Annotated in this window: 52 protein-coding genes and 1 pseudogene (2 of these 53 only partly in view); 19 read left to right on the plus strand and 34 right to left on the minus strand. The window is 63.9% G+C overall.

Translation table 11 applies throughout. The features are described from left to right. Positions 1-149: the 5' end (the start) of a metallophosphoesterase family protein gene (locus RHO23_RS10995; RefSeq protein ID WP_057968892.1), read on the minus strand. 805 nt of this gene lie to the left of the window's left edge; the window shows 149 of its 954 coding nt (coding positions 1-149); it begins with the start codon at positions 147-149; its stop codon lies beyond the left edge, outside the window. A 13-nt stretch (positions 150-162) separates the two neighbouring features. Then, positions 163-639, minus strand: coding sequence for a carboxymuconolactone decarboxylase family protein (locus RHO23_RS11000; protein ID WP_057966146.1), 477 nt, complete (start codon positions 637-639; stop codon positions 163-165). A 115-nt stretch (positions 640-754) separates the two neighbouring features. On the opposite strand from RHO23_RS11000, the gene RHO23_RS11005 reads away from it, so the two are divergent. Then, positions 755-1,378: a DUF3558 family protein gene (locus RHO23_RS11005; RefSeq protein WP_423489070.1), complete on the plus strand. Its 624-nt coding sequence runs from the start codon at positions 755-757 to the stop codon at positions 1,376-1,378. A gap of 11 nt (positions 1,379-1,389) precedes the next feature. Here the strand turns inward: RHO23_RS11005 and RHO23_RS11010 are convergent, their stop codons facing one another. Then, positions 1,390-1,659: a DUF2277 domain-containing protein gene (locus RHO23_RS11010; protein WP_057966148.1), complete on the minus strand. Its 270-nt coding sequence runs from the start codon at positions 1,657-1,659 to the stop codon at positions 1,390-1,392. Between the two features lie 81 nt (positions 1,660-1,740). On the opposite strand from RHO23_RS11010, the gene RHO23_RS11015 reads away from it, so the two are divergent. From RHO23_RS11015 to RHO23_RS11025, 3 genes are read left to right on the plus strand one after another with little or no spacing between them, the layout of a single operon-like run. After that, entirely contained in the window at positions 1,741-2,949 is a 1,209-nt protein-coding gene (locus tag RHO23_RS11015) for an acyl-CoA dehydrogenase family protein (protein ID WP_064409138.1), read from the plus strand. Next, positions 2,900-4,054: an acyl-CoA dehydrogenase family protein gene (locus tag RHO23_RS11020; RefSeq protein WP_070917394.1), complete on the plus strand. Its 1,155-nt coding sequence runs from the start codon at positions 2,900-2,902 to the stop codon at positions 4,052-4,054. Before RHO23_RS11015 ends, RHO23_RS11020 begins: the two co-directional genes overlap by 50 nt. Continuing rightward, positions 4,051-4,809 carry an enoyl-CoA hydratase gene (locus RHO23_RS11025; RefSeq protein WP_064409140.1) on the plus strand — a complete coding sequence of 253 codons (759 nt, stop codon included), beginning with the start codon at positions 4,051-4,053 and terminating at the stop codon, positions 4,807-4,809. Before RHO23_RS11020 ends, RHO23_RS11025 begins: the two co-directional genes overlap by 4 nt. On the opposite strand, the gene RHO23_RS11030 is transcribed toward RHO23_RS11025, so the two are convergent. After that, on the minus strand, positions 4,806-5,411 hold the full coding sequence (locus tag RHO23_RS11030; protein WP_064409141.1) for a GNAT family N-acetyltransferase: 606 nt from the start codon (positions 5,409-5,411) through the stop codon (positions 4,806-4,808). The two genes, RHO23_RS11025 and RHO23_RS11030, sit on opposite strands and share 4 nt — an antisense overlap. A gap of 86 nt (positions 5,412-5,497) precedes the next feature. Then, a complete protein-coding gene (locus tag RHO23_RS11035; RefSeq protein ID WP_030093939.1) occupies positions 5,498-5,719 on the minus strand; it encodes a membrane protein in 222 nt (73 codons plus the stop codon). 121 nt (positions 5,720-5,840) lie between these two features. Between RHO23_RS11035 and RHO23_RS11040 the strand changes: the two genes are divergently transcribed. Then, a complete protein-coding gene (locus tag RHO23_RS11040) occupies positions 5,841-6,203 on the plus strand; it encodes a hypothetical protein (RefSeq protein WP_064409142.1) in 363 nt (120 codons plus the stop codon). Here RHO23_RS11040 and RHO23_RS11045 read toward each other — a convergent pair whose 3' ends face one another. The 10 genes from RHO23_RS11045 to rimP form a co-directional block, all read right to left on the minus strand. Further along, complete coding sequence (locus RHO23_RS11045; RefSeq protein WP_217340581.1) at positions 6,204-7,538, minus strand: MATE family efflux transporter; 1,335 nt, start codon at positions 7,536-7,538, stop codon at positions 6,204-6,206. Beyond that, complete coding sequence (locus RHO23_RS11050; RefSeq protein WP_070917391.1) at positions 7,531-8,526, minus strand: DHH family phosphoesterase; 996 nt, start codon at positions 8,524-8,526, stop codon at positions 7,531-7,533. The genes RHO23_RS11045 and RHO23_RS11050 overlap by 8 nt, the downstream gene beginning before the upstream one ends. Further along, positions 8,507-8,983: a 30S ribosome-binding factor RbfA gene (rbfA, locus tag RHO23_RS11055; RefSeq protein WP_030093943.1), complete on the minus strand. Its 477-nt coding sequence runs from the start codon at positions 8,981-8,983 to the stop codon at positions 8,507-8,509. The genes RHO23_RS11050 and rbfA overlap by 20 nt, the downstream gene beginning before the upstream one ends. Position 8,984: 1 nt before the next feature. After that, positions 8,985-11,741: a translation initiation factor IF-2 gene (infB, locus tag RHO23_RS11060; protein ID WP_030093944.1), complete on the minus strand. Its 2,757-nt coding sequence runs from the start codon at positions 11,739-11,741 to the stop codon at positions 8,985-8,987. Positions 11,742-11,936: 195 nt separating this feature from the next. Continuing rightward, on the minus strand, positions 11,937-12,116 hold the full coding sequence (locus RHO23_RS11065; protein ID WP_423489071.1) for a hypothetical protein: 180 nt from the start codon (positions 12,114-12,116) through the stop codon (positions 11,937-11,939). A 104-nt stretch (positions 12,117-12,220) separates the two neighbouring features. Beyond that, positions 12,221-12,655, minus strand: coding sequence for a hypothetical protein (locus tag RHO23_RS11070; protein WP_217340582.1), 435 nt, complete (start codon positions 12,653-12,655; stop codon positions 12,221-12,223). Then, positions 12,652-13,842, minus strand: coding sequence for a globin domain-containing protein (locus RHO23_RS11075; protein WP_057966158.1), 1,191 nt, complete (start codon positions 13,840-13,842; stop codon positions 12,652-12,654). Before RHO23_RS11075 ends, RHO23_RS11070 begins: the two co-directional genes overlap by 4 nt. A gap of 4 nt (positions 13,843-13,846) precedes the next feature. After that, on the minus strand, positions 13,847-14,260 hold the full coding sequence (locus RHO23_RS11080) for an RrF2 family transcriptional regulator (protein WP_423489072.1): 414 nt from the start codon (positions 14,258-14,260) through the stop codon (positions 13,847-13,849). Positions 14,261-14,339: 79 nt separating this feature from the next. Then, entirely contained in the window at positions 14,340-15,335 is a 996-nt protein-coding gene (nusA, locus tag RHO23_RS11085; protein WP_030093948.1) for a transcription termination factor NusA, read from the minus strand. Then, on the minus strand, positions 15,332-15,859 hold the full coding sequence (rimP, locus tag RHO23_RS11090) for a ribosome maturation factor RimP (protein WP_423489073.1): 528 nt from the start codon (positions 15,857-15,859) through the stop codon (positions 15,332-15,334). Before rimP ends, nusA begins: the two co-directional genes overlap by 4 nt. A gap of 140 nt (positions 15,860-15,999) precedes the next feature. Between rimP and RHO23_RS11095 the strand changes: the two genes are divergently transcribed. Together RHO23_RS11095 and RHO23_RS11100 are read left to right on the plus strand one after the other, a co-directional pair. After that, entirely contained in the window at positions 16,000-16,467 is a 468-nt protein-coding gene (locus RHO23_RS11095; RefSeq protein ID WP_057968899.1) for a hypothetical protein, read from the plus strand. Beyond that, the gene (locus tag RHO23_RS11100; protein WP_423489074.1) at positions 16,464-16,934 is read left to right on the plus strand and encodes a ferritin-like domain-containing protein; all 471 of its coding nucleotides are present in this window, start codon (positions 16,464-16,466) and stop codon (positions 16,932-16,934) included. The genes RHO23_RS11095 and RHO23_RS11100 overlap by 4 nt, the downstream gene beginning before the upstream one ends. Here the strand turns inward: RHO23_RS11100 and RHO23_RS11105 are convergent. Both RHO23_RS11105 and RHO23_RS11110 read right to left on the minus strand, forming a co-directional pair. After that, positions 16,931-17,419: an SRPBCC family protein gene (locus tag RHO23_RS11105; protein WP_423489215.1), complete on the minus strand. Its 489-nt coding sequence runs from the start codon at positions 17,417-17,419 to the stop codon at positions 16,931-16,933. The two genes, RHO23_RS11100 and RHO23_RS11105, sit on opposite strands and share 4 nt — an antisense overlap. Before the next feature lie 11 nt (positions 17,420-17,430). Then, the gene (locus tag RHO23_RS11110; RefSeq protein WP_030093953.1) at positions 17,431-19,173 is read right to left on the minus strand and encodes a proline--tRNA ligase; all 1,743 of its coding nucleotides are present in this window, start codon (positions 19,171-19,173) and stop codon (positions 17,431-17,433) included. A gap of 117 nt (positions 19,174-19,290) precedes the next feature. Here RHO23_RS11110 and RHO23_RS11115 point away from each other — a divergent pair, with 117 nt between their 5' ends. Next, entirely contained in the window at positions 19,291-19,650 is a 360-nt protein-coding gene (locus tag RHO23_RS11115; protein WP_030093954.1) for a hypothetical protein, read from the plus strand. Here RHO23_RS11115 and RHO23_RS11120 read toward each other — a convergent pair. After that, the gene (locus tag RHO23_RS11120) at positions 19,647-21,164 is read right to left on the minus strand and encodes an MFS transporter (protein WP_064409148.1); all 1,518 of its coding nucleotides are present in this window, start codon (positions 21,162-21,164) and stop codon (positions 19,647-19,649) included. The two genes, RHO23_RS11115 and RHO23_RS11120, sit on opposite strands and share 4 nt — an antisense overlap. A gap of 37 nt (positions 21,165-21,201) precedes the next feature. Further along, the gene (cobA, locus tag RHO23_RS11125) at positions 21,202-22,401 is read right to left on the minus strand and encodes a uroporphyrinogen-III C-methyltransferase (protein ID WP_070917385.1); all 1,200 of its coding nucleotides are present in this window, start codon (positions 22,399-22,401) and stop codon (positions 21,202-21,204) included. Between the two features lie 76 nt (positions 22,402-22,477). Here cobA and RHO23_RS11130 point away from each other — a divergent pair, with 76 nt between their 5' ends. The 3 genes and pseudogenes from RHO23_RS11130 to RHO23_RS11140 all read left to right on the plus strand — a co-directional run. Next, the gene (locus tag RHO23_RS11130) at positions 22,478-24,445 is read left to right on the plus strand and encodes a DUF2232 domain-containing protein (protein WP_070917384.1); all 1,968 of its coding nucleotides are present in this window, start codon (positions 22,478-22,480) and stop codon (positions 24,443-24,445) included. After that, entirely contained in the window at positions 24,442-25,218 is a 777-nt protein-coding gene (locus RHO23_RS11135) for an energy-coupling factor transporter transmembrane component T family protein (RefSeq protein ID WP_070917383.1), read from the plus strand. The genes RHO23_RS11130 and RHO23_RS11135 overlap by 4 nt, the downstream gene beginning before the upstream one ends. An 87-nt stretch (positions 25,219-25,305) precedes the next feature. After that, positions 25,306-26,472, plus strand: a pseudogene (locus RHO23_RS11140) (HNH endonuclease signature motif containing protein); the annotation flags it as partial. Between the two features lie 93 nt (positions 26,473-26,565). Here RHO23_RS11140 and RHO23_RS11145 read toward each other — a convergent pair. Then, a complete protein-coding gene (locus RHO23_RS11145) occupies positions 26,566-27,069 on the minus strand; it encodes a hypothetical protein (protein WP_123771739.1) in 504 nt (167 codons plus the stop codon). Between the two features lie 264 nt (positions 27,070-27,333). On the opposite strand from RHO23_RS11145, the gene RHO23_RS11150 reads away from it, so the two are divergent. The 4 genes from RHO23_RS11150 to RHO23_RS11165 are packed head-to-tail and all read left to right on the plus strand — an operon-like array spanning position 27,334 to position 31,747. Then, positions 27,334-27,684, plus strand: a complete 351-nt coding sequence (locus tag RHO23_RS11150; RefSeq protein WP_070942986.1) for a hypothetical protein — start codon at positions 27,334-27,336, stop codon at positions 27,682-27,684. A 2-nt stretch (positions 27,685-27,686) separates the two neighbouring features. Next, complete coding sequence (locus RHO23_RS11155; protein ID WP_423489216.1) at positions 27,687-30,086, plus strand: hypothetical protein; 2,400 nt, start codon at positions 27,687-27,689, stop codon at positions 30,084-30,086. Between the two features lie 44 nt (positions 30,087-30,130). Continuing rightward, entirely contained in the window at positions 30,131-30,928 is a 798-nt protein-coding gene (locus RHO23_RS11160; protein ID WP_423489075.1) for a hypothetical protein, read from the plus strand. A 3-nt stretch (positions 30,929-30,931) separates the two neighbouring features. Beyond that, positions 30,932-31,747, plus strand: a complete 816-nt coding sequence (locus RHO23_RS11165; protein WP_423489076.1) for a hypothetical protein — start codon at positions 30,932-30,934, stop codon at positions 31,745-31,747. A 94-nt stretch (positions 31,748-31,841) separates the two neighbouring features. Here RHO23_RS11165 and RHO23_RS11170 read toward each other — a convergent pair whose 3' ends face one another. The 4 genes from RHO23_RS11170 to pks2 form a co-directional block, all read right to left on the minus strand. After that, positions 31,842-32,216, minus strand: coding sequence for a hypothetical protein (locus RHO23_RS11170; RefSeq protein WP_123771740.1), 375 nt, complete (start codon positions 32,214-32,216; stop codon positions 31,842-31,844). A gap of 93 nt (positions 32,217-32,309) precedes the next feature. Further along, positions 32,310-32,996 (minus strand): GAP family protein, encoded by a 687-nt coding sequence (locus RHO23_RS11175; RefSeq protein ID WP_423489077.1) that lies wholly within the window; start codon positions 32,994-32,996, stop codon positions 32,310-32,312. Positions 32,997-32,998: 2 nt separating this feature from the next. Continuing rightward, positions 32,999-34,414, minus strand: coding sequence for a condensation domain-containing protein (locus RHO23_RS11180; RefSeq protein ID WP_030093961.1), 1,416 nt, complete (start codon positions 34,412-34,414; stop codon positions 32,999-33,001). A 10-nt stretch (positions 34,415-34,424) separates the two neighbouring features. Beyond that, positions 34,425-40,697 (minus strand): sulfolipid-1 biosynthesis phthioceranic/hydroxyphthioceranic acid synthase, encoded by a 6,273-nt coding sequence (pks2, locus tag RHO23_RS11185; RefSeq protein WP_423489078.1) that lies wholly within the window; start codon positions 40,695-40,697, stop codon positions 34,425-34,427. Between the two features lie 780 nt (positions 40,698-41,477). On the opposite strand from pks2, the gene RHO23_RS11190 reads away from it, so the two are divergent. The 3 genes from RHO23_RS11190 to RHO23_RS11200 are packed head-to-tail and all read left to right on the plus strand — an operon-like array spanning position 41,478 to position 45,363. Then, on the plus strand, positions 41,478-41,909 hold the full coding sequence (locus RHO23_RS11190; RefSeq protein ID WP_030093963.1) for an MmpS family protein: 432 nt from the start codon (positions 41,478-41,480) through the stop codon (positions 41,907-41,909). Beyond that, entirely contained in the window at positions 41,906-44,734 is a 2,829-nt protein-coding gene (locus RHO23_RS11195) for an RND family transporter (RefSeq protein ID WP_101312524.1), read from the plus strand. Before RHO23_RS11190 ends, RHO23_RS11195 begins: the two co-directional genes overlap by 4 nt. Continuing rightward, the gene (locus tag RHO23_RS11200; RefSeq protein WP_064409155.1) at positions 44,731-45,363 is read left to right on the plus strand and encodes a TetR/AcrR family transcriptional regulator; all 633 of its coding nucleotides are present in this window, start codon (positions 44,731-44,733) and stop codon (positions 45,361-45,363) included. The genes RHO23_RS11195 and RHO23_RS11200 overlap by 4 nt, the downstream gene beginning before the upstream one ends. 41 nt (positions 45,364-45,404) lie before the next feature. On the opposite strand, the gene RHO23_RS11205 is transcribed toward RHO23_RS11200, so the two are convergent. The 7 genes from RHO23_RS11205 to mqo form a co-directional block, all read right to left on the minus strand. Continuing rightward, the gene (locus RHO23_RS11205) at positions 45,405-47,603 is read right to left on the minus strand and encodes a heavy metal translocating P-type ATPase (protein WP_423489079.1); all 2,199 of its coding nucleotides are present in this window, start codon (positions 47,601-47,603) and stop codon (positions 45,405-45,407) included. A gap of 7 nt (positions 47,604-47,610) precedes the next feature. Then, positions 47,611-47,895 carry a DUF1490 family protein gene (locus RHO23_RS11210; RefSeq protein ID WP_030093967.1) on the minus strand — a complete coding sequence of 95 codons (285 nt, stop codon included), beginning with the start codon at positions 47,893-47,895 and terminating at the stop codon, positions 47,611-47,613. A gap of 191 nt (positions 47,896-48,086) precedes the next feature. Beyond that, positions 48,087-49,418, minus strand: a complete 1,332-nt coding sequence (locus RHO23_RS11215; RefSeq protein ID WP_064410370.1) for a cobyrinate a,c-diamide synthase — start codon at positions 49,416-49,418, stop codon at positions 48,087-48,089. A gap of 27 nt (positions 49,419-49,445) precedes the next feature. Next, the gene (gene cobO, locus RHO23_RS11220) at positions 49,446-50,060 is read right to left on the minus strand and encodes a cob(I)yrinic acid a,c-diamide adenosyltransferase (protein WP_030093973.1); all 615 of its coding nucleotides are present in this window, start codon (positions 50,058-50,060) and stop codon (positions 49,446-49,448) included. Positions 50,061-50,077: 17 nt separating this feature from the next. Then, entirely contained in the window at positions 50,078-51,958 is a 1,881-nt protein-coding gene (locus RHO23_RS11225) for a VWA domain-containing protein (protein WP_196326556.1), read from the minus strand. Continuing rightward, positions 51,951-52,397: a GNAT family N-acetyltransferase gene (locus RHO23_RS11230; protein WP_078313518.1), complete on the minus strand. Its 447-nt coding sequence runs from the start codon at positions 52,395-52,397 to the stop codon at positions 51,951-51,953. Before RHO23_RS11230 ends, RHO23_RS11225 begins: the two co-directional genes overlap by 8 nt. Further along, positions 52,394-53,824, minus strand: a complete 1,431-nt coding sequence (mqo, locus tag RHO23_RS11235; RefSeq protein ID WP_070914363.1) for a malate dehydrogenase (quinone) — start codon at positions 53,822-53,824, stop codon at positions 52,394-52,396. Before mqo ends, RHO23_RS11230 begins: the two co-directional genes overlap by 4 nt. Before the next feature lie 161 nt (positions 53,825-53,985). On the opposite strand from mqo, the gene RHO23_RS11240 reads away from it, so the two are divergent. After that, positions 53,986-54,963, plus strand: coding sequence for an alpha/beta hydrolase (locus tag RHO23_RS11240; RefSeq protein WP_030093977.1), 978 nt, complete (start codon positions 53,986-53,988; stop codon positions 54,961-54,963). A 1-nt stretch (position 54,964) separates the two neighbouring features. Here RHO23_RS11240 and RHO23_RS11245 read toward each other — a convergent pair whose 3' ends face one another. From RHO23_RS11245 to RHO23_RS11255, 3 genes are all read right to left on the minus strand, one after another. Next, positions 54,965-55,591: an alpha/beta fold hydrolase gene (locus tag RHO23_RS11245; protein WP_078285373.1), complete on the minus strand. Its 627-nt coding sequence runs from the start codon at positions 55,589-55,591 to the stop codon at positions 54,965-54,967. A gap of 109 nt (positions 55,592-55,700) precedes the next feature. Then, positions 55,701-56,321 (minus strand): hypothetical protein, encoded by a 621-nt coding sequence (locus tag RHO23_RS11250; protein WP_030093979.1) that lies wholly within the window; start codon positions 56,319-56,321, stop codon positions 55,701-55,703. 83 nt (positions 56,322-56,404) lie between these two features. Beyond that, positions 56,405-57,671 carry the 3' portion of a cobyric acid synthase gene (locus RHO23_RS11255; protein ID WP_070917375.1) on the minus strand. The gene runs 254 nt beyond the window's last position, so 1,267 of the gene's 1,521 nt are visible here — the last part of the coding sequence; its start codon lies off the right edge, out of view — the gene reads right to left on this strand; its stop codon occupies positions 56,405-56,407.

Here is a 57,671-nt window from a genome sequence, read left to right on the forward strand (position 1 = left end):
TCATCACTACGCTCGGCCACATCACCGGCGACGATCAGCCAGTCCTCAGGCGAGGCCGGATGCAGTTCCTCGAGAACAGACTTGTTGGCCGACTGCCCGACATGCAGGTCGCTGATCGCCCACAGCCTGGGCTCCCGTTCCTGCGTCATCCGGCCAATGTACCTACAGGTTTATCTTGCAACTCTGTCCCACGTCTAGAACTCGCAACGCACGTCCGCTTCCCACCCAGAATGCGCAGGACAGCGCCAGGTCCGTCAAGAGCCCGTCATCGAGGTGCTCGTGGGCTCGCGCCCAGAACTCGTCGTCCTCACGTAATCCGACATGATCGGTCGCGAAGCGATGCGCGAATTCTGCCGCGATCCGCTCGGCGTCGCTGTATCGCGGCGAAGTGCGCCACTGGTCGGCGTCCGCATAGAAGTCGGCGTCCAACTCTCCGCTCTGAACGAAACGGGTGTTCTGGCAGACGGAGCATTCGTTCGCAAAGGCCACAGCCATACGTGCGAGTTCTCGTACCCCGATCGGAAGCCGGCTGCGGTTGTAGACCGCATCCGAAAATCCGGCGAAGCCGGGCGCCATCTCGGGCGAACCCATCAACCAGCCGGCCACATCGTCGTCCGCGTAATTCCCAATTCGTGCCATGGCGTCACGATACTCCCGGACTAGAACGTGTTCTAGTGTTTTCGATGTTCCGTATGAGATAGACACGCGGCTAGACTTCGGCGCACCGCGGCCGATCAGATTGAGGTGAATTCGCATGGCCCAACGGGCAGGCGTAGTCCGAGCTGGATTCTGCGTTGCCCTGATGGCGCTGACGCTGGGCGGCTTCGTGGTCTGGCGTACCGCACCGTCAGAGCACACCACCAGCGCACCCTTCCAGCTGCGGTTCTCCACGGCACCGATGACCGGACCCGCGAGCACAGGGGCCGCCACCACCACGATCAAATGGCCGGTTGTATCGGTCACCGATCCGCGCCCCTTTGATCCCTGTTACGAGATCCCCAGCTCGGTCATCGCGGCCGCGGGCCTTGACCAGACGCCACCCGCGCCCGAAGAGGGGCTGCGCTGCCGGTACGACTCGCGCAACAACTATCAATTGGCTGTCGAGGCGGTCGTGTGGCGCACATATGAGGACTCACTGCCGGCCGACGGCGTGGAGACAACCATTCAGGGTCACCGCGCTGCCGAGTACAACATCATGAAACCCACAGACTGGAACAACCAGTGGTGGGTGTCCTGCATGATCACCTTCAAGACCAGCTATGGCGTGGTCCAGCAGTCGCTGTACTACGCATCGCAGAAGTACTCCCCTGACGGCCCCGGTTGCCTCGTGGAAAATCGCCGGGTCGCAAACATTCTCGCGCCCGCCTACAAGTTCTGAGATCAGATCGGTCAGCCGCGCGCCGCGATGCGTGCCTGTACCTCGGGTCGCCGCAACGGGGGCACCGTCTTGGGTGGCTGACGCCGCGCAGGCAGCACGGCGAGCAGCCGCATCGTCGTGGCCGTCACCTCCGCCACCGCATGCTCGAACGCTTCCCGGTTGGCATCGGAGGTCTTCTGAATCCCGCTGATCTTGCGGATGTACTGCCGCGCCGCCGCCTCGATCTCCTGGTCGGTCGCGGCAGGTTCCAACCCGCGTAGTTCGGTGATGTTCCTGCACATACCTACGACAGTAGAAAGACAATTCCGATGACGCCATGCCCCACCCACCGGTTAGTTCACATGCGCGTGTATACGTAAGTCATGCCAGTGACGTCATCGGAGCCGTCTAGCGCGCTACGCGAACGCATCGCGGCCGCCGCGCACGAGGTTCTCGCCAGCCATCCCCCCGCTTCCACCCCTGTTACCGAGCTGCTGGGCGCCGTCTACGACGCGGGCCTGGCCTGGGTTCAGTTCCCGGTCGGCCTCGGCGGCCTCGACGCGCCTCCTGCGCTCCAGTCCGTTTCCGACACCATCCTGCGCGCGGCGGGCATGCCAGACCCGTTGTTTATCAACGTGATCGGCTACGGCATGGCAGCACCCACGGTGCTCGCGCACGGGCAACCCGCGCTGACCCAGCGGATTCTGCGCCCGCTGTTCACCGGTGAGGAGCTCTGGTGTCAGCTGTTCAGTGAGCCCGGGGCCGGTTCCGACCTCGCGGGCCTGGCCACCCGCGCGATACGCGACGGCGACGAATGGGTCATCAACGGCCAGAAGGTGTGGACCTCTGGCGCCCATCAGGCACGCTGGGCACTGTTGGTGGCTCGCAGCAATCCCGACGTGCCCAAGCACCGGGGCCTGACCTATTTCGTGGTCGATATGACCGATCCGGGCGTCGAGGTCCGTCCGCTGCGCCAAATGACCGGAGATGCCGAGTTCAACGAGGTGTACCTCACCGATGTCCGCATCCCGGATGCACATCGGCTGGGCAACGAGGGCGACGGCTGGCGAGTCTCGATGACAACGCTGATGAACGAGCGCAGCGCGCTGGGCGGTGCGTTCGACCACGGTCGCGCCGGCGGATCGATCGGCAACGCACTGAATCTGTGGAAGCAACGCCCCGACCTACACACCCCCGAGCTGCGGGCCAAGCTGACCAACCTGTTCGTGCGCTCAGAGGGAAACCGCTATGGCACCCAGATGAGGATCGCCGCCCAGGGCGATGCGCCCATGGGTCCGGAGGGGTCGATCGGCAAGCTGATGGGCGCGGAGCTCAACCAGCAGATCTACGACTTCTGTGTCGAACTGCTAGGCATCGAGGCGACTCTGTACGCCTCTTACGACATGCGGCGCGTCGTCGAGGACGACCGCCGTGCCGACACCATGTGGGCCTTCCTGCGGTCCAAAGCCAACACCATCGAGGGCGGCACCTCCGACGTGATGCGCAACATCATCGGGGAGCGCGTTCTCGGGTTACCGGGCGATATCCGGGTCGACACCGACAAAGCATGGAAAGAGGTGCCCCGTGGCTGAATTCGAGTTCACCGAAGAGCACGGAGACCTGCGTTCGCTGGTGCGTAGTTGGTGCGAACGGGTCTGGACACCCGAGCATGTACGCCAGATCGCCGATGCCGGCACCATCGACCTGGAGGCCTGGCACGCCCTCGGATCCGAGCTGGGTGTCGTGGGACTGAGCCTGCCCGAAGAATATGGCGGCGGAGGCCTGGGCGTAATCGAATTAGCCATCGTCGCAGAGGAATTGGGACGAGCGTTGGCGTGTCTACCGTGGATATCGAGCGCAGCACTCGGCGCCGCCGCGCTGGTGGCCAGCGGCGACGGCGACGCACTTACCGAATGGGTACCCGCATTGGCCTCCGGCGACAAGACGATCACGCTGGCCGGAGGGCGAACCCGGCTCGCCGACGCCATCACAGTGTCCGCTGAATCCGACGACGACGGATGGAAGCTCACCGGCGACGCCGAGCACGTTCCAGACGGCGCCACCGCGGACGTGATTCTGGTGCTGGCCGATACCGACTCGGGTCCAACCCTTTTCGCGGTCGACGGGAACGCGCCGAGCGTTGATCGGCATGCCCTGGCCACCCTGGATCTGACCCGGCGCCAGGCCAACATCCACTTCGACTCGACTCCCGCACGGGTGATCGGCGAAGTCGGGAACGGCGCCTCGGCCGTATCACACGCGCTGGACGTTGCCGCCACCACGCTGGCGGCCGAACAGGCCGGTATCGCTGCCCGCATGCTGGACGTGACAACCGAATACGCCAAGTCCCGAATTCAGTTCGGACGGATCATCGGGTCGTTCCAGGCCGTCAAGCACCGCCTCGCCGATATGGCCGCGGCCGCCGGGAATGTGCGTGGCGCTGCCTATCATGCGGCATGGTCACATGACGACCCAAGCCTTGACGACCCTGCGCTGGCCACGAGCATCGCCCAGCAGGTAGCGTCCGCGGGAGCGGTAGAGGTAACCGCCAAGGCCATTCAGAGCCATGGCGGCATCGGATTTACCTGGGAACACCCGGCCCACCTGTATTACAAACGGGCCGTCAGCAATTCGGCACTCTTCGGAGGCCGTGCCGTCCACGCCGAACGTATCGCCAAGGAGGTTATCGACGCATGACCGAACAAATTCTCTTGACGCAGACCGAAGACCGGATCTGCACCATCACGCTCAACCGTCCGCAGGCCCGCAATGCGCTGAGCAAGGCGCTCGGCGACGAGATCGTCAAGGCCGTCACCGCTGCCGACGCCGACGACAACGTCGACGTGATGATCCTGACCGCCGCCGACCCGGTGTTCTGCGCAGGTGTCGACCTCAAGGAGTTGGGCAGCGGCGATCGGGCCGACACCCTGGACCCGTGGTGGCCGGAGCTGTCCAAGCCGGTCATCGGTGCCATCAACGGCGCCGCCGTCACCGGCGGCCTGGAGCTGGCGTTGGCCTGCGACATCCTGATCGCCTCCGAAAAGGCTCGTTTCGCCGATACCCATGCGCGCGTTGGCATCCTGCCCACTTGGGGGCTGACCACGCTGCTGCCGCTGTCGGTCGGACGTGGCCTGGCGCGGCGCATGAGCCTCACCGGCGACTACCTCTCGGCCGAGGACGCGTTACGAGCCGGCCTGGTCACCGAGGTGGTTGCCCACGAGGACCTGCTGCAAGCGGCCAAGCGGCTCGCGGCGACCATCGCCGGGAACAACCAGCCCGCGGTACGTGAGCTCCTGGCCTCCTACCGGCGCATCGAGTCCGAGCTTGTCGGCAACGGCCTGCAGGTGGCCCTGGACGACGCGCATCGGTGGATCGAGCAGAATTCCATCGCCGAGGGTGTCGAGGAACGTCGCGCCGCGATCATGGCGCGCGGGCGTAGCCAGAACTCCTAGCGGTCCAAGCGGTACAGGGCAATCCGACGGTCCGGCCGAATATCGAACTCACCCAGGAGCGTCCAACCGAGTCTGTCCAGCGCCTTCCGCATCGGCACATTCGACACCGACGGCTCGATCATCATCCGGCGGCAGTCGACATCAGCGTGGTGCACCGCCGAGGGCAGCAGCCGCATCCACTCCGACACAACACCTCGACCCAGATACCGGGTGTCTGCGGTCGCTACGTGGAGGCCGATGTCATGCGCGTGCGCGCCGTAGATCCGCGCGATCTCATCGCGAGCAGCGCGGTACAGCTCGACGTACCCGATCTCGATTCCGTCCACCGACAAGATGCAGGGCAGGGAGTAGTGTCCAGCCAGCCGGTATGAGGCATCCTCCCGCCATTGCTCAGCCGACCAGGATTGTTCCCAGGTTTCGACCAGGTGAGGTCGAGCAAACCACTCGCTGAGCATGTCCGGATCCGTGCCTTCCGGATCAACGGGGCGCAACCCGTAACGGGTGCCCTCAAACGAGGGCAACGGCGGAGGGCCCGCATCGACGACCTCGGCAGCCACATCGGTGATCTCTCGCCCGATTCGATAACCGGTGGGACTGTTCATCGGCCCGAGTGGCTCCGTTCGATCGATGGCCCTAACTTAGGTAAGCCTATATTCTAGGAGCATCCATCGAGGCGATCTTTCAACCCCTACATCAGGTGCGGCGTTTCCTTGTGGACTTTGTGGTCGTGGTGCACCGTGCCCCCGACTACCGCGAATCCGAGCCCCGCGGTGACCAGTAACGCAATGGCCGCGACCATTCCCCAGCCGTGATGCCCGGAGGCCAACGCCGCCAGCCCCAGCGCGGTGATCGTGACCGACACCAGCCCGAGGAAGTAGCCGGTCCACACGGCAAATCGATCAAGGTTCATTTCGAAACACCTCCTCATCCAGCGTTTCCCAGAATACTCCGCAAGTGACCTGGATCACATAGGCACGGCCTGGCAAACCCCCGATATCATCAAGTGAGCTACACGATCAGGGGGAGAGTTCATGTCGTACCCGCAGCACTATCCGACCGCAGCACCCAGGTACTTCCAGGTGCGGCTCACCAAACACACCGGGATGCTGATCATGTTCAGCACCCGGTCTTACACGATCACCGGCACACTTGAGCAGTGCGAGGCCGCCTACCGCGACGCACAGACCCACAATCTGGCAGCCGGGTGGTGGAGCTTTCTGTCCATCCTGGTCATGAACTGGATCGCGATCTTCGGAAACATGGGGCAGATCAGGCAGATTCGGCGTTTGGCCGCACAGCCACCGGTCTACCAGAGCTACCCGCCGTCGGGATATCCACCGCCACCGGCCGGATATCCGCAGCCGCAGTATCCGCAGTACCCACCGACGCGGTGATCACGAGCCGGACCCCGGCACCGCCCAGCGTCCGGACAATGCGCGCCAACCAACCAATATCAGCCGCAGCACCAGGAAAAGGGTAAGGCCGGACCAGATTCCGGTCAGTCCCCATCCGTACGCCAGCGATAACCACACCAGCGGCAGGAATCCACACAATGCGCTGATCATGGTGGCGTTGCGCATGAACCGGGCGTCGGCGGCACCCAGCAGCACTCCGTCCAGCGCGAACACCACACCCGAAATCGGCAACTGGCACACCAGGAACCACCACGGCACCCGCATCTGATGCAGCACCGCGACATCGGAGGTGAACAGCCCCGGCAACACCGGCGCACCGAGCGCCAGAAGCGCCGCCAACACCACCGCGAAGCCCAGTGAGAACATCGTCACCCTTCGCGCGACAGACTTGGCCTGCGGCACCCGGCCGGCTCCCAGCGCGGCGCCGACAAGGGTTTGCGCCGCGATGGCAAGCGAATCAAGAACCAGCGCAAGAAAACTCCACATCTGCAGGACCACCTGGTGCGCCGCCAGTGCTGCCGCCCCAAACCGTGCGGCCACCGCCGCGGCACTGATGAAGCAGGCCTGAAACGCCAGACTGCGCACCAGCAGATCACGCGCCAGCACCAGCTGCGCACGCAACACCGGCGGATCCATCCGAAGTCGAACCTGCTCGGCGTGCAGGGCCCGCAAGAAGAGGATCGCGGCCAGCCACTGCCCCACGAGATTGGCGATGGCGGACCCCGCCAAACCCATCCGGGGCGCACTCAGCAACCCGTAGATCAGTACCGGACACAGCACCGCCGAAACCGCAAAGCCGACAATCACATACCGCAACGGCCTGACTGTGTTCTGCACTCCCCGCATCCACCCGTTGCCTGCGAGTGAGATCAGGATCGCGGGCGCCGCGAAGATCGCGATACGCACCCACGTGAGGCCTTGAGCAGCGACATCGGGCGATGCAGCGATAACCCGGACCACCGGCGAGGCCACCACATTAACCACAAGCACCACGGCGGCCCCGATGATGAGCGCCAGCCAGGTCGCCTGCACTCCCTCATGAACCGCCCCAGGACGATCACCGGAGCCGAACCGCCGTGCGGCACGGGCGGTGGTGCCGTACGACAGGAAAGTCAGTTGCGTCCCGACAAGCGAAAGCACCAGTCCCCCGACGGCCAAGCCCGCCAGGGGCACCGCGCCCAGCCGACCCACCATGGCGATATCGAACAGCAGATACAGCGGTTCGGCCGCCAGCACTCCCAGCGCGGGCACCGCCAAGGCGATGATCCGGCGGGCCAGCCCGGACAGGCCGGCCGTGCCGGTGGCGTCAGTCAAGGGCGCGGACCAGCGCCGCCACCACCTCGTCGACCGGGCCGGTCGCCGAGAACCCGGCGGCCAGCCGATGTCCACCGCCGCCGAAGGTGCCTGCTACCGCGGAAAGGTCCACCGCAGAGCGGGCCCGCATCGATATCGACCAATGGTCGGGCTCGATCTCCTTGAACACCACCGCAACCTCGGCCTCGGTGGTGGTGCGGACGATATCGACGATCGACTCGACTTCCTCGGTGCGCGCGCAAGACCAGACATCGTGGGTGACAACGGCATACACCAATCCGGCGCCCCCAACCGCATCGGGAATCAGCTCCGCGGTGCCCAACACACGCGACAAGATCGGCAACCACACAAACGGATGCGAATCCATGAACGTACGGGTGATGTTCACACCGTCGGCACCCAAGTCCAACAACCGCGCGGCCAACCGGTGCCCCTGCGCGGTGGCCCAACGGAACGATCCACTGTCGGTGACCAAACCGGCGTACAGACAATGGGCCATCTCGGGGGTGATGTCCACCCGCCACGCGTCGAGTAGCCGCGCCACCATCATCGTGGTCGAATCAGCTTCGATGTCAACGTAATTCGCTGTACCGAAGAGCTCATTAGACACGTGGTGATCGATCACCAACACCGGTGCGGAACCCTCGACCAGCTCGCTGAGTTGACCAAGCCGCCGCACGCTCGGGCTATCGACCGTGACCACCAGATCGGGGTCGCGACGCAGCTCATGCGGTGGGACCAGTAGCTCCGCGCCCGGCAGCGTTCCCACCGACTCCGGAGGCGTTGCCGGTGCCCCGAAACTCACCTGAACATCGACGCCCTTGGCCACCAGCACCTGGCCAAGAGCCAATCCGCTGCCCACGGTGTCGGCGTCGGGATGCACATGGCAGATGATCACCACTCTCCTGGCCTTGGCCAGGAGCTCCACCGCACCCTCTACGTCTACGCGTGCCCCCACGGCACCCGTCTCAATCGGGACGGCGCTCATCGTCCTCGTCGGGTGCAGATTCCTCGTCGGGAGACGCCTTGTAGGGATCGGCGTCACCGGCATGGACGGCTCCCTGGCGGACCTCGGCGAGCGCGGCATCGGCCGCGCGCGTCCGGTCCAGCAGTTCCTCCATGTGCCGGGCGGAATCGGCCATCGTGTCCAGCACGAAGGTCAGGGTGGGCGTGAACCTCACTCCGGTCCCGGCACCCACCTTGGTTCGAAGCACACCCTTTGCCTTTTCTAGCGCAGCCGCCGCGCCGGCGAGATCCGGCTCGTCGGACAGAGTCTGCCCCATCACGGTGTAGTACACGGTCGCATCGTGAAGATCGTTGGTCACCCGGGTATCGGTGACCGTGACCATCGTCAGCCTCGGGTCCTTGATTTCGTACTCGATCGCCGAGGCGACGATGGCTCCGATCCTCTTGGCCAGTCGCCGCGCGCGAGCCGGATCGGCCACGTTAGACCCGTTCCTTCTCGCGGAGTTCGTACGCCTCGATGACGTCGCCTTCCTTGATGTCGTTATAGGTCAGCGTCAGACCGCACTCGTAACCGTCGCGGACCTCGACAACGTCATCCTTCTCGCGCCGCAGCGATGAGATGGTGACCGTCTCGGCGACCACGATGTTGTCGCGCAACAGTCGTGCCTTGGCGTTGCGGCGGATGATGCCCGAGGTGACCAGGCAACCGGCGATATTGCCGACCTTGGAAGACCGGAACATCGCACGAATCTCGGCGCGACCCAGCTCGACCTCTTCGTAGACCGGCTTGAGCATGCCCTTGAGCGCGCTCTCGATCTCGTCGATGGCCTGGTAGATCACCGAGTAGTACCGAATGTCGACACCCTCGCGGTTGGCCAGCTCAGTCGCCTTGCCCTCGGCCCGCACATTGAAGCCGATGATGATGGCATCCGAGGCCGACGCCAGGTTGACGTTGGTTTCGGTGACACCACCGACACCGCGGTCGATGACCCGCAGCTGCACCTCGTCGTCGATCGCGATACCGAGCAGCGCCTCTTCCAGGGCTTCGACCGTACCTGCGTTGTCGCCCTTCAGGATCAGGTTCAGCTGGCTGGTTTCCTTCAGCGCGGCATCCAGGTCGTCCAGGCTGATCCGCTTGCGGCTACGAGCAGCCAGCGCGTTGCGCTTGCGCGCACTGCGACGGTCGGCGATCTGCCGGGCGATGCGGTCTTCGTCGACGACAAGCAGGTTGTCGCCGGCGCCGGGCACCGAGGTGAAACCGATGACCTGAACCGGACGTGATGGCAGTGCCTCTTCGACGTCTTCGCCATGCTCGTCCACCATGCGGCGCACACGGCCGTATGCGTCTCCGGCGACGATCGAGTCGCCGACCCGCAGGGTGCCGCGCTGGATGAGCACCGTGGCCACCGGACCGCGACCGCGGTCCAGGTGCGCCTCGATAGCCACACCCTGGGCCTCCATATCGGGGTTGGCCCGCAGGTCCAGCGCTGCGTCGGCGGTCAGCAGGACCGCCTCCAGCAGTGCATCGATGTTGGTGCCCTGCTTGGCGGAGATGTCGACGAACATGGTGTCGCCACCGAAGTCCTCGGCCACCAGGTTGTACTCGGTGAGCTGCGCCCGGATCTTGGCCGGGTCGGCACCTTCCTTGTCGATCTTGTTGACCGCGACCACGATCGGCACGTCGGCCGCCTGGGCGTGGTTGATGGCTTCCACCGTCTGCGGCATGACGCCGTCATCGGCGGCGACCACCAGGATCGCGATATCGGTGGCCTTGGCACCACGCGCACGCATGGCGGTGAACGCCTCGTGACCCGGGGTGTCGATGAAGGTGACCAGTCGCTCGTTGCCGTCCAGCTGAGTGAGGACCTGGTAGGCACCGATGTGCTGGGTGATGCCACCGGCCTCGCCCTCACGGACGTTGGCCTGCCGGATGGTGTCGAGCAGGCGGGTCTTGCCGTGGTCGACGTGACCCATGACGGTGACGACCGGCGGGCGGACCTCCAGATCGTCTTCGCCGCCTTCGTCCTCGCCGTAGGTGAGGTCGAAGGACTGCAGCAGTTCGCGGTCTTCGTCCTCGGGGCTGACGACCTGAACGTTGTAGTTCATCTCGCTGCCCAGCAGCTCGAGGGTCTCGTCACCCACAGACTGGGTGGCGGTCACCATCTCGCCGAGGTTGAACAGCGCCTGCACCAGCGAGGCCGGGTTGGCATCGATCTTCTCCGCGAAGTCGCTCAGCGAAGCACCGCGAGCGAGCCGGATGACCTCACCGTTGCCATGCGGCAACCGCACGCCACCGACGACCGGCGCCTGCATGTTCTCGTACTCGGCGCGTTTTGCCCGCTTCGACTTGCGACCGCGCTTCGGGGCACCGCCGGGACGGCCGAAGGCACCGGCCGCGCCACCGCGCTGACCGGGACGGCCACCTCCACCGCCGCCACCGGGGCGACCGCGGAAACCGCCGGCACCAGCGCCGGGGGGACCACCAGCGGGAGCGCCACCACCGGCACCGCCACCGCGGTAGTTACCGCCGCCGCCACCACCGGGACCGCCCGGACGTCCGCCACCGGGACCACCGGGACGTCCGCCACCGGGACGCGGGCCACCGCCGGGACGCGGCGGACGCGGGCCCATGGATCCGGGCGACGGTCGCGGAGGCATATTGCTCGGGGAAGCTCCCCCGGGGCGAGGAGCTCCGGGACGCGGCGCTTGCGGCCGCGGCACAGCGGGACGTTCGACCGGCTGTGCCGAAGAGAACGGGTTGTTACCCACGCGCGGTACTCGGGGAGCACCGGGCTTGGGGCCGGGCGTGGCGCCCGGACGGGGTGCCGGCGCGGCAGGCGCGGGTGCGGCTGCTTCCGCAGCGGGCGCCGGCGCAGCGTTCGGCTTGGGAGCCGCGGGCGCAGCGGGTGTGGGTGCGGGCACCGGTGCGGCCGCAGGCTGCGGCGCAGGGGGGGCCTCGACAACTGGCTCAGCAACCTTCTTCGGCGCCGGCTTGGGAGCTCCCGGCTTAGGACCGGCCTTCTTGGGTGGAGCCGCCGCCTCAGCGGGCGCGCCATTGGACGCGGCGGGCTTATCGCCACCGCCGAATGCCTCGCGAAGACGCCGCGCGACGGGGGCCTCCACCGTCGAGGACGCGGACTTCACAAATTCGCCCTGATCACTCAGTCGGGCGAGAACTTCTTTACTGGTCACACCGAGCTCTTTAGCTAACTCGTGTACCCGGGCCTTGCCTGCCACTGCTCTCCTGTCTGCGAGGCAGCGGCTTCAGGCGCCGTGCCTCGTGTTAGCTGTGATGGACGATCATCATCGACGCTTCACGGTGTGCTCATTGTTTGTCGTTGCCAATCTCTTGGTATTGCTCAACATGTTCGAAGACCACGGAGGTATCCGGGGTTCCGCCGATCCGGAGCGCTCGAGCGAAAGCCCGCCGTTTCACCGCCAGGTGATAACACTGCGCCGACCTGTGCAACCACGCACCTCGGCCGGGCAGTCTGCGGCGGATATCGACAACAACATGCCGATCATCCGCAGCAACCACACGAAGCAGATCTGCAGCCAACTCTCGCCCCCGGCATCCGATGCATGTCCGTACCGGTTCACCGGTCGGGGCATGTGCGAACGCCGAAGTCTCGCGCTGGATCACGGCTTAGTCTACCGTCCGCGACACCTTATTTATGAATCGGGCTACAGCCTCGAATGACACGGGTGTATTCCGGTCACCGAACCCCTGCCACGATGAGTATCACGACACCGATTAACGCCACCGTCTTGATGCCCTCGACCGCGACGTATGCCAGGTGCAGGCGACTGCGCCCGGCATACTCGCCCCCGTCGCGAATCGCGTTGGTTCGCCTCATCATGGCTGGCCGCACAACCACCAGCTGAACCGCAAGACAGCCGCATGTCGCGAGGACCGCGGCGACCGCGGCCGCGGAGAGGTCGCCCGCCACCACCAGTAACACCAGGGCCAAGGCCACCACACCCTCCACCGCGTTCAGCGCACCGAACACCAGGCGGCCTATCCCGAGCCCTATCTGAACGGTGACGCCTGGGGCCCGGAATTTCAGTGGCGCCTCGATGAACGAGATCGCCACCACCAAGCCCAACCAGAATGCGGCCAATGTGGCCACCGCGACGTCGATGCGTGTCATGCCATGGCCGACGCCAAGGGCCCAAACAATTCGTGGTTGATCTGCTCCTGCGGAATCCCCAAAGACACCAGGTCTTCGTTGATGGCCGACATGAACGGCCGCGGGCCGCAGACGAACACCGTGGACAGTCGATTAAGTGGCAGTCGGTGCAGGCTCATGCGGCCGACACCGTGCTCGGGATGCTCCACATGTGCCCGTTCGTACCACGTGTGCAGCTGGCCGGCGGGCAGTCGGCCGACTAGATCCGCCAACTCGTGCCGGTAGGCGTGGGCGGCCGCCGACTGATCGGCGTGCAGGACCACAACCTCTCGCGGCGATTGGGTGGCCACGAGCTCCTGCAGCATCCCCATGATGGGCGTGCAGCCGATACCGGCGGATACCAGGACCAGCGGATCGGCCGAATCGTCGAGGGTGAATTCGCCCATGGGCACCGAGACCCGCAGCTGTTGCCCCTCGAAGATGTTGTCGTAGATGAAGTTCGACACCTCACCCGCAGGGGTGCCACCGGCGCTGATTCGCTTGACGGCAATACGCCAGCCACCCTCATGAGCGCCCCGAGACAAACTGTATTGACGAATCTGCCTGGCCCCGTCCGGCAAGGTAACTTGCACCGATATGTACTGCCCTGGAAGGAAGCTCGGCAGTTCGCCGAATACCGCGCGTAACTCGAACCCGGCCACATCCGCCGATTCCAGCTGGCGGCGTACCACCACAACCTGCCGCCACACATCGCCCGGCGCAACCCCGGCAGCGCCGTACAGGGCCTTCTCCCGCGCGATCAACTCATTGGCCATGAGCCAGTAGAACTCGCTCCAGGCCGCCGCGACCTCTGCGGTCACCGCGTCCCCCAACACTTCGGCTATCGCGGCGAACAGGTGCTCGTAGACGATCGGATACTGCTCGGCGACAATTCCCAGCGAGGCATGCTTGTGCGCGATCCTGTCTAGCACCGAATCATATTGGGCACCATTGCCTTCCAACACCATCCCGGCGAACGACGCGATCGACGCGGCCAGCGCCTTCGGCTGCTCCCCCGCCGCCTGGTTGCCGCGGTTGAACAGATCACGAAGCAGTTCGGGGTGCGCCGCGAACATCTTGGAGTAGAACAACGGTGTGATCTCGTCAATGGCCCCGGCAACCGCGGGGAGAGTTTGACGGATGACTGCCAGCGACTCTGCTGATAGCACGTGACTACTTCCTTTCCATTGTTGGACGGGCGATTTCGGCCACAGTCCACTGATCGAGCTCGGCGAAGAATGCCTCTTGCGCCGAGCGAAGCGCGTCGCGCAGGCGACAGTTGTGCCGAAGGGGGCAGGGCACCCCTCCCTCGCAGTCGATGACCTCGCCCTCGCGCTCCAACTTCCGGGCCAATGATCCGACTCGACGGTCGAGCCCGTCCTGCGTGATGCAGACTCCCCCATGGCGGCCACGCGTGGACTCGATCGCGCCCATTTCCGAAAGTCGGGCAACAACTTTCGTGGCGTGTGTATAGGACACACAGAGTTGGGCGGCAAGATCATCGGTGCGCAATTGAACGCCCGGCCCTGCATTGGCCAGCCGCATCACGATGCGCAGACCCAGGTCGGTGAACCGCGTTAGTTGCACATAACTTGTATATGAGATGCAACTTATGTGCCGATAGGGACTTTGGTCAGTACCTACGGGCTACTGAGTACTACTGGCGCTAGTTTTCGGCGTCTGCGTCGCTTCTGATGTCGATACGCCACCCGGTCAGACGCGCAGCGAGCCTTGCGTTCTGCCCTTCTTTACCGATGGCCAGAGAAAGCTGGAAGTCGGGGACGATGACGCGCGCAGCCTTACCCGCCTCGTCGATGACCGAGACCGACACCACCTTGGCGGGCGAGAGCGCATTGGCGACGAACCGCGCGGGATCCGGGTCGTAATCGATGATGTCGATCTTCTCGCCGGCAAGCTCGCTCATCACGTTGCGCACGCGCTGGCCCATGGGGCCGATGCAGGCCCCCTTGGCGTTGAGCCCGGACACCTTTGAAGCCACCGCGATCTTGGACCGGTGCCCCGCCTCGCGGGCCACCGCGACGATCTCCACGGAACCGTCGCTGATCTCCGGGACCTCGAGCGAGAACAGCTTACGCACCAGATTCGGGTGTGTCCTGGACAAGGTGATCAACGGCTCACGCGCACCGCGAGACACCCCGACGACGTAGCAGCGCAAACGATCTCCGTGGCGGTACTCCTCGCCCGGCACTTGTTCGGCCGCCGGGATCACACCTTCGGAGCCCTTCGTCTCACTGCCCATGCGAACCACGACAAGACCGCGCGCGTTGGCCCGGGCGTCGCGCTGGATCACACCGCCGACAATCTCGCCCTCACGCGTGGAGAACTCGCCGAACTTGTGCTCGTTCTCCGCATCACGCACACCCTGCTGGAACACCTGCCGCGCGGTGGTGGCCGCGATGCGGCCGAATCCTTCTGGCGTGGCATCCCATTCGGTGATGAGATTGCCGTCCTCGTCGGTCTCGCGAGCCAGCACGCGGACCACACCCGTCTTGCGATCGAGTTCGATACGCGCATTGGGTTCGTGGCCGTCGGTATGCCGGTAGGCCGTCAGGAGCGCCGACTTGATGATGTCAATCGCCTCGTCAACCGTGATGCCCTTATCGGCAGCCATCAGGTTTACCGCCGCGGGATCGATATTCATGCGCCACCTCCAGTTTCGGCTGCCCCAGCCAGATTGAGTTCCTGCGGGTTGGGTGTTGTGAACTCCACCTGCACAATCGCGCTCTCGATGTCGGAGAACGCAAGATCACGCACGGTCCAGCCGGTGCCCTTGACGGGCTTACGCAGCACCACCTGTATCCCGTCATCGTTCGCGATGCCGATGCGGCCGAGTAAGTCTTCGCCATCGGTGAGGCGAATCTGCGCCAGCCGACCATGTGCACGCCGAAAATGCGTAGGAGTGGTCAGCGGCCGGTCGACGCCGGGCGTAGTGATCTCCAGGTCGTACGCCTCCCAGCCGGTGTCCGCCTCGTCCAACAATCCCGATGCGGTCCGGCTCAGTGCGGCGACCGCGTCCAAGTCCACGGGAGAATCCGAGTCGACCACCACCGTGATACGGGCGGGAACCGTGGCTTCGTTGACGACGACGCTCTCGATCTCGACCCCTGACCGGGAGAACTCGGGACCCAGCAGCTCGATCACCTGGTCATCGGATGGCAGCCCCATGGCGATTGTGGCTCCTCATCTTGAGTTGTCGGGCGGTTCAGCTTGCACACACTAGTCGGACTCTCGTCCTGACCAGCACTCCACCTTACGCCCGGCGAGGGCTGTCATGCGCCAACCGCGCGCACTGGCAGGATGGGCGAATGCCCAGAAGCCTGTCGCGCCGCGACCTGTTGATCGGCGGGGCCGCACTCGGCGTCGCCGTCGTGGCCGCCGCGTGCCAGCAGGCACCCGACACCAAACCCGAGGTGGACGACCTGCTCACCCAGATCGACCTTGCGCAGCGTGATGCGGCATCGGCGTCCGCGGCGGCCACCGCCAATCCAGATGCGGCAGCCGCATTGATGGCTGTGGCGACAATCCGCCGCGCGCACGGCGTCGCGCTGACCAAGGAGCTCGCGCGCGTCCCAGGGGCGACCACGAACGCACCGACTTCCAGCACCACCACCGCACCGGTATCACCTCCGCAGGTCGATCAGGTCAAGACCCAACTCAAGGACTCATCGCGATCGGCGATGGATCTGGCCACCAAACACAGCGGATACCGCGCCGGCCTGCTGGCCTCGATCAGCGCGGCATGCGCCTCGGCAGCCGAGGTCGATCTGCCATGACCACGACCGAGCCCACCCCGCAGCCGGCCTCCTCCTCCGACGACACTGCGCTGGCCGATGCCCTGGCCAACGAGCACGCGGCCATCTACGCGTACGGACTGGTGTCCGCGCACTCGGTGCCCGACAACAACTGGCTGGTCACCGAGTGCCTGATCGAGCATCGACAGTGCCGCGAGGAGTGCGTCGCCAAATTGCGTGCCCGTTCCGTGACCGCACCGGTAGCTGCCGCCGGTTACAAGGTGCCGTTCCCGGTGACAAACCCCGCCGATGCCACGAAGCTGGCGCTGCAGCTCGAGGCGGACACCGCAGCGCGCTGGCGGGCCGTCGCCGAGCAGGCCGACAACAGTGACGATCGTGGATTCGCGGTGCGAATGCTCACCGAGAGCGCGATTCGCGCGGCGCGGTGGCGAGTGGCTTCCGACATCACGCCTGCCAGTGTGGCGTTCCCGGGAGGGAACGAAAACTAAGCGAAGTGCTTCTGGGTGTCGCTGATCAGTCCGGACAACCCACGACGGATCACCGGCTTGAGGTAGCGGGTGAACCCGAGCGAGGGCTCGATGAAGAAGCTCCAGGTGAACAACGATCCCGTCGCGGTGCCCACCACCTCATAAAGCTCGCCGAAACGCTTGGTGCCCGGAAAGGTCGCCGTCTCGACGGTGAACGCGTTGCGATACCGCTCGGGGCTCTCCTCCCACACGATGAACCGCTCGTGCACTGCCGCACCGGGAAGCGCGAGCTTGGCGGTGCGGGTGGACCCCACCCCACGCGGCTCCGGTGAAGTCCAGCTGATCTTGTTGATCGCCTTGCACCAATGCAGCGGGCTTTCGCCATTGAGTTCGGCCCACACCGTTGCCGCATCCTTGGCCAGGGGCGTGGAGAACGTGTACACGAAATCGCTTGTGTTGAAATCACTTTCAACCAGCGGGGCGAGCTTGAAGGACGGCATGACTATTACAATATCGCCTACCGAATCGCCGCCGTGACGGACGTCACTGCATCGGCCACCGCGATGGACTGCGCCTCTCCCGTGAATCGGTTGCGCAGCTCGATGGTGCCGTCGGCCCAGCCGCGGCCGATCACCACAATCCAGGGCACACCGAGCAGCTCGGCGTCCTTGAATTTCACACCCGGCGAGGCCGTCCGATCGTCCAGCAGCACCTCGTGACCCAGCCGGTCCAGATCGGCGGCCAGCGCTTCGGCGCCGGCCCGCGCGGCCTCGTCCTTGTTCGCGATGACCACGTGCACGTCGAATGGCGATACCGCGGCCGGCCACCGCAGGCCAAGCTCGTCGTGCTGCTGCTCGGCGACGACGGCCACCAGCCGCGAGACGCCGATGCCGTAGGAACCTTGGGTGAGCCGCACGGGCTTGCCGTTCTCCCCGAGCACATCCACGGTGAACGCGTCGGTGTACTTGCGGCCCAACTGGAAGATGTGGCCGATTTCGATTCCGCGTGCCGACACCAGCTGACCTGCGCCATCGGGTGACGGATCGCCATCGCGAACCTCGGCGGCCTCGATGGTGCCGTCGGGGGTGAAGTCACGCCCCGCGACGAGGTTGACCACATGCTTTCCGGGTTCGTCGGCGCCGGTGATCCAGCTGGTGCCCTCCACGACCCGTGGGTCGACGAGGTAGCGAACGCCGTTGGCGATCAATCCCTTCGGTCCGATGTAGCCGCGCACCAGGAACGGGTGTTTAGCGAAGTCCGCATCACCGAGCAGCTCGTATTCGGCAGGCTCCAGCGCGGCACCGAGTCGCTTGTCGTCGACCTCGCGGTCCCCGGGCACTCCGACAGCCAGCAGCTCCCACTCGCCGCCGGGCTGGCGCACCTTCAGCAGAATGTTCTTGAGGGTGTCGGCCGCCGTGACGGTCGCGCCGAGATCAGCCGAATTCGCCCAGTCCACCAACGTCGCGATGGTCGGGGTATCGCCCGTCTCGTGCACGACGGCCGCAGGGAGTCCGTCCACAGACCGCGCAGGCGGTGCCGGAGTGATGACGGCCTCTACGTTGGCGGCATAACCGGATTCCACGCACCGCACGAAAGTGTCTTCCCCGGTGGGGCTTTCAGCGAGGAACTCCTCGGACGCGCTTCCACCCATCGCTCCCGAGGTGGCCGCGACAATCACGTAGTCCAGGCCCAGTCTGCCGAAGATCCGTTGGTAGGCCTCGCGGTGTGCGTGGTAGGCCGTCTTGAGGCCGTCGTCGGAGGTATCAAAGGAGTACGAGTCCTTCATGACGAATTCGCGACCGCGCAGAATGCCCGCGCGGGGACGCGCCTCGTCGCGATACTTGGTCTGAACCTGGTAGAGGATGACCGGAAAATCCTTGTAGGAGCTGTACTCCCCCTTCACGGTGAGCGCGAACAACTCCTCGTGGGTGGGGCCGAGCATCATGTCGTTATCGCGGCGGTCCTTGAGCCGGAACAGCGAGTCGCCGTACTCGGTCCACCGGTTGGTGGTCTCGTACGGTGCGCGCGGAAGCAAAGCGGGCAGCAGGATCTCCTGACCACCAATGGCATTCATCTCTTCGCGGACGATGTTCTCGATCTTGCGAAGGACCCGAAGACCGAGCGGCAGCCAGCTATAGACACCCGGGGCAATAGGGCGCACATAGCCCGCGCGGATGAGCAGCTTGTGGCTGGGAACCTCGGCGTCCGCCGGGTCGTCGCGCAGGGTGCGTACGAATAGCTCGGAGAGCCGGGTGATCATTGATGAGCCTCTCGGGCGAAGACCATGTTTTTCGTTGAGCCTCTCGGGCGAAGACCGTCAGTTACGGTTGCACAGCATATCGGCGCGCCGTTGCGGCCTCCGGCTAGCATCGAGCGCATGCGTGCGTGGGCGATCATTCCGGCGGTGGCGGTGTTCGGTTTGGGAGTCGCGGCACCGGCCGATGCCGCCCCGGCCACGGTCAAGTACTCGTTGTCGGCGATCGGAATCGGCAATGCCGATTTCACCGTCTCCTATCAAGACGGCAACCAGCTCCGGGAAGAGTCGGGGCACACGTTCGCCGGGTACTACTGGGAACGCACGGTCAAGCTCAACGGGGCACCCCCGGTTCTTCGGGTGACCGCGGCCGGACCTCCGAGCGTCTTCCGCATGTCGTGTCACATCACCGTCAATGACGGCATCCCCATCACCAACGGACTGCTGTTCCGCGCCGGGGACTACACCCCGCAGGACTGCTAAGCCAGCTCTTCTTCGTCCAGACCCTGGTCGTGCGCGGTCTGCGCCTTCTGCGCGTGCGCGACGTCGGCGGCGGTGTAGCTGATGAACAGCGCCGCCACCCCGACCAGCACAGCGGTTCCGGCGATCCACAGCAGCCCGTAGGTGTAACCGTGATCGAGGGCGTGCAGCTGCGCCTGGTTCATGTTCTGCACCGGCCCCTTGGCGCCGCCCAGGTACAGCGTGCGTGAGGTGATGATGGCCTGAATGATCACCAGAACGATTGGGCCGCCCAGGTTTTGCAGCATGAGGGAGATCGCCGATAGCGGCCCGATGCGGTCGGCATCCACCCCGGTGATGGCCGAGAGGATGACCGGTACCACGATGGTGCCGATGCCGAGCCCGCCGACGAAGATGGCCGTGGAGAAGTTCGGGAAATAGGCGATGGTCCGGTCGATCGTCGAGCCGTAGAGCATCGCGGCGAACACCACGACACCACCGCACAGGATCAGCACCCGGGGCGCCATCCGCGTGACGAGTTGGGACGACAGAGCCAAGCCGATTCCCATGCCGACAACGAATGGAATGGCGGAGATTCCGGTTCGCAGCGGGCTGTACTTCATCAGATCCTGCATGTACAGGCCGATGGTGATGGTCAGGGTGAACAGCACGCCGCCGGCCAGGAAGATCGCCGCGAAGGTGGCAACCCTGTTGCGGTCCTTGAACAGGCTAAGCGGCAGCACCGGGTTTTCCGCGGTGCGCTCCACGAGCAGGAAGGTGACCAGGAGCACGGCGGCGACGGCCAGGGACACGATTGTGTAGGGCGAATCCCATCCGCGGTCGGGCCCCTGGGTGAAGCCGAACACCGCGGCGGTGCAGCCGAGGGTCGCCAACACCGAACCCGTGACGTCCAGCTTCATCGGTTCGCGTTCGGTCTCGGTCAGTGACCGCACGGCCAGGTAGATCATCAGCGCACCGGCGGGCACATTGATAAGGAAGGCCAGACGCCAGGACACTTCGGCCAGGGCACCGCCGACAATCAGTCCGGCGATGGAGCCCACCCCGGTCATGGCACCGAATACCGCGACGGCTGCGGTACGCAGTGGCCCCTTGGGGAAGGTGGTGGCCACCAACGCCAGCGCTGTCGGCGAGGCGACAGCCGCGCCGACTCCCTGGATGAGACGGAAAACAGCCAGACCGATGTCCTCTTGCGCGAGGCCCACCCCAATGGAGGCAAGGGTGAACAACGCGATGCCGCCGATGAAGACGCGCTTACGGCCGAAGGTGTCACCGAGGCGTCCACCGAGCAACATCAGTCCACCGAAGGACAGCATGTACGCGGTGATGACCCAGCTGCGGGTGGCATCGTTGAGGTGCAGCTCGGCCTGGATCTTGGGCAGCGTGACCACCGCTATGGTGCCGTCCATGGTGGCCAGAAACTGCATACCGGCGATCGCGATGACGGCATACAAGTAGTGCCGGGACGGCAGGAGTTCTCGCGCCTTTTGAGTGAGCTGCTCGACGCTGAGGGCAGGCATGCACGACACCTTACCGTCCTCTTAACGTGCCCTTAGGTCACGAAGAGGCGCCATACGCAGCAACGGGGCCGATCACGATGATCGCGGGCGGCCTGATGCCCTGCGAGCGAATCCGCTCGGGCGCAGTAGCAAGGTCCGCGCGCAGCACGCGTTGCTCGTCAGTGGTGCCGTGTTGCACCACCAGCACTGGGGTATCCGCAGGTCGGCCACCCTCGATGAGGACCTTCGCAAACTGCTCGATGCGCTCGACGGCCATCAGCAACACGATGGTCCCCTTCAGGGCAGCAAGCGCGTCCCAATTCACTAACGATTCCGGATGTCCGGGTGCGACGTGTCCGCTGACGACCACGAACTCATGGTTGACCGCACGATGCGTGACCGGCACCCCGGCCGCCGCAGGAACGGAGATCGCACTGGTCACACCGGGTACGACGGTCACCTGCACACCTGCTTCGGCGCAGGCCAGGACTTCCTCGTAGCCACGGGCGAACACGAAGGGGTCACCGCCCTTGAGACGGACGACGAACTTGCCCTCCTGCGCCCGTTCGATGAGCACCCGGTTGATCTCCTGCTGGGCCATCGCGCGGCCATACGGGATCTTGGCGGCATCGATGACCTCGACATGGGGCCCCAGATCGGCCAGAAGCTCGGCGGGCGCGAGCCGGTCGGCGACGACCACATCGGCCTGCGCGAGAAGCCTGCGTCCGCGGACGGTAATGAGATCAGGATCACCCGGTCCCCCGCCGACAAGCGCGACGCCTTCGGGCTTCACGTCCGCGGTCTCGGTGATGAGCCCACGCTGCAGCGCCTCGTGGATGGCTGATCGCAGCGCCGCCGACCGCTTGTGCTGTCCACCGGTCAGGACACCGACAGCGATGCCGTCGTGATTGAAGGACGCGGGGGTGACCGCGGTGCCCTCCCGGGCGGAATCGGCCCGGACGCAGAAGATGTGACGTCGTTCGGCTTCCGACACCACCGCGGCGTTGACGGCTGGGTCATCGGTGCAGGCGATGGCGTACCACGCATCCTCGAGGTCGCCGTCCTGGTACGGCCGCAGACTGAGGGTGATCGAGGCCATGCCTTCAACGGCCGGCGTGGCGCTGGGCGCGATCACGTGGACATCGGCACCGCTGGCGATCAGCAGCCCGAGACGCCGCTGCGCGACGGATCCGGCGCCGACGACCACGACCTTGCGTCCGGTGAGGCGGAGGCCGACGAGGTAGGCGTCATGAGTCACCGCGCGAGTTTACGTGGACGTGAATCACGCGGCTGGGTTAGCCGTGCTCTAATCGGTCCCAGTGCAACCGAATCGTATGCAACCAGCGGAGTTGGCCCAGGCCGCGATGACTGCTGCCCTCATGGGGGCGATCGCTGTGGTCTCTATCGTGCTGCCCGGCGCAGTGGTCTTCGCCTGGTTGGGAGCGGTCCCGATGGGAGTGCTGTGTTACCGGCATCGCATCCGGGTGGCGTTGGCCGCCTGTGTCGCCGCCGGCCTCATCAGCTTTCTGATCGCCGGATTCGGGGGGCTGGTCTCGGCGCTCACATGTGCGTACATGGGTGCGATCGCCGGTCAGGTGCGGCGCCGGAATCGCGGCGCGGCAACAATGTTGGCTGTCGCCGCGCTGTGGGGCGTGCTGGTCTCGTCCTTTTGCGTCGGGGTGTTCGCGGCCTTGCGGAATCTTCGCGAGGTTGTCCTGGGCGCGGTGTCCGCCAACGTCGGCGGGTTCGCGACGCTGTTGAGTGGCGTGCCGCTACTCGGTCGCGCCGCAGCGGGATTGGATCACGCCGTGCAGGGCTGGATCGTGCACTGGCCCTGGTTCTTCGGGGTCTCGGTGTGGCTCATCGTCATCTTCGGGACCTCCTTCGGTTGGCGGGTGCTGACGCCGGTGCTGCGCAGACTGGAGGAAGTCACCGACCTGTCCTCGGTGGGGACGCTGCCCGCGGGACACGACACCACCCCGCCCGGCCCACTGCCAACCGTTCTCACCGGCGCCGGTTACCGGTACGCCGGAGCCGACCGGGATGCCCTGACCGCAGTAACCATGCGCGTCGATGTCGGCGAGCACATCGCGGTGACCGGCGCCAACGGCTCCGGCAAGTCCACCCTCATGCGTCTTCTCGCGGGTGTTCCTCCGACTGCCGGCACCATCGAGCGCCCCGGCGGCGTCGGGCTGGGCCAGGTGGGTGGGACCGCGCTGGTCTTGCAGCATCCGGAAAGCCAGGTGCTGGGTTTGCGTGTGGCCGACGACATCGTGTGGGGGCTGCCGCACGACCGCGAGATCGATATCGATGGTCTGCTCGCCGAAGTGGGTCTGGGTGAGATGAGCGACCGGGACACCGCAGGTCTGTCCGGCGGAGAACTGCAGCGGCTCGCGGTCGCTTCGGCGCTCGCGCGCGAACCCGCGCTGCTCATCGCCGATGAGGTGACCACCATGGTCGACCACGACGGCCGGCAGACGCTCATCAACGTGCTCGACGGACTCACCACCCGTCACCGTCTAGGGCTGGTGCACATCACCCACTACCCGCAGGAGGCCGACGCCGCCGATCGTGTAGTGGCGTTGGGCGGTATTGAGGTACGAGAAGATCGGGAAGGCGCCGAACGCCCATCCCCTACCGAATCTCTTGGTGGGGAAACGATTCTCGACGTGCAAGGAGTCTCGTTCGACTATGCGGTCGGCACGCCGTGGTCACAGCCGGTGCTGCGTGATGTGTCACTGCAGGTTCGTTCCGGCGACGGAATACTGCTCTGCGGTGGCAACGGTTCCGGCAAGTCCACCCTGGCGTGGATCATGGCGGGCCTCCTGGAACCGTCAGCGGGCCAATGCCTTCTCGATGGCCGCCCCACCGCCGAACAGGTCGGCGCGGTTGCGTTGTGCTTCCAGGCCGCACGACTACAGCTGCTGCGGGGACACGCCGGTGCCGCGGTGGCCGCACTCGCCGGGTACTCGGTCGCCGATACCGAGAGTATTGATCGCGCGCTGGCCTCGGTCAGCCTGGACCCGAGTATCGGTGGGGTGCTTATTGATCGGCTCAGTGGCGGGCAGCTGCGGCGAGTCGCCCTGGCCGGACTGCTCGCCCGCTCGCCGCGCCTGCTGATCCTCGATGAGCCGCTGGCGGGTCTGGACGTTGATGCCCAAGCCGACCTCATCGATCTGCTGGTACGCATCCGTGGCGGTGGTCAAGCCGTCGTCGTGATCTCCCATGACACCGACAGCCTCGCTCCGCTGTGTCCCCGCACCATCCGTCTGGAACAGGGTGAGTTGGTGAACGCCGGATGAGCCAACGACGTCCATTGATGCTGATGCGGCCCGTTCCGGGGCCGTCACCCATCCATGCACTGTGGGCCGGCACCAAACTCCTGGCCGCGCTGGCAATATCGGTGTTGCTGACCGTCATGCCGTCGTGGGCCGCGATTGGGATCGTCGCCCTGCTGATCCTCGTGACCGCGGGTGTTGCTGGCATCTCCCCCAGATGCATCCCGTCCGTCCCGCGGTGGGTGGGGCTGCTTGTGGTGGCGGGCAGCTTGTTCACCATCGTGAACGGTGGCGCGCCCGAGTTGACATTCGGACCGGTCACCATCGGCGTCGGCGGCTTCCTTGATTTCCTGCGCGTCACGTCGCTGGGGCTGGTTCTGATCGGACTCGGCGCGGTGATCTCATGGACGACACAGGTCGCCGATATCGCTCCCGCAGTGGCACTTTTGTGTCGCCCCCTGCGCATCCTGCGGGTGCCCGTCGACGATTGGGCAATCACTATTTCCCTGGCGTTCCGGATGTTTCCCATGCTGTCCGAGGAGTTCCGGTTGTTGGCGGCCGCGCGAAGGCTTCAGCCACCGCAACCGGAAAAACCTTCGCGGCGTGCGGAAGTCGTCGATCTGTGCACAGCCGCGATGGTGGTCTCGTTGCGCCGCGCCACCGAGATGGGTGACGCGATCACCGCACGAGGCGGCGCGGGACGGATCTCGGCGCACCCCATCTATCCGGGATGGCGCGATGCGGTCGCCGCGGCGGCGCTCGTTAGTGTCGTTGTTCTGGCACTGACGCTAGGCTGACACCGGACCCGGAATCCCTTTTGCCCCAATGGTTTCTTGTGTCCCAAACCGGGAGATTTTGTCGGTGGGGATCACTATTATTCGAACATGCGTTCGATCAGGGTGTTGGAGACGGCGGTTGACGCCTTCTGTGCTGAGTCGATCGATGAGCTGACCGCCGTCGAGGCGTTGACGATCATGGCACGCCTGGAAGTGTTGCAGCGCCGGTTGTCGGCCCGGGGTGGGGGCTTGATTCCGAAGGTCACTGCGCAGGCCTCGCCCGTCGAGTTGGGCGGCACCTCGTATGCCGATGTGGTGTCGCGGCGTCTGCATATCAGTAAGGGAGCGGCCCGGCGCCGCATCGCCGATGCCGAGCAGCTAGCCCCGCGCCGGGCAATCACCGGTGAGGTGCTGGCACCTCAGTTGCCAAGTGTGGCTGGCGCCCTGAGGCGCGGCGATATCGGTGAGGAACACGTCCGGATCATCCGCAGCTTTTTTGACCGGTTGCCGGTGGTGGTGGACGGCCCGACCCGCGAAGCCGCCGAACAACAACTGGCCGACATGGCGGCACGGTTTCGGCCCGAACAACTGCGCGTGGGTGCTGAACGCATGATGGCCCTGTTGAATCCAGATGGAGAGTTCTCCGATGTGGATCGAGCACGCCGTCGTGGTATGACGATAGGGCAGCAAGGTTTTGACGGCATGTCACCCATCTCCGGGTTGTTGGATCCAGAAACCCGCGCCTACCTCGATGCGGTGCTCTCCAAACTCGCCGCCCCCGGCATGTGCAACCCGAGCGATCAAAGCCCTGTGGTCGATGGTGAACCCGGGCAAGACGCGGCCGACCGTGACACTCGCAGCGATGCGCAACGCAACCACGACGCCCTCCGCACCTGCCTGCGCGCCACCTTGGCCTCGGGGGAACTGGGGTCCCACCACGGCCTACCCGTCACCGTCGTGGTCACCACCACGCTGGCGGAATTGGAAGAGAGGACCGGGATCGCGATCACCGGCGCCGGCACCCGGTTGCCGATGCGCGATCTGATCCGCATGGCCAGGCATGCCCACCGCTACCTGAGCATTTTCGATGACGACGGCCGACCCCTGTATCTCGGCCGAACGAAGCGGATCGCTTCGTCAGATCAACGCCTCGTGCTGCATGCCCGCGACCGTGGCTGCACCCACCCCGACTGCACAGTGCCCGGATACCTCTGCGAAGTCCACCACATCACGGAATGGGCCGACGGCGGAGACACCGACATCGACAACTCAACAAGTCATAAAACTGACCTTTAAATATAGAGGTTGCCCCTCTGATTTATCGACGTGCCCTGGCCAGGAGCGATGCGAGGAGAGTTGGGCAGCGACCTATCGCGGGGTGTCGGGCTCGGGTGGTAGTTCGCCGGTTTTGAGGGCGTGGATGACTTCTGCGGGCAAGCCTTCGTGCCAATTCTTACGGGGTTCGGGTGGCGACGTTCTCTGCGGTGCGGCCACTTGTACGGTGTGGGGCAGTTGGCGGATGCGTTGAGCGTATTGGTCGCGGGTGGCTTTTACGGCGGCGTCCATGCGTTCTAGTCGCTGTTGGTACACCGTGGCTTGTTCAGTTCGGGCGATACGTTCGGCGTCTAGCTGTACCTGTACGTGCGGGCCGTCGAGTGCGTCGATTGACCAGTCCCGCGCGTCGCTGACGTGGGTGAAGTTGATGTCATCGACGGCGTATCCCTCGGATTCGATCCTGCCAATGAGGCGCACGGCGGGATGGCGCAGTTCATGGACGGTTTCGGCACATTCGGCGCTTAACCGGCCCATTTCGCGCACCACGGCCACGACGTATCGAGTCAGTTGCGCGATGTCGTCGCCATGGTTCGTCACGGTTGTCTTGGTGTTCGGAGTGTTGGCGGGGATGGTGTCTGTGAAGTTCCGTAAGCGGCGGTCTAATTCGTCAAGTACCTCGCCGGCGGCCGCATCTGTTGCCCGCTCCCTGATCTCGCTTTCAGTCTGCGCACGGAGGTCAGCAAGAGACTGTCGTATAGCGTGCAAACTCTGAAACATCGGCAAGGGCCTCTTGGACGTCAGCTCAGCGCCAGGTATGGTTGCTGACCAGTGTGATGTTACTTACTGGGAGGGTGATCTGAAGTGACGTTGAAGGTTGAGTTGGATCGTTTGCGGGGGCTGGGCGCGACGTTGAAGAGCCTCTCGGAAGAGGCTGCGGTGCTGCGGACCGGGCCGTCGGCGGGGCCCTATTTGTCGACGCCGGGCGGGATGGAACCTGCCGTGTTGGAGGCTGCCAGCGTTGCTCATGATCTGGTGGATTCGACGCTGGTCGCGGCGGTCAAGGAGCGGTTAAGTGAGACCGGCGAGATCATGGTCAACGTTGCTAATGAGTATCAGAATGCCGACGAGTCCAAGGTGCCCGAGTCCACAGTCGCGACGATCTATACGAACGCCACCGGCAACTGGGACGTACCTGAGGTTCCCCGCCCGTGAGCATGACCAAAAACCAGGTGTTTTCGTGGAACCCAGCCACGTTGACGCAGATCGGTGACGCCTGGATTGCGATGGGCAAATCGATCGAAGGCCTGTTTGAGCGGTACAAGTCGGCGGTGAGCACGATCAACGGCGCGCATTGGGAGGGCAAGGCCGCCGAAGCTGCCCAAACGCGCGCCGACGCCGATTACAAGTCGGCGGTCAAGGTGGTTGACCACTTAGAACGCGCGGCCAATATCGCCAAGAACGGCTTCCATGAGATCGATCCACATCTCCAGAGCGCGCGCAATGCCATCAACGCGGCCACCGGCGCAGGCTTCTCAGTGAGCGATGATTTGAAGGTTTCCAAATCCGGCGAGCTGACGGCGCAGCAGAAGACGGATATGGCCAATCATCAGCGGGCGATCACTGATGCGGCGAACGCTACTGAGCGGGCCGACACGAACGTCAAGAATGCGCTTAGTGCCGCCCGGAATGATCTGCGGGTTGCGTTTGTCGCACCTGCGGGTTTGGGTGCTGAGCAGGCTGGTAGAGACGTTCGGCAGCTGTTGGATGATCCCTCGAAGCTCTCTCCTGAGCAGCTGCAACGGCTGATCGAGGCGGGCTCATTGCCGCAGTCCGCGATCGACGCGTTGCTCGCCGGCGATACTGCCACCATCCCTGCCTCGCAGATGGAATACATGAATGCCCTGGCGCGCTCTTTGGACGGCAAATCTCCTAAGGAGATTGAAGACATCATGAATGCCATCGGCAAGACAAATCCCGCCGCGAAGGAGGGTTTGGCCAATGTCTTGCAGCTGGTGTCCAACGACAAAGTGACAGCGAGCGTCCGTGGAGATAAGGAGATCCCCACTGACGGTGGTTTTAATCTGCTGCCAAGCTCGATCCGTGACTCGCTGAGCCGTGGAGATCTCGCGAAGGTCGAGTACCTGAGAGACCCCAAGGGCAACATCGTCAAGGGTACCGACGGTAAACCCGTGATCGCCAGGGTCAGTTTGAACGGGGTTGGGGACAATCAATCGGTCGCACGGATTGCGGGAGCCGCCGATGACCGATTGCAGTCGGGTTCATCGCTGGACAAGAAACTGATCGATGTGGGACGTCAGTATCTGCATGCAGAGGTTCAGCGTGAGACAGCGCAAACCGCCGATATGAAAGGCGCGCTGTTCGTCGATGGGGAGAACAAGACCAATTCAGAGGGTGTGCGGGTTACCGAGGATATATTCGCCGCGGTCGGCCCGGACAAGATCGCGGTGCATGAGGCCGTGACCGGACAGAACGGTCAGGACTTCATCAAAGACATCGCAACGCACAACTGGACCGATGACGGTGCGGCGGCCAAGAGCCTGTTCCAATTCAACCCGGGCGATCAGACCATCTCTCCCGGCGAAGGACACACCGGTCAGGAGATCGCGCGCCGCGATGGCGACATTATGGAACAGGTCGCAAAAGCACTCAGCGGGGACGACGCACGCAAGCTCATGCTCAATATCCCCAATAGCGAGGGCGGGGCCACCGAAAGCGTCGGTGAACGCAACCCGGTGCTGATGCGGCAATGGGCCGACAGTCTGTCCCCGTATCTCAGTGAGATGGCTGGCGGGCCCAATCGCGATGACGGGTTTGATGTACCCGCCAAGTCCGGTGATCCCAACAACTGGGCCGACCCCGATAACCGGCATGGCGGCTTGACCAATATCTTCTCGATCATCGGCAGCGACACACAGGCCGGAGACACCTTCCGGGGCGACGCACTAGCGACGATCCTGGCCGAACAGGGCGCCTACGCCCACGACCCCTCGGCGCAAGGCGCGGCCGGGCATCTCGCAATCGCCGGCATTCTTCAAGGAACCATGGACCAGGGTCTGCTCACCACACTGCAAGACGGTAATGACGACAAACCCATCAAGGAAAAAGACATCTACGATGCCAAGGTCCGCAGCTGGGAAGCGGCAAGCAAGCTGATCGATCTCGGCAAAGAAGGGGTCGGGAAAATCCCCGGCGGAGAATACATCAACCTGATCTACGATCAGGCAGGAGAAGACGCCCTCAAAAACGCCTTCGTCGGGCAAGAACCCAAAGGCGGCGCCGAAACCGCCCAGGTATCAGCACCCAACTACGACATACGTAACCTTCAGGTGCTCCAAGGTGTGGCGCCCGAGCTCCTCGCCCAGTACAACAAAGATCCGCGAAGCGACTACAGCTGGGCCTTCGACAACAACGGCCGCCTCGTCGACTACGACACCGCACTCGCCCAAGCAAACAAACGTGCGGGTCTTGGTGCCGTGCAGGTCGGGTCGGTGTATCAGGAAATGCTGAATTCCCTCGGTAACTCCGGGCAAGGCTACGCCTTCCGCAATGCCTACGAGCAAGTTATCAACCAGCCGACACCCAAGCCGCGATGAGCAGACAAACAACAACCCGGCTGTTCAGTGTGCTGATAGTGCTATTGGTCACCTTCGCCGCCGGATGCACCCCGGAGCGCGACGAGGGCACCGGTTCCACCACCAGTTCACCGGCAACACCGACCGTGCAACAGCTACATCCGCCGTTTAGTTTTGTGTGGTCCGCCGATGCGGGTGTCGATATCTTTTCCCGCCCGGCCGAACTGATCCGCGCTACCCAGGAAGCCTTGGACCTGACCCATATCTACGGGCCCGAGAAGACCTTTCCCGGCTACCTGAAAGCCATCGGTGGACCCAAAGACCCCCGTGACCCCGATTATCAGTTCGAGACTACCTCACAAAGCACCGGAGGCGGATGGGCGACGACAAACAACTCGCCGATGACCAATTATCGGCATATCACCGACTTGACGGTTTCCGCAGATGGAAAAAACATCGGGGCATATGTTTGTGTCCTGCGAATCTTATCGCCCGATAACGACGCTTTCGGCACAGGGCCCCAATCCGGGTCTGTGGGGACCGCCACACGTTTCGAGCTATCGAGCATAGCGCCGGATCAGGTGCAAAGTGCGGTAGATAAATCACCGGATGTCCAAGACCCCCGCGCCGAGATGCCCCCCACCTGGGATGTATTCACCGGCTGGCACATCACCAAAATAGACCAGCTACTGTCGGACAAAGTCCCATCGAGCTGCGGCGACTGGTTCCACCAGCAACTCCCGTTCCTCGTACAAACCCCCGGCCACGGGACAGTACACCCACCGAACGGCGGCAGTTTCCAAATGCCACGCGAACCCGTCAAACCACAATTCCCCGAATGGATCAAATCCAACCAGGCCTAAGCAATGAGCATCAAAACGGGACTGTTCAGTGTGCTGATCGTGCTGGTTGCCACGGTCACCGCCGGATGCACCCCGGAGCGCGACGAGGACACCAAGGCCAACAGTTCACCGGCAACCCCGACCGTGCAGCAGCTACATCCGCCGTTTAGTTTTGTGTGGTCTGCCGACGCGGGCATCGATATCTTTTCCCGCCCCGCCGAACTGATCCGCGCCACCCAGGAAGCCCTGGATCTGACCCAGATTTACGGGCCCGAAAAGACCTTTCCCGGCTACCTCAAAGCCATCGGCGGACCTAAAGACCCCCGTGATCCCAATTATCAGTTCGACACCACCTCACAGATCACCGAAGGCAGATGGGCGATGCTCAGCAATTCGCCTATGACTAATTATCTGCATATCACCGACTTGACGGTCTCCGCCGAGGGGAAAAATATCGGCGCATATGTTTGCCGCTTCATTTTCTTATCGCCCGATAACAACGCTTTCGGCACAGGGCCCCAATCCGGTTCCGTCGGGGGGGCCACACGTTTCGAATTATCGAGCATAGCGCCGGATCAAGTGCAAAGTGCGGTAGATAAATCACCGGACATCCAAGACCCCCGCGCCGAGATGCCCCCTACCTGGGATGTATTCACCGGCTGGCGCATCACCAAAATAGACCAGCTACTACCAAACAAAGTCCCATCAAGCTGCGGCGACTGGTTCCACCAACGCCTGCCGTTCCTCGTACAAACCCCCGGCCACGGGACAGTACACCCACCCAACGGCGGCAGTTTCCAAATGCCACGCGAACCCGTCAAACCACAATTCCCCGAATGAATCAAATCCAACCAGGCATAAGCAATGGATCCGTACGCCTTCAAGTGCTTTACGCGTTCCAGAACGCGCGTGAATAAAGTCGACAATCAGCCTTCTACCGCGCAACCATAGTTGTGTTCAGGATCTCTGTATAGCTCGCTTGAACACACGCAGAAGCGCAGCCGTCGTACCCCTGAGCACGAACCAGAGCTTCATCGTAGTCAACCAAACGGCCAGTCTGGAGATCGAAAGCCCATGGGAAGCGCGTGCGCATTGAGTCGGGAATTCTTTCGGGCGAACGAAGCTCAATTTCTCTAAGTTGCTTATGCATCTCAAGTGCGGGATTTGTGGCAGTGACAGCAACCGAGGTGTTGGTGACCTCCGCAGGTCGTTGCTCCGGGGATACAACGCATCCAGTCACTAACGAAGCTGCCAACAGCAATGATCCCAGCGCCAACACCGCGTGCCCGATACCCGCTTGATCAGTCACCGCTCAAGAATAATCGCAAGGCGCTAACTTACGGATCCAGTCGCACGCAACTACCAGCACCCCGATCGACGAAACAACGCAGCGTTAACTCCTCTACGCGCGCAGTATCCCGATCACTCCGAGCGTGAGGATGATGAGACCGAGGATTGCAACGATCAGCGCGACATCGATCCGCCGGCGGGACCGAACCCAGGTGTGCAAGGCCGACACCATCTCGTACGTCCGCGCCGGCATGGCCGCGTAACTCAACAATGGCAACGCCACCATCGAGAAGGCCACCGCGTTGAAGAAGAGCAGTGCCATGGACTGAATGGGTTGTGTGGCACCCGAGGCGTGGATGAGGGCGATAACCGCAAGGAAGTCCGCCGACGGCAAGGCAATCCCCAGTCCACTGACCCCCGCCACCCACAACGAGTTGTTCTGCATGAACCCGCGCACTCGCCTCGCGACCTTGTCGGCCAAGCCCCCACGCGGCGCACGCGGAGCGGCGGCAGGTCGACGGATCGAGGCCGTGATGGCCAGCACCGCCGCTACCAACAGAGCCAGAACGCCAAGCGCGACTTGGATGTAGGGCCCCGAAACATCGGCCTGTCCCATCGGGGACACCCGAAGGACAAACAACAGCGTCAGTCCGAGGCTCAACCCCATGACGAATGCACCGCACAGGAACACGAACAGCTGCAGCAGCGGTCGCGGCCTGTTCAACATCAGGACTGTCAGTCCCAGTCGGGTGGGCTCAACGCTCACACCAAGTGCCATCAATAAGACGATGGTCCACATGACTACCGCGCGTGCACAGCGTCATTCTGCTCGCAAACCCCTGCGAACGTGGACTTCACGAGGTCTACGTAGCGAGTGATCGACTCCCGCGCGATGGGGTTGTCCGGGTACGCGATCATCAGCGTCGTCTCCGTCGGGAATCGCGAGATGAAGATCGTCAGCTGGTACACCGACTTGCTTTCGGCATACAGACCGATGGGATTGCTCACCAACAGCGGGTTGGTGAACAACTGCGAAAGTGGCGGAGCACCACCGTCGAAGAAGTTGATCATGGGGTGGTACGGCCGCGGCCAGTTCAGCTCCGGCACCAATTCCAGGACCCGGTAGAAGGGAACATTCACCAGCTGCCTGCCACGGTCAAACGATTCCTGCGCCGCGACGGCTGCCGCACCAAAGGTCCCGTCAACGGGGGCCGTTATCGGCACCAGCCCGGTGAACCATCCCGTCGTGAACATGTCCGCCTCGTCGCGGGCGTCGCTCGGGGTGATGCCGTAATAGGTATCGGTACCGGTCAATTCACGTTCGGCGAATCCGAGAGCGGCCATCACGCCACCGATGAACCGCGCCCCCGCATCGATGCAGCGCGACTCGAACTTCAGTGCCTGCTGCTCATCGAGCAGCTGCTCGGTGACGATCGCGGTACCGCAGGGCACACCGTGATCACCCAGCGGCAGCGGGAAATCCGGGAGGCTGCCGCGGTTGTTCTCGGCGAACTGAGTCCACTCGCGCACCGGTTCGGAATCAGGGGTCAGCCCGGAAAGGAACTCATGCTGCCTGATGCAGTAGTCGCCGTAACTGCCCGCCGGCGGAAGCTCGATCGGGGCGCCGCCCTGAACCAGCGCCTTGTATCCCATGAGGATTTCCATGATCAGCAAGCGCGCAAAAGTCGCATCCAGGTGCAGATGATCGACACTGAAATAGAAGGTGAAATGCCCCGAGCTCTGGACGATTCCGAATCGGAAGCAGTCCCACCGGAACGGGTCCGGGGTCTCCGAGACCACCATCTCCCGCACCTCATCGGAGGTCATCTCGCCCAACTTGACCTGGACGAACTCCACGTCGGCGGGGTCGGCGATGGTGCGCCGAACGATGTTCTGATCATCGTCGAGCGAAAACCAGCTCCGATACGTGTCATGTCTCCTCAGGTGGGCGTTGATCACATGACCCATGGCCCGCTTGTCGCACCGCCCCGGCATATCCAAGGTGAAGACGAGCACGCGCGAGAAGTCCAGACCCTTGGCCGCCTGCCGCAGATATGTGCGCAGATGCTGCACCTGCATGAAGCTCGGGGGAACCTCACTCACCGGCGCTTCAAGGGCCTTCGCGTACGACGCCGGTGAAGGCTGCCAGGTGATCACCGATCCCGCAGACGGCTCCCACTTATCGGTCAACGACACCGTTACTGGTCCACCACGCATTTCAATCCCCTTAAGACGAAGCGACTTCGGATTCCTGATCGGCCAGCTTGTCGTACAGATGCGACGCCAACGACCGCACTGTCGATACATCAGCCGGACCGATACGGACGCCGGTGTCCGCTTGGATACGGGTACGAATTTCGAGGTTGCCCAACGAGTCCAGGCCGTAATCCGGGAGGGATCGGTCGGGATCGATCGATCGCCGGAGCACCAGACCCACCTGCTCGGCGACCAGTTTCCGGAGTCGGGTCGGCCACTCCTCACGCGGCAGCGCGTTGAGCTCATCGAGGAACTTGTTTGTCTCCGTTTGAGATTGACCCGCATCACGGAATGCCTGGGCAAACGGACTGCGCTCGACGAAGTCGGCCAGCCACGATATGCCTGCCATCGGCGCATAGGCGGTGTACGCCCGATTGTGCCGAAGCACGGTGTCGAAGGCGTAGGCACCCTCGTCCGGGAGGATTGCCGCGTCCGCGTTCGCCAGATGCGTGCCCTGCCCGATCTCCGACCAGGCACCCCAGGCGATGACGGTGGCCGGTAAACCCTGGGCACGCCGCCAGTGCGTGAATCCGTCCAACCAGCTGTTGGCCGCCGCGTAGGCGCCCTGCCCTGGAGAGCCCACCAGCGCCGCAATCGAGGAGAACGAGCAGAACCAGTCCAGCGGTTGCTCCGCGGTGGCCTCGTGCAGATTCCACGCGCCATGCACCTTGGGCCGCCAGTCTCCACGGTCGATCAGTTCGTCGGTGATGTTGGCGAGCGTGGCATCGTGCACCAGGGCCGCGGCATGCAGCACGCCGCGCACAGGCTTCCCGGTCTCCGTGGCTGCCGCCACCAGACGTTGTGACGTCTCCGGTTCGGCGATATCGCCGAGCACCACATCGATTTCGATGCCGGCGTGCCGGATCTGCTCAATGGCCTCTACGGCCTCGGGCTTCGGAGCGCTGCGACCGTTGAGGATGATCCGGCCGACCCCGGCAGCCGCCAGCTTCTTCGCCAGGAACAAGCCCAGCCCGCCGAGGCCACCGGTGATCACGTACGCACCCTCTCGGCGGAACGCTGGCGCATGCGACGCCGGGATCACCGCGTCGACCTCGCCCGCCTTCGGCAGGTCCAGAACGAGCTTTCCGGTATGCCCCGCAGCACCCATCACACGGATCGACTCCGCCGCCTCTTGCAATGGAGAGGACGAGATCTCCGGCAACGGCAGCACGCCCTCTGCCATCTGCCCGTACAGCGCTGTCAGGGTGCGGTAGATCGCTTGTGGCCGTGTCTTCGATACCAGGACAAGGTCGACGGCATGGAACGACAGGTTCCGCCGGAAGGGAAACAGCCCCAGCCGGGTGTCGCCGTAGATGTCTCGCTTGCCGATTTCGATGAAGCGGCCACCGAAGGTCAGCAGTTCCACTCCGGCCCGTTGCGCGGCACCGGTGAGCGAGTTGAGCACGATGTCCACGCCGTAGCCGTCGGTGTCACGACGGATCAGGTCTGCGAATTCTGTGCTGCGCGAGTCGTATACGTGCTTGATACCCCAGCTGCGCAACAATTCTCGCCGCTCTTCGCTGCCCGCGGTGGCGTAAATCTCGGCCCCCGCGGCACGGGCGATGGCAATCGCTGCCTGTCCCACACCACCGGTACCAGAGTGGATCAACACCTTGTCCTCCGCGGAGATCCTGGCGAGTTCATGGAGCCCGTACCAGGCGGTGACATGAGCGCCCGGGACGGCTGCTGCCTCCCTATCGGGCACCTCGGCCGGGAGCGTCGCGGCAAGGTTGGCATCGACCACGACGAAGCTTCTCCAGGCGCCGGTCGGCGTCATGCCGCCCACGCGGTCACCCACCTGATGCTGGGTGACGCCCTCACCGACGGCCGTCACCACGCCCGCGAAGTCGACGCCGAGCTCCTGCCGCCCTTCGAAACTCGAGTACCGGCCGTACACGTTCAGCACGTCGGCGAAGTTGATGCTGGTGGCCGTGACCGAGACTTCGATCTGTCCCGGCCCGGGGGCCACCCGATCAAACGCGACGAACCCGAGTGACTGCAGGTCACCCGGCGTGCGGACCTCGAACCGCACACCCTCATTGTCCGGTGTCGCAACGGTACTGCGCCAGTCGTCGGGGCCGAGCGGACCCAGGTTCAGGCGTGCCCGGTACCAGTGGTCGTCACGCCATGCGGTCTCGTCCTCTTCCGACCCGGAAGCCAACTCGCCCGCCACGTTCTGGGCGGCGGTGTGGCCGTCGACATCGATGTGCGTGACACGCAGGTGCGGATATTCGGCGCCGATAACGCGCACCAGCCCCCGCAATCCGGCCTGTTCCAGATTGGTGATGTCGCCGTCGACAACCGTCTGAGCGTTGCGAGTCACCACGTACAGCCGCGGCGGCTCGCCCGGCAGGTCCACCAGCTCCCGAGTGATCCGCACCAGATGCCGAACCTGATCGGCACCCTGCAGGGCCACCCTGTCCGCACCTGCGGCGGCCCCGGGGGCCGTGACGACGAGCACCCCGTCAAATCCGCCGGCCTCCAGCTGGTCGTACAGAAGCTTCAGTGCCGCAACACGATCGGTGTCTGGCCGCCACTGAATCAGCGCCACCTCACTGTTGCGCAGTTTCAGCGAATCGATCAGCTCCGATGCCCACGGGTCCACGGTCTCACCCGTGCTGACCAGCAGCCACCGGCGCGGCCCGCCCGATACCTCCTCGGGCAACCGCTGCTGCTGCCATTCGATGGCAAGCAGGCGGTTGTTGAGCAGCTGATCGCGCTGCTCGTCGTCCGAGGTGCCGGTACCGAATCGGAAGCCCCGCACCGCAACCAACACGGCGCCGTTCTCGTCCAGCAGATCGATATCGGCTTCCACCTCGTTGCCAATCACCTTGGTTACCCGGGTGTAGCAGTACTGCGTGGAACGTGCGGATTCGTAGGCGTGCAGGCTACGCACACCCTTGGGAAGCGGCAGCGCGTTCTTGCTGGCTGCCTGAACATCCGGCAGCGCGATGACGGACTGGAAGCAAGCGTCCAGGAGCGCGGGGTGGACGATGTAACTGCCCTGCTGCGCCCGAACATCCCGAGGCAGTGCCACTTCCGCAAGCACCGACCTGACAGACTCGTCGCCGTGGTACGCGGAGACCAAGCCCTGGAAAGCCGTGCCGTACTGAACTCCCCGCTCGTCGAAGGACTCTCGTAGCTCGTCGCCCGTAGCGCTGTGCGGGTGCTCCGCCCGTAGCGCGGCTAGGTCGTAGGCCACGGGAACATCGGCCTCGTCACCACTACCCAAGACCGCTGTGGCGCGCTTGACTGTCTCACCTTCGTCGTGGGTATCCACCACGAACTCGAGTACATCCGCAGACTTCGCCGTGGCCGTAGCCGATATCGGCGTTGCCTCACCCAAGGTCAGCAGCTGTTCGAACGAAATGTCCTGTACCACTGAGCCTTCACCGAATACGGCGGCAGAGGCCGACAGCGCCATCTCACAGTATGCGGCACCCGGGTACACCGCCACATGACGAACCTGATGGTCCGCGATCCAGGGCTGTGCCTCGGTGCCGACATCGGCCTGCCAGATGTGGCGCACAGGCTCCTCGGTCAGTCGCACATATGCGCCGAGCAGCGGGTGGACGGCAACGGTATGGCTGCTCTGGCCCTGCGCCTGCGCGGACAGATCCAACAGGTACGACTGGCGGGTCCAGCTCGGCAACGGCACATCCACAAGGGCGCCCGCTGGGTAGAGCACCGAGAAGTCCACCGCACCACCGGCCGTATAGACGTCTCCCACAAAATCGCGAAGCCCATGCGGCAGCTCCTGCTCGCGGCGCATACCGGCGAGGGCCACCATGGGAATGTCGAGGCTGCGTGCGGTCTGTTCGGCGGGGTACACCAGCAACGGGTGTGGTGCCAGCTCACCGAAAACGCGGTACCCGTCGTCCAGCGCCGCTTGCACTGCCGCCGCGAACCGTACCGTGTGACGCAGGTTGTCCACCCAGTAATCGGCATCCATCACAGGCTTTTCACGCGGATCGAACGAGACCGAAGAGTACAGCGGCACAACCGGTGTCCGCGGTGACAGATCTTCGAGGGCATCGGCAAGATCGTCCAAAATCGGGTCCACCTGCGGTGAATGCGACGCAACGTCGACGGCCACCTCACGGGCCATCAATCCGCGGTCCGACCACTCCGCGATGAGCTGCCGCACTGTCTCGGTGGCACCACCGACAACCGTCGACTGCGGCGACGCGACCACCGCCAGGACCACATCGTCGATCTCCCGATCGGCCAGTTCCGCGACCACCTGCTGAGCCGGCAGGTCGACGGAAGCCATGGCGCCAGCTCCCGAGATGCGCAGCATCAACTTCGAACGACGGCAGATCACCTTGACGCCGTCTTCCAACGACAGGGCCTCAGAGACAACCGCGGCTGCCGCTTCGCCCATCGAATGCCCGATGACCGCCCCGGGCTTTACCCCGTACGAAGCCATGGCGGCAGCCAATGACACCTGCATGGCGAACAACGTCGGCTGAACCCGGTCGATACCCGTGACCGTCTCCGGCGCCGAGATCGCCTCGCTAACCGAGAATCCGGACTCCGCCTGGATCAGTGGCTCGAGGCGGGCGATGGTCGCGGCGAATACCGGTTCCTTAGCAAGCAATTCGGCACCCATGGCCGCCCATTGCGAACCCTGACCGGAGAAGAGCCAGACCGGGCCGCGGTCATCCTCGGCAACCGCCGCCTGATATGGGGCCTCGTCACCGGCAACCTCGCGGAGCCCGGCCACTAGTTCGTTGACGTCGTTGGCCACCACGGTGGTGCGCACCGGCCGGTGCGCCCTGCGACGTGCCAGGGTGTATCCCACGTCCCCGACCGGGACATCGGCACCTTCAGAGAGCCAGTCGGCCAATCTGCCCGCAGTCCGGCGCAACTCGTCGGCAGACGTCGAAGACACCGGGAAAATCAGCTGCGATCCCAGGGGCGATTCCACGCTGGTTTCCGCAGACACGGCGGGCGGAGCCTGTTCCACCACAGCGTGGACGTTGGAACCTGACATTCCGTATGCCGATACCCCGGCGCGCCGCGGGCCCTCGATGTTCTCGGGCCATGGGATAACCGATTGCGGCACAAAAAGGTTCGTTGTGACGCCGGCAAGCTTGTCGGGAATCCCGGTGAAATGCAGGTTTGGCGGAATCACGCCATGCTCCACCGCGAGAATGATCTTCATCAGTCCCAGCGCACCGGCCGCCGACATGGTGTGCCCAAAGTTGGTCTTCACCGACCCCACGGCGCAGGGTCCCTCGACTCCATAGACCTGCGCCAGACCCGTGTACTCGATGGGATCACCCACCGGTGTGCCCGTACCGTGCGCCTCGATGAGTCCGACGGTGCTGGCGTCCACACCGGCAGCCGCCAGTGCGGTACGGCATGCGGCCGCCTGCGCGTCCGAGGACGGCGTTGACTGATTCACTGTGCGCCCATCCTGATTCGACGCCGTGCCCCGCACGATCGCCAGAATCCGGTCCCCGTCTCGCACCGCATCGTCCAGCCGCTTCAGCAGAATCATGACGCAGCCCTCAGACATCACGAAACCGTCTGCCTCGCCGGTGAATGTGTGGCAGCGCCCGGTCGGAGAGAGCATGCGCTGCTGCGAGGCACCGACATACCTGCGGGGTTCCAAGACCAGGTTGACACCGCCTGCGAGCACGAGATCACTTTCGCCTGCCGCCAGGCTCTGACATCCCATATGCACAGTCGCCAATCCCGCTGCACACCCGGCGTCGACCGTCAATGACGGCCCATGCACACCCAGGGCGTAAGAGATGCGCCCCGACGCCATGCAGAAGTTTGTACCCGCGAATCCGTAGGGACCTCCGAGATCCGCGGCGTCCGCGGCCACCAACTGATAGTCGTTGTGGGTCACTCCCACGAACACTCCGGTCTGCGAGCCAGCAAGGGTCCGCGGATTGAGGCCCGCATGTTCCACTGCCTGCCAAGATGTTTCGAGCAAAACACGATGCTGAGGATCGATCGAGACGGCCTCACGCTCGTTGATGCTGAAAAAGTCCGCATCGAAGCCGCCAACGTCATCCAGGAAGGCCCCCCACTTGGAAGGCGACTTGCCGGGCACGCCGGACTCGGGGTCGTAGTACTCACTCAAGTCCCAGCGCGCAGGGGGCACCTCAGTAACGAAGTCCTCACCGCGCAGCAGCGCCTCCCAGAACTGTTCGGGCGACTCGATCCCACCCGGAAGCCGGCACCCCAACCCGATAACTGCAACTGGGGTCACAGACGCGTTTTTCATCTTGCTACGTCCTCCTCGCGCACGACAATCTGCCTGTTGGTAGAACCGGAGACAACTAGCAGTAGAACCCGACAAGGCTAAAGATAGGGTGCGCGAAAGGAATTCGCGACTCGGGAGATCAGGATCACAGCGCCTCGGCTGAAACTGTGAGAAGGCATCGCACATTGACTACTTTTAGACCCCTACCCCGTTCCCCATTAACAACCCATTGATAGTCGGGAAACAAGAAATTCACAAATATTTTCCTGCTCATAATTGTTTGCCACTGAAGCCGATCGACACTCCATCAAGCTGCTTAAATGCCACAACATAGAGGCTATCAAGTGTTGCCATACGCCAGCATTTCGAGAACATTTAACCCGACCTTCTCTATGAAATATTTATGCAATTTACTCACCGTGAGCCTAAATTCATCGCTTCCCCTATCAATCAAGATCCCAGGCGGGCTTTGGGCAGAAATCGGTGCATACTTGCCATTAGTTTTGTGACTGGTGAGGTGGCCGGGCATCCACCGGCGTCGAGCAGAAACGCTCGTGACAAGGCGCGACCCGGTCGCGACGCGAGGTCCGAGCGGGCAACGGCAAATCACGGCACCCCAAAGGTCCTCATAGTTAGCTCACTCGTGTCGCGCCCCGAACGGAACTGCGGTACCGTCCCGACCATCATGCGGAACTCCAGTTCCGTGTAGGGCAAAGATGCCCGTCTCGACCAACTGCGGCAGTTCCATAACATAAGCCCGCCAGTCATCTGCTAATTCCATTGAACACAAAGGGGTTTGGAATGCTTCGCGTCATAAGACGGGTGTGGATGCCGCTGCTCATCGCCGCGGTACTCGCGGTCGGCGGATTCGCAGTGTTACGGGTACGCGGGATTTTCGGTGCGGATTCCTTCGCCTCCTCTGCCGACAACAACGCCAAAGATGCCGTCCCCTACAACCCAAAGACACTCGTATACGAAGTATTTGGAGAACCCGGGGCCATGGCAGATGTGAACTACTTCAACGAGGATGCGCAGCCGACGCGCGTCGACGCCGTGCAGCTGCCATGGTCGTTCAAGATCGTCTCGATCTTGCCGTCGTTGAGTGGGAACATCGTGGCCCAAGGCAACGGCGACACAATCGGTTGCCGGATCATCGTCAATGGCGAGGTCAAGGTGGAGCGAGTTTCCAACGAACACAACGCCTACATCTACTGCCTGGTGAAGTCCGCATGAGGCACGGTAGCGGCGACCACGCGGCGCGGCCCCCACGGATCGCACGGATCATCCGGGTCCTGTCGATCCCGATCATCCTCTTCTGGCTGGGTATCGCCATCATCCTCAATGTCGTCACGCCCTCCCTTGATGAAGTGGGCAAGGCACATTCGGTGTCGATGTCCCCCAAAGACGCTCCCTCGATGATCGCGATGATGCACACCGGAAAAGTGTTCGGGGAGTTCGACTCCGACAGCTCCGTCATGATCGTGTTGGAGGGGAAGCAAGAACTGGCCGACGAGGCGCACCGCTTCTACGACGAGATCATCAAGAAACTCAAGGCCGATCCGACCCACGTCCAACACATCTCCGACTACTGGGGAGATCCGCTTACCGCATCGGGCGCTCAGAGCGCCGACGGGAAAGCCGCCTATGTCCAGGTGAACCTGGCCGGGGACCAGGGAACCACCTTGGCGAATGAATCCGTAGATGCCGTTCGCAAGATCATCGCCGAGACACCCGGCCCCGACGGTGTACAGGCCTACGTCACCGGAGGAACCGCCGCCAGCGCGGACACCGGAACGGCCGGCAACAAGAGCATGCAGAAGACAACTCTGATAGCGGTGGGCGTCGTCGTCGTGATGCTGCTCTTCGTGTACCGCTCCGTGATCACCATGTTCGTGGCGCTGGTGATCGTCGGCGTCGAGCTGATGGCGGGCCAGGGCGTTGTCGCAACATTGGGCAATCTCAATGTCATTGGCCTCTCGACCTATGCCGTAAGCATGGTCACGATGCTGGGCATCGCCGCGGGGACCGACTATGTGATCTTCCTGCTGGGTCGTTATCACGAGGCGCGGCAATCCGGCCAGGATCGAGATGCCGCCTTCTATACCGCGTATTCAGGTGTGTCACACGTGATCTTGGGATCTGGGCTGACCATTGTCGGCGCTACCTTGTGCCTCAGCCTGACGCGTCTGCCGCTGTTTCGTTCCATGGGTGTGCCCTGCGCACTGGTCATTCTCGTCATCGTCGCCGCAGCTCTCACCCTGGCTCCCGCGGTACTGGCGTTGGGCAGCCGCTTCGGGCTGTTCGAGCCCAAACGCAAACACGATGAACGCGGCTGGCGGCGCATCGGGGCAGCGGTGGTGCGCTGGCCGGGACCAATTCTCATTGTGACACTGGGGATTGCACTCATCGGTCTACTCACCCTGCCCGGATACACCCCCGGTTATGACGACCGTCAGTACATGCCCGATAACGTGCCTTCGAAAGTTGGTTACGCAGCAGCGGAACGACATTTCTCGCCAGCCCGGATGAACCCCGAAATGCTCATGATCGAGGCCGACCATGACATGCGAAATCCCTCGGACATGCTGGTCATCGACCGAATTGCCAAGACGGCGTTTCATGCCCGTGGCGTCGGACGAGTGCAGGCGATCACCCGGCCGCTGGGCACACCCATCGAGCACAGTTCGATACCGTTCCAGATCGGCCTCCAGGGCGCCGGCCAGATCCAGAACATGAAGTACATGAAGGACCGCATGGCGGACATGCTGACCATGGCCGATCAAATGGGGACCTTGATCGGCACCATGGAACGCGTCTACGACATGATGCGCGAGCTCACCGGCATCATGCACGACATGACCGGCCAGATGAAGGTCATGCAAGGCCGGATGCACGATATGCGCGACCTGATGGCAACTTTCGACGACTTTTTCAGGCCGATTCGCAACTACTTCTACTGGGAGAAGCACTGCGCCGACATTCCGATCTGCTGGGCCAGCCGGACGGTGTTCGATGCTCTCGACGGCGTCGATGCGATGGTCGAGGACATGGACGGCATGCTGGTGAACATGGACAAAGTCGATGTCCTGATGCCCCGCATGCTCGCCGAGTTCCCACCCATGATCGCCATCATGAAGTCCATGCACGGCACATTGCTGACCATGCACAGCACCATGTCCGGGATCATGAACCAGATGGATGAGAGCACCAAAAACTCCACCCTGATGGGCAAGTACTTCGACGAAGCCAAGAACGATGACTCGTTCTACCTGCCGCCCGAGGTGTTCGACAATCCGGATTTCAAGCGCGGCCTGAAGATGTTCCTCTCCCCCGACGGGAAGGCCGTCCGGATGACCGTCTCCCATCAAGGCAATCCGGCCTCGGTGGAAGGGATCGCGACCGTCGGCAATATCAAAGAGGCGGTGGCTGATTCGATCAAGGGCACCCCGCTCGAGAACGCCAAGGTCTACCTGGGCGGGACCGCCGCGGCGAACAAGGACCTGCAGGAAGGGGCCAAGTATGACCTCATTCTCGCGGGCATCGCATCACTGTGCTTGATCTTCATCATCATGCTGTTGGTGACCGGCAGTGTGGTCGCGGCCCTGGTCATCGTCGGCACGGTAGCGATCTCACTCGGCGCATCGATCGGGGTCTCGGTCCTGATTTGGCAGGACCTGCTGGGTATGGATCTGCACTGGTTCGTGGTCCCGTTGTCGGTCATCATTCTGTTGGCCGTGGGATCGGACTACAACCTGCTGCTCATCGCACGATTCAAGGAAGAGCTCCACGGCGGACTCAAGACAGGTTTCATCCGGGCCATGGGCGGCAGTGGCAAGGTGGTGACGAATGCGGGCCTGGTATTCGCATTCACCATGTGCGCCATGGTTGTTAGCGACCTGCGTATCGTCGGGCAGCTCGGAACGACAATCGGCCTCGGGTTGTTGTTCGACACCCTGATCGTGCGGTCCTTCATGACCCCGGCCATCGCCGCACTCCTGGGCCGTTGGTTTTGGTGGCCGCTCAACCTCCGCGAATACACTCCAGCGCGGACCCGATGACGAAAAACACTGCCATCCAGCGGCAAAGAACATCCGGACGCCTGAACAGGTCCTTGGATCTCGCGATCCTGGAGGCAGCATTCATCGTGCTCGCCGAACACGGTTACGACGCGATGAGCATGGACGAGATCGCCGCGCGCGCCGGGGTCGGCAAGGCTGCCATCTACCGGCGATGGTCTTCCAAGGCGGCCCTCACCGCCGATGCAATCCTGCACGGACGGCCTTCACTGGGGAAACTCGATGACGTACCGGACACCGGGAGCTTGCGCGGGGATTTGCATGCTCTATACGAGGCACGGGATTACAGCGATTTGGAAGAAAGCAGTATCCTCACCGGCAACCTGCTGGCAGGGATCATCGCCGAAGCCGTCAACGACTCCACGTTGGCGGAGGCATTGGATGATCTGTTGGCATCGCAGACTCAGAAGCGAATGGAGATCGTGTTCGCCCGAGCCGTGGAGCGCGGTGAGATTGCGCGGGATCGTGATCTATCACTCGTCTACGACATCCCGCTGGGACTCAGCCTGACGGCGGCTCTCAAGCGAACCGTCATCGATGAGACGTACATGCGCCGCATGGTTGACGACGTGATTCTTCCCCTTGTGCAAGCTTCCGTAGACCGGTCCTGATTCCCGGAATTTCTTCTGACACAGCCTCTTCTGCTGGAAGGTCACGTCTCCACTGCGGACAGGGCTGACGGCGCGGGCCGATGTTGCACCGACGCGAGTGCGGGGCGATTGTCGAGTTCATAGCCGATAAGACGCGAACTATTGGTGACCACCGCGACAGAGGACGCGTTGTGCAGAATTGCGGCCAGAACCGGCGAGAGCGCGCCCCCGGCACCGATCACCAGCCCGATCGCGTTGACGGCAATTGACATGGCGTAGTTCTGCCGGATGACGGTCACAGCCCGGCTGCCCAGACCCCGTACATCGAGCAGCTTGCGCAGATCGTCACTGGACAGGGCAACATCAGCGGTTTCCACGGCCACATCGGTTCCGTTGATTCCCATCGCGATTCCGATATCAGCCGCAGCCAGCGCCGGTGCGTCGTTGACCCCGTCACCTACCATCGCGACAAAATGCCCGTCGCTGCGGAGCCGACTCACAGCCTGGAGTTTGTCCTCGGGCAGCACCTCGGCCTGCCACTCCGCGATACCCAGCTCCTCGGCCACCGCACGCGCCGTTTCAGCGTGATCACCGGTGAGCATGACCACCCGTTTGACACCCGAGGACCGTAGCGCCTGCAGCACCTCGGCGGCCTCGGGGCGGATCTCGTCACGCAGGCTGATCAGTCCGACGAGTACACCGTCGACCGCCAGCAGAAGCGGAGTCTCGGCGCGGCGGCGGAGCTTGGCCACCCACTCGTCGGCTTCCGGGGTCACCCGGACGCTCTCCTTGGTCAGCAGTGCGGGGCTGCCCAGCAGCAGGGTCCGCCCATCGGCTCTGGTGCGCATCCCCAGGCCAACGAGCACTTCGCACTCTTCGTGTGGCGGGATTGCGATGTGGCGTTCCTCGGTCGAGCGAATAACCGCCTCCCCCAAAGGGTGCCGGGCGTGAATCTCCGAGCTTGCCGCGTACGCGAGCACCTGCTCGGGTTCCCAGCCCTCTTCGAAGGCAACGATGTTCGTCACCACCGGACGTCCGATGGTGAGCGTTCCGGTCTTGTCGAACACGAACGCGTCTACTCTGCCGGCCAGTTCCAGATGTGACCCGCCCTTGACCAGGATTCCCCTGCGCGCCCCGTTGCCGATGGCGGCACTGATCGCGGTTGGAGTAGACAGGCCCACCGCACACGGGCAGGCCACCAGGAGCATCGTCATGGCCCGCCGCACATCCCTGGTCACCACCAGGGTGCCCAGGGACAGCAGGAACGAGGCCGGCACGAATCGCCGCGAGAAGTTTTCGCCGACAGTCTGAATCGGGGCCCGATCGCGTTGCGCCTGCTCCACCCGGGTGATGATCCGGCCGATGATCGTCTGTCCTCCCACCGCCGCGGCACGCACAACGATGCGACCGCGCATGACAACCGATCCGGCATGCACGCGCCCTCCGGCGGCGACGCTGACTGGCAGGGTTTCGCCGGTGATGGCCGACTGGTCGACGATCGCGTCACCCTCCACGACGTCCCCGTCCACCGGAATGGCCACCTGCTCGTGCACCACCACCTCGTCGCCGACCGCCAGTGAATCGGTAGAGACCTGGACCTCGGTGCCGTCCCTGAGACGGACCCACGAGGTGTCCTGACTGCCCGACAGCAGATCCGCGATGGCGCGACGGGTGCGCCGGAGCGTCAGATCCTGCAGATACTCGCCAATGTTGAGCAGCCACAACACCGTCAGTGCGACCACGTTCTCGCGCAGCACCAGGCTGGCCACGGTGGCCGCGGATACCAGCAGATCCGTGCCTGCCGATCTGCCGCTACGCAATGCGGCAAGCGCCCCCCGCAGGAACGGATATCCGCTGAAAATCGTGACCGCCGTTGCCAACAGGCGACTGGTCGGTCCTAGCAGCGGCGGCCGCCGCAGGGGATATCGACGAAGTCCGAGTACTACCAGGGCCGCCCCGCCCACGCCCATGCGCACCACGTCGGCATTGCGCACATCAGACGAATGTGGTTCTCGGGTCAGCGTTTCCGGCACCGGAGCTTCGAGGGCGCGCGCCAGCGCGTCGAGGATGTCCGCGGCCGAACCACTTGCCTTTGAGTACCACACGACCACCGCGGCCGTGCGCGGATACGCGTGTACGGCACGAACTCCCTGTACATGCAGCAGCGTGTCCTCGATCAGCACCGCGCGCCGCACATCACCGCTCAACGCAGTCGCGATGGCACGCAGACGTCCGGCCGCGTCAGATACGACAGTGACCATGTGCGGCTCAGTGCTCGTGGTCGTGACCGGATTCTCCTACCACGGGCGGCGGGGCCTCTTCCCCGATGCGCTCGCGAGCCTCCGCGACGACATCACCGATCGCCAGTCGTGCACGTTCGGCGCCTTCCTCGGCCTTACGCACACCGCGCAGCCCCCAGGAGGCAACGGTGACACTGGCGTCACGGACGGGAACCTTGGCGGCGGCCTTGCGCGCAACCTCGTAAGCGGCGACTCCCACCGCACCGGTTACCACCGTCGATGCGGCCTTCGCTAGTACTGCGTGCCATACCATCAGCCAATCACCCTTTCGCTCAAAGTATTTGAGTCACGCTTCATCACGCACCGTGGCTTCTTAACGAAACCTACTCTCGATCAGCCCTTGAGGTGGCCCGTTGCGTCATGATGATAACGGTTTTCATTATCGCCAAGTATGGCAGACACTCGGCCGACTGGCACGCCGACATCGAATGGCAGGAAGAACGACTATTTCGCCGCCTGCGCAACGAACCGGGCCACCGCGCTGGCGTTCGCCGCCGGATGCGTGTGCAGATAGGAGGCGTGAATGCGCCCCTCCCCCGCCACCACGCCCTCGCGGCGGATGCCGCCGGCAGCAGTCCAGGCCCAGGCGGGCTGTCGCGTGTCGTCGCGGTAGTCGACCGTGGTGCGATGAAACTCATGCCCGCTCAACCGTTCTCCCTCATCAAAGAGGGTGGAGCCGGTGATCGAGACCGCCTCGCGGTATCCGAGGGTAAGTGAGTCGGTGAAGCGAGCTTGCGCGTCGATCACGCCACACATCGGAGCCCCGTCGAGGTCGTTGCACAGGTAGGTGAGGCCGGCGCATTCGGCGTGTATCGGTCCGGACATGTCACGGACCTGTTGACGCAGTGGCTCATTGGACGACAGATCGGTGGCGAACTGTTCCGGGAATCCCCCCGGGAGCACCAGAGCTGAGGTCTCGTCGGGCAGGGCATCACGGCGCGGGTCGAACTCGGCTACCACCGCACCCGCCGCGGCCAACAGCTCACGATGCTCGGCATATCCGAACGTGAACGCATGACCCGCCGCCAACGCGACCACCGGCTCGCCGGCCACCGGGGCGCCGACAACGTCCACCGGATCCCACGCACCCGTCGTCACGTCGCTACGCGCGGCAGCGACGATCGCGGGCAGGTCCACATGTTCGGCGACCAAGTGGGTCATCGCGTCCACCGCGTCCAGGGCAGCCTGGCCATGTTCGATAGCCGTCACCAGCCCCAGGTGGCGCGAAGGAACCGACAACTTCTCGGTACGCGGCAACGCACCCAGCACCGATAGTCCCGCACGATCGGCCGCCGCCGTGAGGATCGCCCGATGCCGTGCCGACCCAACCCGGTTGAGGATCACGCCAGCGATCCTGATGCCCGCCTCCGCGGCGTACACCACGAATCCGTGCAACAGTGCCGCCAGGCTCTGGCTATGCCCCTTCACATCCACGACCAACACCACCGGCGCGTTCAGGAGGCCGGCGATCTCGGCCGTCGAGCCCTTTTCATCGGCGATCCGCCCATCGAAGAGACCCATGACCCCTTCCACCACAGCGATATCCGCGCCGTGCGCGCCGTGGCGGAACAACGGGCCGATCAACTCCGAACCCACCAGCACGCTGTCGAGGTTACGGCCCGGCTTACCGGTCGCCAGGCTGTGATATCCGGGATCTATGTAATCCGGCCCTACCTTGAACGGCGCCACCACGTGCCCCGCCCGCCGCAACGCGCCCATCAAACCCGTGGCCACCGTGGTCTTCCCGCTTCCCGAGGCGGGAGCGGCAATCACGATCGCGGGAACGCTAGCGGACCCCACGCTCTACCATTCGATACCGCGCTGGCCCTTACGGCCCTGGTCCATCGGATGCTTGATCTTCGTCATCTCGGTCACCAGGTCGGCCGCATCCAGAAGCTGTTGTGGCGCATCGCGTCCGGTGATGACCACATGCTGTGTGCCGGGGCGGGAACGAAGTACTTCGACAACTTCATCCACATCCACCCACCCCCACTTGAGCGGGTAGGTGAACTCGTCGAGCACGTAAAAGCCGTGTTCCTCCGCGGCCAGCCGCCGCGCGATCTCGGCCCATCCGGCGGCCGCATCGGCGGCGTGGTCGGTCTCGGTACCCGACTTACGCGACCAGGACCACCCTGAACCCATCTTGTGCCACTGCACCGAGCCGCCGATCCCGTGCTCGTCGTGCAGCTTGCCGAGTTCACCGAAGACCGACTCCTCACCGACGCGCCACTTCGCACTCTTGACGAACTGGAACACAGCGACGTCCGCACCGTGATGCCAGGCCCGTAACGCCATACCAAAAGCGGCTGTGGACTTACCTTTTCCGGCACCCGTGTGCACAGCCAGTATCGGTGCGTTCCTCCGCGCCTTGGTGGTGAGCCCGTCCTCTGGCACCACCAACGGTTGTCCCTGTGGCATTGAACCCCTCCGCTATCTCACGCGGCGGCAGTGGCGCCGCGCACCACGCCGGCAAGCCGGTCGGCGTTCAGATGATCCAACTGCATCACCGGCGCATCAAGCTGCTGGGCCAGCGTGACTGCCAGATCCATTCTTACGAAAGAGGTCTCGCAATCGATCACCACACACGCAACCTGCTCGGCGCGCAACATCCCCGCGGCTCGACGCGTCCGGCCCAACGGATCCGGCCCGCCGGTAGCCCGGCCATCGGTGAGCACCACCACGAGCGCGCGGCGATGCGGATCGCGGCCTCGCTCACGGGCCACCAAATCCCGAGCCGCCAAAAGTCCTTGTGCCAGCGGTGTTTTGCCGCCAGTATCGAACTGCTGCAGCTTGCGCCCCGCGATATGCGTCGAGCCCGTCGGCGCCAGCAGTGTGGCCGCCTGCTGACCGCGAAAGGTGATGACCGCCACCTTGTCGCGTCGCTGATACGCATCACGCAGCAGCGACAAGGTGGCACCACTGACCGCCGACATCTTCTGACGTGCCGCCATCGACCCGGAGGCATCGACTACGAAAATCACCAGATTGCCTTCGCGGCCTTCCCTGATGGCCCACTGTAGATCGGACAGCACCGGTTTGGGCAGCCTGCCGGGTTCGGTCACCCGGCCTGCCGCGGACATCAGCGTGCCGATTACGTGTACCCCGAATCCCTCATCGGAGCTCGGGGCGATGACCTTGCCGGTGCGGTTGCGTGCGGCCGAGCGTCGTCCCGGGGCCCCCATACCGACGCCGGGCACCCGAAACGTCTTGGCGCGAAAGGTCGCAGAAGGCGCCGGGCTCTGCCGCGGCGGCGCCGGCGCCGATGACGAATCCTGCTGTGAATCATTGGTTTTTGGCGGGTTCGCGGAAGGTTCCGGCGTGCCGCCACCGGGGCCGTCCGGATCGGGATCCGGATCGTCGTTGCCGGGGCCGTGATCCTGCTGCGGCGCGCTATCGCGCATCGCCTGGTCGAGCTGTTCGGGATCCAGGCCGGGTTCGTCGAACGGGTCCCGGCGCCGCCTGTGAGGCAGCGCCAACTCGGCGGCCACCCGGATATCAGGCTCGCCGACCACCTCGGCACCACGCCATGCCGCATGCGCGACGGCGGCACGCGCCACCACCAGATCGGCACGCATCCCATCCACATCGAAGGCCGCGCACAACGCCGCGACACGCTGTAGTTCAGCGTCAGGCAGGACGACTCGCGGCAGCAGGCGCCGGGCGTCGGCAATCCGCGCCGCCAGCTCGGCCTCCTCGGATGCGTAGCGCGTCACAAACCCCGCCGGGTCAGCCTCGTACGCGAGACGCCTGCGGATGACCTCGGCGCGCACCGCCACATCGCGTGAGGCATGTACATCGACCGCGAATCCGAAACGGTCGAGCAGCTGCGGGCGCAGCTCCCCCTCTTCGGGATTCATGGTGCCGATCAGTACGAATCGCGCATCGTAGGAATGAGATACACCATCACGCTCGACATGCACCCGGCCCATCGCCGCCGCATCGAGGATCACGTCAACGAGATGGTCATGCAGCAGGTTGACCTCGTCCACGTAAAGCACGCCGCCGTCGGCACGCGCCAGAAGCCCTGGGGAGAAAGCGTGTTCGCCATCGCGCAAGACCTTTTGCAGGTCGAGGGATCCGACCACCCGATCCTCTGTCGCGCCGATCGGTAGCTCGACCAGTCGCGCACCATCGACCGTCCGCAGCACTGACGTCAACGCACGAACCGCCGTCGACTTGGCAGTGCCCTTCTCTCCACGAATGAGCACTCCACCGATATCGGGGCGCACCGCAGAAAGCACGAGTGCCAGCCGCAACTGGTCGTGCCCGACTATCGCACTGAGTGGATACCCCGGAACGTCTGTGGTGCTAGCCATTTCCGGCCATCCAGGTCATGGGCACGTGCGGAATCTCGTCCTCGAGGAATTCATCACCGGAGACCACGAATCCCAGCTTGCCATACATGTCCTTCAGGTGTGCCTGCGCATTCAGACGACAGCGTGCGCCGTCGATCTCTGTCAGTACCGCACGTACGAGGTGCGCCGCATGCCCGCGGCCACGCTCGTGTGCCGCCGTACACACCCGCCCGATCCAGAAACCCGATCCGCCAGGATCCGCGAGCACGCGCAGGCCGCTGACCACATCGCCGTTCTCGTTCTTGATCCAGAAGTGCCGGGTCTCTGGTTCGAGATCACGACCATCGAGATCCTGATAGGCGCAGTTCTGGCCGACAATGAATGCTTCGGCACGCAACCGCAGCAGTCCGTAGAGTGTCGCGGCGTCCAGGTCAGCGGACCAGGACCACCCCGTACTCACTGCTCCAGGCCGAGAACCTGTGTCCCCCAGTCCCATACCTCACCGAACAGTGACGGCTCGTCCGACAGGCTGATGCCGAGCGACGGAATCATCTCCTTGAGCTTGGGCATCCAGTTCGCGAACCGGTCGGGGAAGCAACGCTGCATGACGTCGAGCATGGCGGGCACCGCAGTGGAGGCACCCGGCGACGCTCCGAGCAGGCCGGCGATGCTGCCGTCGGCCGAATTGAGCACCATGGTCCCGAATTCGAGCGCACCACCCTTGCCCTTGGCCGGCCGAATAACCTGTACGCGCTGCCCGGCGGTGATCAGCTCCCAATCGGAACGCTGTGCCTTGGGCGCGAATTCACGCAGCATGTCGATTCGATCGTCCGGTGTCAGACGCAACTGGCTCAGCAGGAAGTTCACCAGACCGAACTCCGTCAGACCCACACCGATCATCGACGCCAGGTTGTTGGGCTTCACCGTCGAGGGCAGATCGGTGATCTTGCCCATCTTCAGGAACTTGGGCGACCACCCGGCGAACGGTCCGAAAAGCAGCCATTCCTTGCCGTTGATCACGCGAGTGTCCAGGTGCGGCGCGGACATCGGCGGCGCACCGAGCGGCGGGAAGCCGTACACCTTGGCCTTGTGCCCCTCGGTGAGATCTGTGTTGTTGGTGCGCAAGAAGGCACCACTCACCGGGAACCCGCCGAAGCCCTTGGCTTCGGGGATTCCGGCCTTCTGCAGCAGACCCAGAGCCCCACCACCGGCGCCAACGAATACGAACTTGGCCTTGAGCTTGCGCTTCTCGCCCGTACGACCGTTGACCAGCTTGAGAAGCCATCCACCGTCGCTCTCACGGCTGATGTTGCGGACCTCAACACCGAAAATCGCGTTGGTACCGGTACGAACTCCGAAGCCCACCAGCTGCTTTGACAGCTCACCGAAGTCGACATCGGTGCCGTCCTGGCTCCAGTTCAATCCCACCGGATCGGAGAAATCGCGTCCGGCGGCCATGAGCGGCAGACGGCGCGCGAACTCGTCGTCGTCGTTGATGAACTCCATCTTCGCGAACAGCGGGTTGCCGACCAACGCATCGTGGCGCTTACGAAGGAACTCGACCTTGTCGGCCCCGTGCACGTAGCTCACATGCGGGATGGGGTTGAGGAATCCGCGGACGTCGGGCAGTACACCGTTCTCAACGGCGTAGGCCCAGAACTGGCGCGACACCTGGAACTGCTCGTTGACGGTGATGGCCTTGGTGATGTCGATCGAGCCATCTGCCTTCTGCGGCGTGTAGTTGAGCTCGCAGAGCGCCGAGTGCCCGGTACCCGCGTTGTTCCACGGGTCGCTGCTTTCGCTGGCGGCCGCATCAAGGCGCTCGATCAAGGTGATCGACAGGTCCGGTTCGACCAATCGCAGCAAGGCGCTGAGCGTCGCGCTCATGATCCCTGACCCAATCAGGGCAACGTCTGTCTGCTCCACCTGCGCTTTTGACACCGGTTCACTGTCCTTTTCGAATCTGATGGAGTGGCAACGCTTCGCCACTACCGGGGAGTACACACAGGTTATCGCGCGGGTAATTCAGTCATTCCTTCAACTAGGCTATGCCCGTGACATGGGAATCCGATGTCCTCGATGGCTACCTTCGAAAAACCATTGAACTGGGCATTGACCCTGACGGCGAAGGTGTAATTACCGCCACACTGGTGCGGCCGGAAATTCAGCCGGACACCGGGCGCGCGGTGCTGATGGTGCACGGATATACCGACTACTTCTTCCACACCGAGCTTGCCGAACATTTCTCGGCCCGCGGCTATCGCTTCTTCGCGCTCGACTTGCGTAAATGCGGGCGTTCCCGGCGCGCTCACCAAACCCCGCACTACATCAGCGACCTATCGCTCTACGACGCCGAGCTCAACGCCGCGGTGAACATCATCACCGGACACAGCGCAGGTGCACCGCTGCTCGTGTACGGGCACTCCGCCGGCGGTCTGATCGTCTCGCTGTGGCTCAACCGTCTACGGGTGTCCACCGGCCTGGGCGATGTCTCGGGTCTCATCCTCAACAGCCCCTGGCTGGATCTTCAGGGCCGTCCCCTCCTCCGCAGCGGCGGCACCACTGCGGCCGTCAAGGCGATTTCGAGGTTCCGCGCCAAACAAGCGATTCCGCTTCCGCACGAAGGCGCATACGGAGCGAGCCTGCATAAGGATTTCCACGGAGAGTTCGACTACAACCTGGAATGGAAGCCGGTCGGCGGATTTCCGGTGCGGTTCGGGTGGATCAGTGCGATCCGGCGTGGGCACGCCGAACTACATCGGGGCCTGGACGTCGGGGTGCCCAACCTGATCCTGCGCTCGGACCGCAGCCTCCCGGGCGACGTCAGCGCGGCGGCGGCACTGCACGGTGATGCGGTGCTGGATGTTCAGCAAATCGCGCGCTGGGCGGGATGCATCGGCAACCATCAACGGGTCATCCCGATCCCCGATGCCAAACACGATGTGTTCTTGTCGGTGGCGGAACCACGCACACGGGCCTACCGGGAGTTGAACTCCTGGCTGGACTGGTACGAGGCGGGCAGCTAGCTCACCAGGAGCTGCTGCGCAGGACCACTTCGGCTGCCAGTTCCGGCGTGAGGTCACGAGTCGCCGAGCGGCGGCCCATCAGTTCGACAATCCGATAGTCGCCGTAGACGAAGCGCTGGCTGGCGCGGGCGATGGCACGGGTCGCGTCCGAGGTGACCAAGACGGTGGTATTGATCTCCACCGGCGGGCAGTGCTTGTCCCGGATCAGCCCGGCACGGTCGGCGACCCGCGGGTGTCCACGGTCGATCGCCACGAGACCAATAAACCTGTCGAGTTTGCTGGCAGCCAGATCCCAGGCCAGCTCACCGCCCGCACGATCTCCCACCAGGAGCGCAACCTTGACGCCGATGTCGTCGAGCACTCCGGTGATGGCTTTGGCGTGAAGATGTGGGTCGTGGCCGATCACCGCGGTGCGCAGCCCCGCAGTGTGCAGCCGCTCGCATACCGAGCGATAACTGAGCGCGAAATGCCCGGCGGCGGCCAGCATGACGACGGTGGTTCCCTTATCCGGCCCCGAAACGTTGACCTGCACCGTACGGCCGTCAATCGTGACGACCTGGTGCAATTCACCGTCACGCGCAGGTGGAGGCCCTGGGCGCGGGGGGCGAAGCTCGGGCGGCGGACTCATAGATGAGCCGCTTGCGCGAAGACCTTGGGCATGGGCGCACGCTACCTGAGTACGACCGTTCCGGTTGGGCTTTTAACCAGCCCTTTCAGGAAACTTTCACCCAGAGCCGTCAGGTGCGTTCGATCTTGTCGACCTGTTTCGCCACGATGTCCAGGAAGGTATGGGGCATGGTCGCGACTGCCTTGACCGACGGATCGCGCAGGTCGAAGGATGTCGCCACCATCGCCACGCCCCGGATATTCGCGAAAGCCATGTACCGGGAAGTCGTGCCCTTGGGCATGATCATTGTTTGCTTGTAGACGAGGACGCCGACAGGTCCGCCTTGCACCGGATCGGTGATCATCGGCGTCCCGGGCGAGCTCTTGTCGAAGAACACCTCGTACTTGGCGCACCGGCTCGCCACCGCTTGCACGTTGGCCAGGTCGATGGTGTCGCGCAACAGACTGACGATGATGTTCGCGCCGTTGAACCGCGCGATGTAGCGCGCGGTGTTCTCGGGGCCCGCTCTACCCGCATTGGCCAAACGGGGCGACAAGCCGTCCGCGCATCCTTGCGGATTTGAGGGCATCGCACCGATTACCTGCTGGTTGTTGACCGTCACGGGCCCCAGATCGGCGACAACCCTGTCGTACTTGGCGCCCTGCGGCAGCTCATCGGCCGTCAGGAGCGACTGCGCGATGCGCGCCCCCGGCCAGGTGGCGGTACCCGACACCGTCTGGGTGCAGCCCACAAGCGCCAGTGTAAATGCTGCGATAGCTGTGATGTTCCTGAAGCCCCGGTGCACCCGCACAGGCTATTCGACCCGCGCCCCAATCACCGACTGTGCTCGATTACCGGATATGACGGCTCCGATCCCGGACGACCCGCGTCTTGCCACACGGCTGCCAGCGCATCGACGTCGATGTGGGTGTCGATGAGATCGGCCAATCTGTCGAGCTGAGCCGCACGGCGGTCCGCGACGTTGGTGTCCGCCGCGACGGTGAATCCCGAGCGTCCGGCCGCGGACGCCGCCTCGGTGAGCCATCTGCGCCGGAAATCGTCGTTGTCCAGCAGTCCATGCCAATGGGTGCCCCGGACCGCACCGTGGGCAGCGCCCTCGTGATGATCGGTCAGCCACGGCGGCACCGCCGAGCGGGTGACCGTCCCGTGGTGGATCTCATAGCCGGTCAGCCCCGGAGACTGCCAGTGCCGCAGCGTCTTAACCGGTTGGAAGGCGATGTCGATATCGAGCAGACCCAAGCCACTGACCGTGCCGGCACCCGACTCGACGCGATCATCGATCGTGGTGGCAAGCATCTGGAACCCGCCACAAATGCCCAGCACCGGACCGCCCGAACGGGCATGTGCGACAACCGCGTCGGCGATCCCGTTGCCTCGCATCCAGGCCAGATCGGCGACGGTGGCCTTGGTGCCGGGAAGGACCACCACATCGGCATCGGCGATGTCGGCGGGATGAGCAACCCACCGCACGATCACCCCGGGCTCACACGCGATGGCCTCGATATCGGTCGAGTTGGAGATTCGGGGCAGACGCACCGCGGCCACCCGGAGCCATTCCCTCCCGATGGGTGTGGCGGGGCGGCCCACCTGAGCCGACGCCACCACAGAAACCGAATCCTCTGCATCAAGCCATAATTGGTCGTCGTAGGGCAGCACACCGTAGGTGGTTCGGCCGGTCAGCGCGGCAAGCTGCTCGAGTCCCGGATCCAGCAGTGTGCGGTCACCACGAAACTTGTTGACGATGAATCCGGCGACGAGTCGTTGGTCCGCGGGCTCGAGCACGCCCACCGATCCGAACAGGTGCGCCAGCACACCGCCCCGGTCGATATCGCCGACCAGCACCACCGGCAGGCCCGCTGCCTGTGCCAGCCCCATGTTGGCGATATCGGTCGCTCGCAGGTTGATTTCGGCGACCGAGCCGGCACCCTCACAGATAACTACATCGAATTCCGCACGCAGCGAACATAATTCCGCGGCCACCACCTGCCGCAGTTCCTCGCGATGCTCGATATAGGAACGCGCGCTGACGTTCCCTGTCGCCTGCCCGCGTACCACCAGCTGCGAGGTCCGGTCACTACCG

It is taken from the genome of Mycobacteroides sp. PCS013 (assembly GCF_049532645.1).
Taxonomy (GTDB): Bacteria; Actinomycetota; Actinomycetes; order Mycobacteriales; family Mycobacteriaceae; genus Mycobacterium; species Mycobacterium gwanakae.

Bases quoted from the DNA above. Each gene is read 5' to 3' on its own strand.
- RHO23_RS11000 (WP_057966146.1), bottom strand. From the start codon at position 639: ATGGCACGAATTGGGAATTACGCGGACGACGATGTGGCCGGCTGGTTG.
- RHO23_RS11005 (WP_423489070.1), top strand. From the start codon at position 755: ATGGCCCAACGGGCAGGCGTAGTCCGAGCTGGATTCTGCGTTGCCCTG.
- RHO23_RS11010 (WP_057966148.1), bottom strand. From the start codon at position 1,659: ATGTGCAGGAACATCACCGAACTACGCGGGTTGGAACCTGCCGCGACC.
- RHO23_RS11015 (WP_064409138.1), top strand. From the start codon at position 1,741: ATGCCAGTGACGTCATCGGAGCCGTCTAGCGCGCTACGCGAACGCATC.
- RHO23_RS11025 (WP_064409140.1), top strand. From the start codon at position 4,051: ATGACCGAACAAATTCTCTTGACGCAGACCGAAGACCGGATCTGCACC.
- RHO23_RS11030 (WP_064409141.1), bottom strand. From the start codon at position 5,411: ATGAACAGTCCCACCGGTTATCGAATCGGGCGAGAGATCACCGATGTG.
- RHO23_RS11035 (WP_030093939.1), bottom strand. From the start codon at position 5,719: ATGAACCTTGATCGATTTGCCGTGTGGACCGGCTACTTCCTCGGGCTG.
- RHO23_RS11040 (WP_064409142.1), top strand. From the start codon at position 5,841: ATGTCGTACCCGCAGCACTATCCGACCGCAGCACCCAGGTACTTCCAG.
- RHO23_RS11050 (WP_070917391.1), bottom strand. From the start codon at position 8,526: ATGAGCGCCGTCCCGATTGAGACGGGTGCCGTGGGGGCACGCGTAGAC.
- RHO23_RS11065 (WP_423489071.1), bottom strand. From the start codon at position 12,116: ATGCCCCGACCGGTGAACCGGTACGGACATGCATCGGATGCCGGGGGC.
- RHO23_RS11070 (WP_217340582.1), bottom strand. From the start codon at position 12,655: ATGACACGCATCGACGTCGCGGTGGCCACATTGGCCGCATTCTGGTTG.
- nusA (WP_030093948.1), bottom strand. From the start codon at position 15,335: ATGAATATCGATCCCGCGGCGGTAAACCTGATGGCTGCCGATAAGGGC.
- rimP (WP_423489073.1), bottom strand. From the start codon at position 15,859: ATGGGGCTGCCATCCGATGACCAGGTGATCGAGCTGCTGGGTCCCGAG.
- RHO23_RS11095 (WP_057968899.1), top strand. From the start codon at position 16,000: ATGCCCAGAAGCCTGTCGCGCCGCGACCTGTTGATCGGCGGGGCCGCA.
- RHO23_RS11100 (WP_423489074.1), top strand. From the start codon at position 16,464: ATGACCACGACCGAGCCCACCCCGCAGCCGGCCTCCTCCTCCGACGAC.
- RHO23_RS11110 (WP_030093953.1), bottom strand. From the start codon at position 19,173: ATGATCACCCGGCTCTCCGAGCTATTCGTACGCACCCTGCGCGACGAC.
- RHO23_RS11115 (WP_030093954.1), top strand. From the start codon at position 19,291: ATGCGTGCGTGGGCGATCATTCCGGCGGTGGCGGTGTTCGGTTTGGGA.
- RHO23_RS11120 (WP_064409148.1), bottom strand. From the start codon at position 21,164: ATGCCTGCCCTCAGCGTCGAGCAGCTCACTCAAAAGGCGCGAGAACTC.
- RHO23_RS11130 (WP_070917384.1), top strand. From the start codon at position 22,478: ATGCAACCAGCGGAGTTGGCCCAGGCCGCGATGACTGCTGCCCTCATG.
- RHO23_RS11135 (WP_070917383.1), top strand. From the start codon at position 24,442: ATGAGCCAACGACGTCCATTGATGCTGATGCGGCCCGTTCCGGGGCCG.
- RHO23_RS11155 (WP_423489216.1), top strand. From the start codon at position 27,687: ATGACCAAAAACCAGGTGTTTTCGTGGAACCCAGCCACGTTGACGCAG.
- RHO23_RS11165 (WP_423489076.1), top strand. From the start codon at position 30,932: ATGAGCATCAAAACGGGACTGTTCAGTGTGCTGATCGTGCTGGTTGCC.
- RHO23_RS11175 (WP_423489077.1), bottom strand. From the start codon at position 32,996: ATGTGGACCATCGTCTTATTGATGGCACTTGGTGTGAGCGTTGAGCCC.
- RHO23_RS11180 (WP_030093961.1), bottom strand. From the start codon at position 34,414: ATGCGTGGTGGACCAGTAACGGTGTCGTTGACCGATAAGTGGGAGCCG.
- pks2 (WP_423489078.1), bottom strand. From the start codon at position 40,697: ATGAAAAACGCGTCTGTGACCCCAGTTGCAGTTATCGGGTTGGGGTGC.
- RHO23_RS11190 (WP_030093963.1), top strand. From the start codon at position 41,478: ATGCTTCGCGTCATAAGACGGGTGTGGATGCCGCTGCTCATCGCCGCG.
- RHO23_RS11195 (WP_101312524.1), top strand. From the start codon at position 41,906: ATGAGGCACGGTAGCGGCGACCACGCGGCGCGGCCCCCACGGATCGCA.
- RHO23_RS11200 (WP_064409155.1), top strand. From the start codon at position 44,731: ATGACGAAAAACACTGCCATCCAGCGGCAAAGAACATCCGGACGCCTG.
- RHO23_RS11205 (WP_423489079.1), bottom strand. From the start codon at position 47,603: ATGGTCACTGTCGTATCTGACGCGGCCGGACGTCTGCGTGCCATCGCG.
- RHO23_RS11210 (WP_030093967.1), bottom strand. From the start codon at position 47,895: ATGGTATGGCACGCAGTACTAGCGAAGGCCGCATCGACGGTGGTAACC.
- cobO (WP_030093973.1), bottom strand. From the start codon at position 50,060: ATGCCACAGGGACAACCGTTGGTGGTGCCAGAGGACGGGCTCACCACC.
- RHO23_RS11225 (WP_196326556.1), bottom strand. From the start codon at position 51,958: ATGGCTAGCACCACAGACGTTCCGGGGTATCCACTCAGTGCGATAGTC.
- mqo (WP_070914363.1), bottom strand. From the start codon at position 53,824: ATGAGCGCGACGCTCAGCGCCTTGCTGCGATTGGTCGAACCGGACCTG.
- RHO23_RS11240 (WP_030093977.1), top strand. From the start codon at position 53,986: ATGCCCGTGACATGGGAATCCGATGTCCTCGATGGCTACCTTCGAAAA.
- RHO23_RS11245 (WP_078285373.1), bottom strand. From the start codon at position 55,591: ATGAGTCCGCCGCCCGAGCTTCGCCCCCCGCGCCCAGGGCCTCCACCT.